At 61.3% G+C, this 54,846-nt stretch carries 60 protein-coding genes and 1 pseudogene; 27 read left to right on the top strand and 34 right to left on the bottom strand.

All coding sequences use genetic code 11. The annotated features are described in order from the left end of the window. Positions 1-205 precede the first annotated feature (205 nt). From ASD54_RS04995 to ASD54_RS04980, 4 genes are all read right to left on the bottom strand, one after another. Positions 206-478 carry a hypothetical protein gene (locus tag ASD54_RS04995; RefSeq protein ID WP_062553526.1) on the bottom strand — a complete coding sequence of 91 codons (273 nt, stop codon included), beginning with the start codon at positions 476-478 and terminating at the stop codon, positions 206-208. 160 nt (positions 479-638) lie between these two features. Then, on the bottom strand, positions 639-2,393 hold the full coding sequence (locus ASD54_RS04990; protein ID WP_062553525.1) for a penicillin-binding protein 2: 1,755 nt from the start codon (positions 2,391-2,393) through the stop codon (positions 639-641). Positions 2,394-2,645: 252 nt separating this feature from the next. Continuing rightward, the gene (locus tag ASD54_RS04985; protein ID WP_062553618.1) at positions 2,646-3,311 is read right to left on the bottom strand and encodes a L,D-transpeptidase; all 666 of its coding nucleotides are present in this window, start codon (positions 3,309-3,311) and stop codon (positions 2,646-2,648) included. A 91-nt stretch (positions 3,312-3,402) separates the two neighbouring features. Continuing rightward, positions 3,403-3,978 (bottom strand): SCO family protein, encoded by a 576-nt coding sequence (locus ASD54_RS04980; protein WP_244484679.1) that lies wholly within the window; start codon positions 3,976-3,978, stop codon positions 3,403-3,405. Between the two features lie 269 nt (positions 3,979-4,247). On the opposite strand from ASD54_RS04980, the gene ASD54_RS04975 reads away from it, so the two are divergent. From ASD54_RS04975 to ASD54_RS04965, 3 genes and pseudogenes are all read left to right on the top strand, one after another. After that, entirely contained in the window at positions 4,248-4,688 is a 441-nt protein-coding gene (locus ASD54_RS04975; protein ID WP_062553523.1) for a disulfide bond formation protein B, read from the top strand. Continuing rightward, entirely contained in the window at positions 4,685-5,353 is a 669-nt protein-coding gene (locus tag ASD54_RS04970; RefSeq protein WP_062553522.1) for a thioredoxin domain-containing protein, read from the top strand. Before ASD54_RS04975 ends, ASD54_RS04970 begins: the two co-directional genes overlap by 4 nt. A 32-nt stretch (positions 5,354-5,385) precedes the next feature. Continuing rightward, positions 5,386-6,308 (top strand): annotated as a pseudogene (locus ASD54_RS04965) (cation diffusion facilitator family transporter). Here the strand turns inward: ASD54_RS04965 and ASD54_RS04960 are convergent. The 4 genes from ASD54_RS04960 to ASD54_RS04950 form a co-directional block, all read right to left on the bottom strand. Beyond that, on the bottom strand, positions 6,280-7,401 hold the full coding sequence (locus ASD54_RS04960) for an NAD(P)-binding domain-containing protein (RefSeq protein WP_082547087.1): 1,122 nt from the start codon (positions 7,399-7,401) through the stop codon (positions 6,280-6,282). The pseudogene ASD54_RS04965 and the gene ASD54_RS04960 sit on opposite strands and share 29 nt — an antisense overlap. 13 nt (positions 7,402-7,414) lie before the next feature. Further along, positions 7,415-7,576, bottom strand: coding sequence for a hypothetical protein (locus tag ASD54_RS26465; protein WP_156379081.1), 162 nt, complete (start codon positions 7,574-7,576; stop codon positions 7,415-7,417). A 3-nt stretch (positions 7,577-7,579) separates the two neighbouring features. Further along, a complete protein-coding gene (locus ASD54_RS04955) occupies positions 7,580-8,668 on the bottom strand; it encodes a murein L,D-transpeptidase family protein (protein ID WP_062553521.1) in 1,089 nt (362 codons plus the stop codon). A 184-nt stretch (positions 8,669-8,852) separates the two neighbouring features. Beyond that, positions 8,853-9,383, bottom strand: coding sequence for a hypothetical protein (locus ASD54_RS04950; RefSeq protein WP_062553520.1), 531 nt, complete (start codon positions 9,381-9,383; stop codon positions 8,853-8,855). Between the two features lie 391 nt (positions 9,384-9,774). Between ASD54_RS04950 and ASD54_RS26460 the strand changes: the two genes are divergently transcribed. From ASD54_RS26460 to ASD54_RS04940, 3 genes are all read left to right on the top strand, one after another. After that, positions 9,775-9,948: a hypothetical protein gene (locus ASD54_RS26460; RefSeq protein ID WP_156379079.1), complete on the top strand. Its 174-nt coding sequence runs from the start codon at positions 9,775-9,777 to the stop codon at positions 9,946-9,948. 71 nt (positions 9,949-10,019) lie between these two features. Continuing rightward, positions 10,020-10,268, top strand: coding sequence for a hypothetical protein (locus ASD54_RS04945; protein ID WP_062553519.1), 249 nt, complete (start codon positions 10,020-10,022; stop codon positions 10,266-10,268). Between the two features lie 74 nt (positions 10,269-10,342). Continuing rightward, entirely contained in the window at positions 10,343-10,948 is a 606-nt protein-coding gene (locus ASD54_RS04940) for a transglutaminase-like cysteine peptidase (RefSeq protein WP_062553518.1), read from the top strand. A 66-nt stretch (positions 10,949-11,014) separates the two neighbouring features. Here ASD54_RS04940 and ASD54_RS04935 read toward each other — a convergent pair whose 3' ends face one another. The 5 genes from ASD54_RS04935 to cyoA all read right to left on the bottom strand — a co-directional run bounded on the left by ASD54_RS04935 (position 11,015) and on the right by cyoA (position 15,788). Then, positions 11,015-11,398, bottom strand: coding sequence for a hypothetical protein (locus tag ASD54_RS04935; RefSeq protein ID WP_062553517.1), 384 nt, complete (start codon positions 11,396-11,398; stop codon positions 11,015-11,017). Between the two features lie 176 nt (positions 11,399-11,574). Continuing rightward, a complete protein-coding gene (gene cyoD, locus ASD54_RS04930; protein ID WP_062553516.1) occupies positions 11,575-11,961 on the bottom strand; it encodes a cytochrome o ubiquinol oxidase subunit IV in 387 nt (128 codons plus the stop codon). After that, positions 11,958-12,578, bottom strand: coding sequence for a cytochrome o ubiquinol oxidase subunit III (cyoC, locus tag ASD54_RS04925; protein WP_062553515.1), 621 nt, complete (start codon positions 12,576-12,578; stop codon positions 11,958-11,960). Before cyoC ends, cyoD begins: the two co-directional genes overlap by 4 nt. A gap of 1 nt (position 12,579) precedes the next feature. Beyond that, positions 12,580-14,580 (bottom strand): cytochrome o ubiquinol oxidase subunit I, encoded by a 2,001-nt coding sequence (gene cyoB, locus ASD54_RS04920; RefSeq protein ID WP_062553617.1) that lies wholly within the window; start codon positions 14,578-14,580, stop codon positions 12,580-12,582. Positions 14,581-14,597: 17 nt separating this feature from the next. Next, positions 14,598-15,788: a ubiquinol oxidase subunit II gene (gene cyoA, locus ASD54_RS04915; RefSeq protein WP_062553514.1), complete on the bottom strand. Its 1,191-nt coding sequence runs from the start codon at positions 15,786-15,788 to the stop codon at positions 14,598-14,600. A gap of 790 nt (positions 15,789-16,578) precedes the next feature. Between cyoA and ASD54_RS04905 the strand changes: the two genes are divergently transcribed. Together ASD54_RS04905 and lspA are read left to right on the top strand one after the other, a co-directional pair. Further along, a complete protein-coding gene (locus ASD54_RS04905) occupies positions 16,579-17,268 on the top strand; it encodes a L,D-transpeptidase (RefSeq protein ID WP_082547086.1) in 690 nt (229 codons plus the stop codon). 8 nt (positions 17,269-17,276) lie between these two features. Next, entirely contained in the window at positions 17,277-17,786 is a 510-nt protein-coding gene (gene lspA, locus ASD54_RS04900; protein WP_062553511.1) for a signal peptidase II, read from the top strand. Here the strand turns inward: lspA and ASD54_RS04895 are convergent, their stop codons facing one another. Then, positions 17,787-18,299, bottom strand: coding sequence for a hypothetical protein (locus ASD54_RS04895; RefSeq protein ID WP_062553510.1), 513 nt, complete (start codon positions 18,297-18,299; stop codon positions 17,787-17,789). Positions 18,300-18,420: 121 nt separating this feature from the next. Between ASD54_RS04895 and ASD54_RS04890 the strand changes: the two genes are divergently transcribed. Next, entirely contained in the window at positions 18,421-18,837 is a 417-nt protein-coding gene (locus ASD54_RS04890; protein WP_062553509.1) for a helix-turn-helix domain-containing protein, read from the top strand. 271 nt (positions 18,838-19,108) lie between these two features. On the opposite strand, the gene ASD54_RS04885 is transcribed toward ASD54_RS04890, so the two are convergent. Beyond that, a complete protein-coding gene (locus tag ASD54_RS04885; RefSeq protein ID WP_062553508.1) occupies positions 19,109-20,437 on the bottom strand; it encodes an Nramp family divalent metal transporter in 1,329 nt (442 codons plus the stop codon). Positions 20,438-20,641: 204 nt separating this feature from the next. On the opposite strand from ASD54_RS04885, the gene ASD54_RS04880 reads away from it, so the two are divergent. After that, a complete protein-coding gene (locus ASD54_RS04880) occupies positions 20,642-21,928 on the top strand; it encodes a DUF882 domain-containing protein (RefSeq protein WP_062553507.1) in 1,287 nt (428 codons plus the stop codon). A 193-nt stretch (positions 21,929-22,121) separates the two neighbouring features. Here ASD54_RS04880 and ASD54_RS27190 read toward each other — a convergent pair whose 3' ends face one another. Continuing rightward, complete coding sequence (locus tag ASD54_RS27190) at positions 22,122-22,331, bottom strand: hypothetical protein (protein ID WP_244484678.1); 210 nt, start codon at positions 22,329-22,331, stop codon at positions 22,122-22,124. Positions 22,332-22,385: 54 nt separating this feature from the next. Here ASD54_RS27190 and ASD54_RS04875 point away from each other — a divergent pair, with 54 nt between their 5' ends. Beyond that, positions 22,386-24,011, top strand: coding sequence for a M23 family metallopeptidase (locus ASD54_RS04875; protein ID WP_244484677.1), 1,626 nt, complete (start codon positions 22,386-22,388; stop codon positions 24,009-24,011). A 19-nt stretch (positions 24,012-24,030) separates the two neighbouring features. Here ASD54_RS04875 and ASD54_RS04870 read toward each other — a convergent pair whose 3' ends face one another. From ASD54_RS04870 to ASD54_RS04850, 6 genes are all read right to left on the bottom strand, one after another. Further along, positions 24,031-24,363, bottom strand: coding sequence for a hypothetical protein (locus ASD54_RS04870; protein WP_156379078.1), 333 nt, complete (start codon positions 24,361-24,363; stop codon positions 24,031-24,033). A gap of 36 nt (positions 24,364-24,399) precedes the next feature. Continuing rightward, positions 24,400-24,606 (bottom strand): hypothetical protein, encoded by a 207-nt coding sequence (locus tag ASD54_RS04865; protein ID WP_062553504.1) that lies wholly within the window; start codon positions 24,604-24,606, stop codon positions 24,400-24,402. A 124-nt stretch (positions 24,607-24,730) separates the two neighbouring features. After that, positions 24,731-25,231, bottom strand: a complete 501-nt coding sequence (locus ASD54_RS04860) for a copper chaperone PCu(A)C (RefSeq protein WP_200958441.1) — start codon at positions 25,229-25,231, stop codon at positions 24,731-24,733. A 26-nt stretch (positions 25,232-25,257) separates the two neighbouring features. Then, a complete protein-coding gene (locus ASD54_RS27415; RefSeq protein ID WP_280139165.1) occupies positions 25,258-25,380 on the bottom strand; it encodes a hypothetical protein in 123 nt (40 codons plus the stop codon). A gap of 7 nt (positions 25,381-25,387) precedes the next feature. Next, positions 25,388-28,015, bottom strand: a complete 2,628-nt coding sequence (locus tag ASD54_RS04855; protein WP_062553502.1) for a heavy metal translocating P-type ATPase — start codon at positions 28,013-28,015, stop codon at positions 25,388-25,390. Positions 28,016-28,270: 255 nt separating this feature from the next. Further along, positions 28,271-28,510, bottom strand: a complete 240-nt coding sequence (locus ASD54_RS04850) for a DUF2171 domain-containing protein (RefSeq protein ID WP_062553501.1) — start codon at positions 28,508-28,510, stop codon at positions 28,271-28,273. Positions 28,511-28,801: 291 nt separating this feature from the next. Here ASD54_RS04850 and ASD54_RS27185 point away from each other — a divergent pair, with 291 nt between their 5' ends. The 5 genes from ASD54_RS27185 (at position 28,802) to ASD54_RS04830 (ending at position 32,345) form a co-directional block, all read left to right on the top strand. Beyond that, positions 28,802-29,314 carry a hypothetical protein gene (locus tag ASD54_RS27185; protein ID WP_244484676.1) on the top strand — a complete coding sequence of 171 codons (513 nt, stop codon included), beginning with the start codon at positions 28,802-28,804 and terminating at the stop codon, positions 29,312-29,314. A gap of 314 nt (positions 29,315-29,628) precedes the next feature. Next, the gene (locus ASD54_RS27180; protein ID WP_244484675.1) at positions 29,629-29,844 is read left to right on the top strand and encodes a hypothetical protein; all 216 of its coding nucleotides are present in this window, start codon (positions 29,629-29,631) and stop codon (positions 29,842-29,844) included. A gap of 23 nt (positions 29,845-29,867) precedes the next feature. Further along, complete coding sequence (locus ASD54_RS04840) at positions 29,868-30,560, top strand: TerD family protein (protein ID WP_062553500.1); 693 nt, start codon at positions 29,868-29,870, stop codon at positions 30,558-30,560. A gap of 67 nt (positions 30,561-30,627) precedes the next feature. Continuing rightward, the gene (locus ASD54_RS04835; RefSeq protein ID WP_156379077.1) at positions 30,628-31,572 is read left to right on the top strand and encodes a hypothetical protein; all 945 of its coding nucleotides are present in this window, start codon (positions 30,628-30,630) and stop codon (positions 31,570-31,572) included. Further along, entirely contained in the window at positions 31,569-32,345 is a 777-nt protein-coding gene (locus ASD54_RS04830; protein ID WP_062553498.1) for a VWA domain-containing protein, read from the top strand. The genes ASD54_RS04835 and ASD54_RS04830 overlap by 4 nt, the downstream gene beginning before the upstream one ends. 90 nt (positions 32,346-32,435) lie before the next feature. Here the strand turns inward: ASD54_RS04830 and ASD54_RS04825 are convergent, their stop codons facing one another. Genes ASD54_RS04825 through ASD54_RS04815 form a run of 3 tightly spaced genes read right to left on the bottom strand, consistent with a single transcriptional unit; the run spans position 32,436 to position 37,449 of the window. Further along, the gene (locus tag ASD54_RS04825; RefSeq protein ID WP_062553497.1) at positions 32,436-35,597 is read right to left on the bottom strand and encodes a CusA/CzcA family heavy metal efflux RND transporter; all 3,162 of its coding nucleotides are present in this window, start codon (positions 35,595-35,597) and stop codon (positions 32,436-32,438) included. After that, the gene (locus ASD54_RS04820) at positions 35,594-37,051 is read right to left on the bottom strand and encodes an efflux RND transporter periplasmic adaptor subunit (protein ID WP_062553496.1); all 1,458 of its coding nucleotides are present in this window, start codon (positions 37,049-37,051) and stop codon (positions 35,594-35,596) included. The genes ASD54_RS04825 and ASD54_RS04820 overlap by 4 nt, the downstream gene beginning before the upstream one ends. Beyond that, a complete protein-coding gene (locus ASD54_RS04815) occupies positions 37,048-37,449 on the bottom strand; it encodes a FixH family protein (RefSeq protein ID WP_062553495.1) in 402 nt (133 codons plus the stop codon). The genes ASD54_RS04820 and ASD54_RS04815 overlap by 4 nt, the downstream gene beginning before the upstream one ends. Here ASD54_RS04815 and ASD54_RS26455 point away from each other — a divergent pair. Next, positions 37,448-38,023 carry a hypothetical protein gene (locus tag ASD54_RS26455; RefSeq protein WP_156379076.1) on the top strand — a complete coding sequence of 192 codons (576 nt, stop codon included), beginning with the start codon at positions 37,448-37,450 and terminating at the stop codon, positions 38,021-38,023. The genes ASD54_RS04815 and ASD54_RS26455 overlap by 2 nt on opposite strands. Positions 38,024-38,108: 85 nt before the next feature. Here ASD54_RS26455 and ASD54_RS04805 read toward each other — a convergent pair whose 3' ends face one another. The 3 genes from ASD54_RS04805 to ASD54_RS04795 are packed head-to-tail and all read right to left on the bottom strand — an operon-like array spanning position 38,109 to position 39,234. Further along, positions 38,109-38,441 carry a four-helix bundle copper-binding protein gene (locus ASD54_RS04805; RefSeq protein WP_062553493.1) on the bottom strand — a complete coding sequence of 111 codons (333 nt, stop codon included), beginning with the start codon at positions 38,439-38,441 and terminating at the stop codon, positions 38,109-38,111. Next, positions 38,441-38,860: a DUF305 domain-containing protein gene (locus ASD54_RS04800; protein ID WP_062553492.1), complete on the bottom strand. Its 420-nt coding sequence runs from the start codon at positions 38,858-38,860 to the stop codon at positions 38,441-38,443. Before ASD54_RS04800 ends, ASD54_RS04805 begins: the two co-directional genes overlap by 1 nt. Positions 38,861-38,898: 38 nt before the next feature. Beyond that, positions 38,899-39,234, bottom strand: a complete 336-nt coding sequence (locus tag ASD54_RS04795) for a hypothetical protein (protein WP_062553491.1) — start codon at positions 39,232-39,234, stop codon at positions 38,899-38,901. A gap of 255 nt (positions 39,235-39,489) precedes the next feature. Here ASD54_RS04795 and ASD54_RS04790 point away from each other — a divergent pair, with 255 nt between their 5' ends. Beyond that, positions 39,490-40,860 carry a DUF882 domain-containing protein gene (locus ASD54_RS04790; RefSeq protein WP_062553490.1) on the top strand — a complete coding sequence of 457 codons (1,371 nt, stop codon included), beginning with the start codon at positions 39,490-39,492 and terminating at the stop codon, positions 40,858-40,860. A 9-nt stretch (positions 40,861-40,869) separates the two neighbouring features. Here ASD54_RS04790 and ASD54_RS04785 read toward each other — a convergent pair whose 3' ends face one another. Both ASD54_RS04785 and ASD54_RS04780 read right to left on the bottom strand, forming a co-directional pair. Further along, a complete protein-coding gene (locus ASD54_RS04785; protein WP_062553489.1) occupies positions 40,870-42,234 on the bottom strand; it encodes an ATP-binding protein in 1,365 nt (454 codons plus the stop codon). After that, entirely contained in the window at positions 42,221-42,898 is a 678-nt protein-coding gene (locus ASD54_RS04780) for a winged helix-turn-helix domain-containing protein (RefSeq protein WP_062553616.1), read from the bottom strand. Before ASD54_RS04780 ends, ASD54_RS04785 begins: the two co-directional genes overlap by 14 nt. Before the next feature lie 256 nt (positions 42,899-43,154). Between ASD54_RS04780 and ASD54_RS04775 the strand changes: the two genes are divergently transcribed. From ASD54_RS04775 to ASD54_RS04735, 9 genes are all read left to right on the top strand, one after another. Then, positions 43,155-43,427 (top strand): hypothetical protein, encoded by a 273-nt coding sequence (locus tag ASD54_RS04775; RefSeq protein WP_062553488.1) that lies wholly within the window; start codon positions 43,155-43,157, stop codon positions 43,425-43,427. Positions 43,428-43,748: 321 nt separating this feature from the next. Further along, positions 43,749-44,135 carry a hypothetical protein gene (locus ASD54_RS04770; protein ID WP_156379075.1) on the top strand — a complete coding sequence of 129 codons (387 nt, stop codon included), beginning with the start codon at positions 43,749-43,751 and terminating at the stop codon, positions 44,133-44,135. An 89-nt stretch (positions 44,136-44,224) separates the two neighbouring features. Further along, on the top strand, positions 44,225-44,443 hold the full coding sequence (locus ASD54_RS04765; RefSeq protein WP_062553486.1) for a hypothetical protein: 219 nt from the start codon (positions 44,225-44,227) through the stop codon (positions 44,441-44,443). Positions 44,444-44,448: 5 nt separating this feature from the next. After that, entirely contained in the window at positions 44,449-45,915 is a 1,467-nt protein-coding gene (locus ASD54_RS04760) for a TolC family protein (RefSeq protein ID WP_062553615.1), read from the top strand. Between the two features lie 13 nt (positions 45,916-45,928). After that, positions 45,929-47,287, top strand: coding sequence for a copper oxidase (locus ASD54_RS04755; RefSeq protein ID WP_062553485.1), 1,359 nt, complete (start codon positions 45,929-45,931; stop codon positions 47,285-47,287). 31 nt (positions 47,288-47,318) lie between these two features. Next, positions 47,319-47,798, top strand: coding sequence for a plastocyanin/azurin family copper-binding protein (locus ASD54_RS04750; RefSeq protein WP_062553484.1), 480 nt, complete (start codon positions 47,319-47,321; stop codon positions 47,796-47,798). Positions 47,799-47,822: 24 nt separating this feature from the next. Next, positions 47,823-48,107, top strand: a complete 285-nt coding sequence (locus tag ASD54_RS04745; protein ID WP_062553483.1) for a copper-binding protein — start codon at positions 47,823-47,825, stop codon at positions 48,105-48,107. A 60-nt stretch (positions 48,108-48,167) separates the two neighbouring features. Beyond that, complete coding sequence (locus ASD54_RS04740; protein ID WP_062553482.1) at positions 48,168-49,469, top strand: adenylate/guanylate cyclase domain-containing protein; 1,302 nt, start codon at positions 48,168-48,170, stop codon at positions 49,467-49,469. Positions 49,470-49,502: 33 nt separating this feature from the next. Continuing rightward, the gene (locus ASD54_RS04735) at positions 49,503-49,952 is read left to right on the top strand and encodes a DUF411 domain-containing protein (protein WP_062553481.1); all 450 of its coding nucleotides are present in this window, start codon (positions 49,503-49,505) and stop codon (positions 49,950-49,952) included. 134 nt (positions 49,953-50,086) lie between these two features. Here ASD54_RS04735 and ASD54_RS04730 read toward each other — a convergent pair whose 3' ends face one another. The 4 genes from ASD54_RS04730 to ASD54_RS26450 form a co-directional block, all read right to left on the bottom strand. Continuing rightward, entirely contained in the window at positions 50,087-50,278 is a 192-nt protein-coding gene (locus ASD54_RS04730; RefSeq protein ID WP_062553480.1) for a DUF2933 domain-containing protein, read from the bottom strand. After that, on the bottom strand, positions 50,275-52,395 hold the full coding sequence (locus tag ASD54_RS04725; protein WP_244484685.1) for a copper-translocating P-type ATPase: 2,121 nt from the start codon (positions 52,393-52,395) through the stop codon (positions 50,275-50,277). The genes ASD54_RS04730 and ASD54_RS04725 overlap by 4 nt, the downstream gene beginning before the upstream one ends. 101 nt (positions 52,396-52,496) lie before the next feature. Further along, positions 52,497-53,945 carry a multicopper oxidase domain-containing protein gene (locus tag ASD54_RS04720; protein WP_062553479.1) on the bottom strand — a complete coding sequence of 483 codons (1,449 nt, stop codon included), beginning with the start codon at positions 53,943-53,945 and terminating at the stop codon, positions 52,497-52,499. A 71-nt stretch (positions 53,946-54,016) separates the two neighbouring features. Beyond that, positions 54,017-54,364 carry a hypothetical protein gene (locus tag ASD54_RS26450; protein ID WP_156379074.1) on the bottom strand — a complete coding sequence of 116 codons (348 nt, stop codon included), beginning with the start codon at positions 54,362-54,364 and terminating at the stop codon, positions 54,017-54,019. Positions 54,365-54,846 lie beyond the last annotated feature (482 nt).

The raw sequence follows: 54,846 nt of genomic DNA, 5'->3' as shown, positions 1-54,846 counted from the left end.
ACCGCGCAGTCGAAGACAAGCGGCGGCAGCTTGCTAGCCGACCCCGATAGCGGGTTGATCGACGGAGATCCGGACATGGTCCAGGACGCCATCAATGAAGAGCGGGATTGGTTTGCTTCGGCGGGAATTGAGGTATCCGGCAGAGATGGTTCACGTAAGCCAGCGCGGCATTTGTTGCCGAGCATCTGTCTGACCAGCCCACCAGTCAGCGACGGCCGGCTTCTTCCTGATCGGACAAGGCTTTGAGAACAGCGAAGTTCATCTCAGCGCGTGACTCTATCCGGGCTATCTCGCTTGCGACTTTCGACCAGTGCCAGAACTCATCGATATCACCACTGGACCGGCTATGGAACGCACGGCGCTGTGCTTCGTAGTAGGACCCGGCTGGATCCGAACTTACGAGAAGCCTGGCGTCAGCCTGCCATCGCCGCCGTATCGCCCGGCGATGTGCGAGCCATCGCGTGAGGAAGAGGATCATCAATCTCTCGAGACCGGTGGCGACAGAGGCAAGTTACCACAAAATCCGAATGATAGAGAGGTGGCATTATATGCACCATTTCAGTTGCTTAGCAAAAATCAGATAAGCATATTTATGGAACTGGCTTCTTAAGTTCGCGCATAGTAAACTCTCGTCAACTTTAATAATCAGCTAGTAGGTAACCCTCGCCGATTCCGAAACGCGGTTTCACTCCGAGCAATGGAGCTGAACGGGAAATTATCTGCTTCACCATCGGCGCGGCAGTCGAGGCTGCCGTCCGACCGCCATGTTCGCCAGTCCTCGGTGCATCGATGATGCTGAGGACGATGTATTTGGGCTTGTCCATCGGAAAGGCCGCGACGAACGCGTTGAAGTTTACATTGCTGGCGTAGCGTCCATTGATGACCTTGTCCGCGGTGCCCGTCTTTCCACCGACATTGAAGCCCTCCACCTGTGCGCCGCGTCCGGATCCTTTCAGACCGTTCCAGGTGAACAGGTAACGCATGTCGGCGCTTGTGGAATCTTTGACCACCACCTTCGCCAGATCGGCAGCGACCGCCCGATCGCGCGGCAGAAATGTTGGAGGCAGAAGCTTGCCGCCATTGATCAGGGAAGCGGCCGCGACGGCCGTCTGCAACGGGGTCGTCGCGACACCGTGCCCGAACGAGATCGTGACAGAATTGATCTTCTTCCACGTACGCGGTTGAGTAGGTGTCGCGACACCAGGCATCTCGGTATCCATCTTCGAGAGAAGACCCAGTCTCGTCAGGAATTCCTGATGACCCTCGATACCGACCCTGTCAGCAACAGCCGCCGTGCCGATGTTGGAAGAGTATTGGAAGACCTCTGGAATGGTGAGCGCCCTGTTCTTGCCTTTGAAGTCCTTGATCGTGAAACCGCCCATCCGGATCGGGCGCGTAGCGTCGACGACGGTGTTCAGGTTGATCTTCCCGGCATCCAGTCCCATTGCGAGCGTGAAGCTCTTGAACGTCGACCCCATCTCGAAGGTCGCATTGCTCATCCTGTTGAACCAGCCCTTCTCGTACTCCTTGTCCACGCTGCCGTCCGGCAGGGTTCGCGAAGGTTCGTTCGGATTGTAATCAGGCACGGATGCCATGGCGACGACTTCGCCCGTGTCGACATCGATGATCGCCGCGCCGGCCGCTTCGGCCTGATAATTTTTCATAGCTGTGGCCGCGACATCGCGGACGATGGTCTGGACGCGGATGTCGATCGACAGCTTGACGGGTTCGAGAGGCGCGCCGCTCGTCATGCCGAGCTGGCGAAGGTCCGCGAGACCCTGCTGATCGAGATAACGCTCCATCCCGGCCAGGCCCTGGTTGTCGATGTTGACGTGGCCGACAATGTGGGACGCGGTTTCGGCACTGGGGTAGAAACGACGCTTCTCGGGCCTGAAGCCGATTCCTGGAATGCCCAAGTTCAGGATATCGGCCTGCTGCCTGGGAGTGAGCTGGCGTTTGAGCCACTGGAAGGCCGTCTTAGAGCGCAGCTTATGGTGCGTCTCCCGCCAGTCGAGGTTGGGGATCACTGCGGAAAGCTTCTCGACGACCTCGTTCGGATCCACGATGCGTCGGGGGTCCGCATAAAGCGATATCATGTTGAGGTCGGTCGCGAGCAGTTCCCCGTTGCGGTCGACGATGTCCGGGCGTGAGGCGACGAGCGTCGGGTTGCCGATCGAGGCGGTCGTGAGCGGCTCGCGAAAGCCGTACCAGACGAGGCGGCCGCCGACGATGGAAAAGACGACTGCGAAACCCGCGATCAGGATACCTAAGCGCTGCTTCGCCTGTTTCCTGCGTTGAGCGCTGGATTCGGCGACCCTCACGGCAGTGCCGCCCATCCGGCTCTTCATGCTGATATGCGATCGGCTCCTGAGCCGCACGACGAATGAAAGCATTGCAATCCGACCTACGAGAACCGTTCGCCGACGCGGGGACCCTGTCGGCTGGATATTCGGGATCTTACACAGCCTCTTTGACAGCCAACGCAGAATTGAAACGTCTGATGGCGTTCATTAAAAACTGCATAAATATACAGTTAAGGTTGAACCTGTTTACGGAACGGGAATTAACGAACCCTGTCCTGTCGATGACGGAACGATAGAGTTTCCGTGAAATGAGGTGTGCATCGGAAATCCGCTCATCTCGCTTCATACAGCCGCGGGACGTGGCAGGCTGGCGACGACGACCACCGTTCTGTCCGGCACCCGGCTGTACAGGTCGACGACATCCTGGTTGATCATGCGGACGCAACCGGAAGACACGGCCTTTCCGATGCTCCACCATTCCGGAGAGCCGTGGATGCGGTAGAGCGTGTCTTCGCCATTCTGAAAGATGTATAGGGCGCGTGCACCCAGCGGATTCTTTAGGCCCGGCTCCATGCCGCCATTCGCGATGCTGTACGGGATCAATTCTGGCTGTCGAGCGACCATCTCGTCGGGCGGGGTCCAGCGCGGCCATTGCCGCTTGTACTGGATGACACCCTTTCCGGCCCACTCAAACCCCTGTCGTCCAAGACCGACCCCGTAGCGCATCGCCTGCCCGCCTTCCTGCGTCAGGTAAAGGAAGAAGTTCGCTGTATCGACGACGAGGGTTCCCGGGCGCTCGCCCGTCGGGTCGCTTACGAGCTGCCGATGATATCGTCTGTCGATCTTCTGGTATGGGATAGCAGGCAGCGGAAACCGTTCATCGGGCATCGGTCCGTAGATCGAGGCGAGCGCCGGATTTTCCAACGGGATAGCCGCTGGCTGAACCGTCTCCCGCGCGGTCGTCGAGCAGCCTGCCAGGGTGGTGACCGCTGTGCCAGCTCCGATCATCACGAATGCGCGCCTGGTGATCCTTGTCTGCTCCAATGTATTCCCTCATCTGTCTGCAATGTCTGAATTAAATGGGTTGCTGGCGACCTGCTCAGGTCATTCCCGCCACAAGATTGCGGATCTTGTGGAGGCGTGTTTCGCGCGGTTCATGCATGTCGAGCGTTCCTTTGAAGCTGCCGTTGGCATCCATGAGATAGACCCCGGCCGTGTGGTCCATCGTGTAGTTGCCGCCTTCTGTCGGAACCCTCTTTGCGTAGGCGGCGAAGGCCTTGACTGCGACCTCGGTCTGGTGCGGGTTGCCCCGCAACGCCATTATCCTTGGGTCGAAGGCCGTCATGTACTCGGCCAACATCTCCTTGCTGTCCCGCTCGGGATCGACGGTGATGAACGCCACGTTGAACTTGTCGGCAACGGGCCCGAGTTCGTTCATCAGGTCAGTGAGCTCGAACAACGTCGTTGGGCAGATGTCCGGGCAGTGGGTGAAGCCGAAGAACGCCAGGTACGGCTTGCCCTTCAGAGCGGCGTTGTCGATCACCTGTCCCCGATGCGAGAGGAGTTCGAAGGGTTTGCCGATGGCCGGGGTCGACATGTCCGTGGCATCGCTGCCGGAGCGAAAAGGAAGCACGTTGCCGAACACAAGTAGTCCCGCACCAACGACTGCGACCATGCACCATACGACAATCCGGAAAATCCGAAGTCCTTTCATCCGAGCTAGCTCCTATTCCGCCGTCATCAGAATCATTCAAGCCAAAGCTCTAATCCCTCTAGTAGCCTGAGGTTCAAGGGCGATTGTGCGGCAACCTTCAGTTCCGCGCCGAAGTGACGCAGCCCGGCAAGTGCAAGCGAACATTGGAAAAGTGGTTCAAGACGTGCAACCAGCCCTTGACCCTCAAGCTACTAGAGGTCTCACAATAATGGGAATCCTAAGGAGAACGAATGGACAGGACTGAACTGGAAACAAGCGACGGGGCATGGCTTCCCGTATTCGGCGCGTGGACCATCGCGCTCGGCTCGAGTCTCAGCGCTCTGTTCATCGGAGAGGTCATGGGGCAGGCACCATGCGATCTCTGCTGGCACCAGAGGGCATTCATGTTTCCGCTTGCAATCCTGCTAGCGGTCGCCGTCTATCGGGGCGACGGACGATGCTGGCTCTATGCCGCGCCGCTCGCCGCCATCGGCTGGCTGATCGCGGCGTTCCACAATCTCCTCTATTTCAAGATCGTCCCGTCAGCGATCAAGCCGTGTGGGCAGGGACCATCCTGCTCTGGCGATGGCATGGTCATATTCGGGATCCTGCCTATTCCCCTCCTCTCGCTTGCGGCCTTCACCGCGATCATCATCCTTCTTCTCATCGTGCGCCGGAGAACCACATCATGAACAGACGCGCCCTTGTCCTCGGAACAGCATCGGTCGCCATCGCCGTCTTCGCAGGAGGGGCAGCTCTCTACGGCAGCAAGTCACCCGCCCCCGCCCCCGTCACGACCCCAGCATCATCGCCCTCGAATGACACGCTTGTGCGAATGTACTCGCCTGTCATGGGTCCTGTTTCGGCCCCTGTCACGATCGTCGAATTCTTCGATCCTTCCTGCGAGGCCTGCCGGGCATTCTATCCGATCGTGAAGCAGATGATGGGTCAGACGGGCACAAGCGTTCGCCTGGTGCTCCGATACACTCCTCTCCACAAGGGGTCGGACGAGGCGGTCCGAATCCTCGAAGCCGCGCGCAAGCAGAACCGCTTCCAGCCAGTACTCGAGGCGTTGCTGGCGCAACAACCTGTATGGGCAGCGCACGGTGCGCCGGATCTGGAGAAGGCCTGGCAGGCTGCTGCGTCGGCAGGACTGAACCTGGACCAGGCCAGAAAGGATGCAGTGTCTCCGTCGGTGGATGCCGTACTTGCTCAGGACATCGCGGACGTGAGAGCGAACAAGGTCGAGCAGACTCCGACTTTCTTCGTCAATGGAAAGCCACTCACCGAGTTCAGTCCGCAAGGACTCTATAACCTGGTCAAAGACGAAATCGACGCGACCAAGCCGAGTTCGTAAGAGCCGTCCAAGCGCGCGCGGAGCACCACCACATGAGCGGACACCATCATGATCATGGAGCCGATGCTGGTGACAAGCGCATATGGTGGGCGATCCTCGTCAACGTGCTTCTTACTTTCGCACAGATCGCCGGGGGCATAGTCTCCGGCAGCCTGTCGCTGATCGCGGACGCGCTTCACAATTTCAGCGATGCCGCGTCGCTGGTGATTGCCTACGGCACGCGAAGGATCTCCCGCCGCCCTGCGGACGACACGATGACCTTCGGATACGTCCGCGCCGAAATCGTCGCCGCGCTCATCAATTACACGACCCTGATCGTGATCGGCCTCTACCTTCTCTATGAAGCAGTGATGCGCTTCATCACGCCGGAGCCGATCGAGGGGTGGATCGTCGTCATCGTGGCGACCATTGCCCTGGTTATCGACGTGGTCACCGCCATGCTGACCTACGCTCTCTCGAAAACAGCATGAACATCCGGGCGGCCTTCCTGCACAACGTGTCCGACGCACTAGGCTCGGTCGGGGTCATCATCGCGGGCACGGTCGTCTTGATCTATGGATGGACTTGGATCGATCCCGCAATCACCCTTCTGATCGCTGGCTACATCCTGTGGCAGGCGTTCACGGAAATCGGCAGTTCGATCCGCTTGCTGATGATGGCGACACCGCAGGATGTCGATATCGTCCAGGTCGTGCGCGATCTGCGTTCCGCAGAAGGGGTGGAAGATGTCCATCACGTCCACGTCTGGGCGCTCGACGAAGCGCACAACGCGCTCGAAGCCCACATCGTCGTGGCAGACCCTTCCAATCGCGAGGTCGCCGGGATGAAGCGCAGGGTGCGAAAGCTCCTGCTTGAAAAGCACGGCATCGGACACTGCACCCTGGAGATCGAGACTGCAGACGACAGAAGCGATCCCGACGCGAAGGTTATCGGCCACGACGCGGACAAGGAGTAGCGCCGGGCGGTGCTACTCCTTGTTCGCCATGTCGCCGGAGATGATCGACGACGAACGACGCATCGTCTCCGACACCCGCTATGAGGCCGGATGCCCGGTTGCGCTGCCAGGGTCTCCCGACGAAGTAGAGACCGTCCACCGGAGAAACGCCTCCGCTATGTATCGCGTCGCCATTGCGTCCCGTCGCTCCCTCGATCTCTATCCAGCGGAAGTCGTCGACATACCCTGTCGCCCACACGATGGTTCGGACCACTTCCCTCGAAGCGTCTTCGAACACGACCATTCCGCCGTCGATCTCCGTCAGCCTCGGCCTGCGGATGACTCCCGTCCTTGCAAGGGACTGGTCATCGTTGCCACGCCGCGGAAACGGGTCGGCCTCGCGGATCCGCCTGCCGATGAAGCTGTTCGCGGAAGCGCGGAGCAGTCCGAATCGGTCCAGCCACCACCAGACGTTTCGGCCGAGTATCCATTCGGGAAGCAGTCGACGCTTCCGGCCTCCGGCAAGCAGGACCCGATGGGTGGCCGAAAGCGAAAGGGCCACATCGCGTCCGCTCGCGCCATCGCCCACGACGAGGACGGCTCCGTCGGCAATGGAATACGCACCCTGGAAGTCCGCGACATGGAGCTGGTCGACGGAAACGGGGACGAAGCGGGAGAGCGCAGGGATCCGAGGCACTGGAAAGGAACCCGTGGCGACGATCACGGCCCGGCTGGTGATCATGAGGCCGTCTGCCGTGAAGGCCTCGAACAGCCTGCCGACCCGGAGCAGCTTAACGATCTTCGTGGCGCTGATGACCCCGTAGCTGTTTTTCGCAGCATAGCGAGCGAGATACTCGGCGAACTCGTCTTTCGTGGCATATCCGTCCGGATCCCCCACGAGCGGCATTCCGGGGAGCGCGCTGATGCTCCTCGGCGTGAAAAGCGTGAGGCCATCGTAGCGATTGCGCCAGCTATCCCCGACCGCAGGCGAGGCATCGACGATCAGGAACGCGATCCCCGCCGCCTCCAGTGCGTGAGCTGCGGCGAGACCCGCCTGTCCGGCGCCGATGACGAGCACGTCGGTTCGCAGGCTCTGCCCGGCATCGATCGACATCGTCGCAGACCGCCTATGGACGCGCGGGCGCGGAGACGGCGGGATCTGGCCTCGCCTCCCGGCCGATATGCACGAAGCTGTAGGAAAACACCGCGACCACGAATGCAGCGAAGATCGCGAACACGATCCAGTTGTTGCGTCGGACCCTGCGCATGCGTTGGTCGGGCTGCGCCATCGCCTAGTCTCCCGCCGGGGCGTCCGCCAGCGAGCCTGTTCCGGAGCGCTTCTTCATCTCCTTAAACGGGTCTGCAAGGGCTGCATCCGGCCTGCTGACAGGATACTTGGTGTTCGAGATGCGGGCGGCCAGCTTGTCCGCGCCGTCTTTCTTGAGAAGCGAGCGGAAGCTCGGGTGCATGCCGCCGTCGACATAGGCAGACATCGCAGAGCTTTCGCCGCCGTCCGCCATCGCGTCATCGACCTTCTTCTTCTCTGCGTCCATCTGTGCCATGAGCTGCGGATCCGGAGGTGCGGAGACGGCGGGGCAGGCAGCGAGAGGGTCGCGAGGCTCGCCACCGGAGAACTCGGTATTGAACATGTAGCGCCGACCGCAGACCGAAACCTTGGGCTGCTGCCGGGTGATCTCGAAAGCGTCGTAGCCCTCCTTCAGGGTCCGCCAGAACGGCATGTTCGGATCGCCCTTGTGAAGCGCCATGTTCTCCGCAGTCATGCGGAAGGGATACGCTTGGACCTGGAACCGGTCCTGTCCGGACGAAAGAGCCTTCGCGACGACGGCGTAGATCTCGCCCACGCCCTGGTCGGTGAGCGCGTAGCAACCCGAGGACGAGCAAGCTCCATGAACCATGAGGGCTTCTCCCGTATACCCGAGGGCCGACTCGAGTCTGTTCGGGTAGCCGAGGTTGAAGGAGACGTAGTACTGCGACTTCGGATTCAGCATGCCTGTCGAGACATGATAGAATCCCTCTGGCGCTTGCCGGTCCCCGTTTTTCATCTTCGGACCAAGCTTTCCGGACCACCTGCACATCGGATAAGTCTTCAGAATCGAATAGCGTCCGGTCCGGTCGATCTTCCAGACCTCGAGCTCGCTCTCCTGCTTGAATATCCTGACCAGCACCGGGCTCTCAGCCTTCATGCCTCTCTTGGACATCTCCGTGAGCATCTTGCTTGAGATCTGAGGTGCTGAACTCGACAGGTCATCCAGCGCCATATCCGAAACGCATCCGGACAACGTGATGCCCACCGCTGCCGCGAGTAGTGCCTTTCGCGTAAACCCGGCCACGCGCTTGCTCGAAATATGGATCCAGTTCATTTCGCCACTCTGCGATTATGCATGTTAGACCTGCTTCGTTCGGTTCATTTCCGATCCGGCGCGGGATGGTGTGAAAACACCGATCTCCTCTAGCTCAGCAAGCGGCCGGATCATAAAACCTCAAGCACCTAGAGGTGCAAGAGGTGCGTTAGAAGGTTTCTCGTCGCGATCCCGATCCCCAACCTCATTTGCCTTTCGCCGGAGCTGGCACGACATCGAGAGCGGCCTGATCCACGATAGGAGTGGACTTCATCTGGTTGCCGCCCGGTTTGCGCATCCTCTCGAGGTCATTGACGGTCAGATAATCAAGTCTCGTCAGGAGAGTGTTGTAGTACGCCTGCATCCCCACGCGAGCGTTCATCCGGTTCACAAGCTCGGAGCGCAGACTGTCCGCGGCGAACATCGGATCGGTCAGCACGGGTGTCGACTGGAGAACCGAGATTAGTTCGTCTGTCAGCTCCGCCGAGGGGCCGACGCTGTTGTGCCACGCCTCGTCGTTCGCCGTGAGACTGACTTCTGCAACCACATAGCCGTCGACCTTTGTCTGTTTTATGATCGGGACGGTCACCATCTCCGACTTCACCACCTCGTGTTCGGTGAGAAGCGGATACTGGGCCTTCGGCTCCTCGGAGGGTGGTGTAAACCGGGAGGCGGCGTAGACGGCTGTCAGGGACACGACCACGCACCACACACCAGTCAGTGCAAGCTTCCACATGCTATGATCTCCACCAGGGATACTAGGGGACCTCTCGATCCGTCCCTGTCGCTGAACCAAGTCCTCCCGCATCATATTGCGGGCGAAAGCCTGGTTACGGATTCAAGAAGGACCGCCCTTGGGCAGACCTGTCGCGATCGTGCGTACAGGCCCGGACACATGCGCGGTCGGATGACCGTGATCGGAGGATCAGGCCCGTGGAGGATGCTCGAGTGGATTTACTGTCGTCTGGTGAAGAAAACGATCCGAATATGCGATGAGGTTCGAATTCGCGCATTTCGGCGTGGTTGCTTCGTCGTGCATAGAAGCGAGGAGATCGTGGGAATGCTCTGCAACATGCAGGCATCGCGGATGAGAACCAGTCACCTCTGCTCCCGATTGAAGCACAGACGTGACTATCGGCGTGGGGTTGCCAGAGCGGTTGGACGGGCCGAGCGAAGCCATCAGCGCCGCTGCCACCAGCAGCGCCAAGCATAGCATCCTGATCGATCTATCCAGCAGCAACATCATCACGCAATATCCTGAACATGGTTTAGATTGCGTGAAGCTGGAGCTCAAGCCCTGACGTGCCCCCGATCTCAAAAAGACAAGAAGACTTGATTTCCAAGTGTCCGGCGACGGAACTAACGTCCCGCCATGCGATACTTCCTCAGACGGGTATTCAAGGCACTGGCCATCATAGCGACCTTCTCGCTGGTTGGATTTGTGGTGGTCAGAGTTATCTTCGAGCTGATTTGCTGGACCGCGGGACACGGCACGCTCGAGAACATGATCGGACTGGTGGCATCCATCGGTTTCGGCGGATGGATTGGCGTTGAAGCTTATCTCTGGTTCCTGGATTGGCGATGGCGGAAGCGCGCGTCGGATTTTGACGCATCTCATTAAAATTGCACCGAAGTTTTTTCCGGGATCTATCCGCTTCGTCGTCATAGATCGTCTCAACAACAGGGACGAAAAGAATGATGTTCAGGCTTCTGATCGCAGTCATTGCCATCACCACGATCTCCATGGGCGCGGCCTGGAAGCCGGAAGCAGCCACTTTCGACACCATGCCCATCTCCGGGCCGACATCCCAGCCTATCGGACATTACGACTTTTGCCAGAGATATCCGCGAGAATGCCGACCGGGTTCCATCGACCGCGGCCCGATGAAGCTGACGCAAGAGACGTGGAGTACCCTTGTCGAGGTGAACAGAAGCGTCAATCTGATCCCAGCCATGACCGACATGGATATCTATGGTGTCGAGGAGTTCTGGACCTACCCCGTCGATGCGGCGGACTGCGAGGATTTCGTGCTGCAGAAGCGCAAGCTGCTCATGGAGCGCGGCTTTTCTGCTTCGAACCTGCTGATCACGGTCGTGTTGCAGCCCGACGGCTCGGGGCACGCCGTCCTGGTGGTTCGTTCAGGATTGGGCGACTTCGTGCTCGACAACCTGCGCGCAGAGATCAGGAACTGGTCGGAAACCGAATACACCTATCTCAAGCGGCAGGATTCGCAGGACCCCGGCAAATGGGTCAAGATCAATGACGGCCGTGACACGGTCGCTGTCAGCGGGATCAAATAGTCATTCAGAGATTTGGCGCTGGGCAACTCGGCCGGGCTGGCGTGTGCAGGATCGGCGTCGCCACGCCTAAAACTTTCCCAGCAGCATCGTCATCACGACAAGGCCACCGAGAAAGAGCGACACAATTGTGGTGGTTCGCCCGTCCGGACGCTTCAATTCCAACTGGGCCGGGCGGTTTTCCACCAGATGCTTTCCAGCAGTCGTCACTGCGCTAGGCAGATCCATCACGGATTGGATATCATCGGAGACCGCTAATCTCTCCTGACTTTCGGGTGACGGCTTCGAGGTTTTTCTTCCTGAAATGACGACATGGGTAATGGTCGCCTCGTCGAACTTCACCTCGAAATCGAGCTTCCCGCCGTCTTCGATCTTTTCGAGGGCTTTGACGACCGCTTCGTGATCGCTGTCGGCTTCCACAAGCGATCTATGGGTAACGAGATAAAAAGGCATGTGCTCGCCAGCATTTTAGGAAGAGGAGAAAACCGGAAACCGTAAGAGCCCAGTCGCGCTGGCCTCTAGCTGACGGTTCCCGGACTGTATATGAGCGACCTCGCATGCGGGATAGACCACGAGGCCTCCCGCAGATAGAGACGAGGACATATCATTTCAAATAGAAGATGAACGCCTCAAGGCATGTTCTTCATCATCTCCGGCGACATCGGCATCATGTTGGTGTTGAGGTGATACATCACCCAGAGCGACCCGACGAGCACGATCAGCAGGATCACGATCGTGAAGATCAGCGCCATCATCGTCCAGCCGCCTTCCGAGCGGCTGTTCATGTGCAGGAAGTATATCATGTGGACGACCATCTGGATGCCGCCGAGGATCATGATCGCCGCGATCGTCACCGTCTTGCTCTCGATGACGTTTCCCATCACCAGCCAGAACGGTATTGCAGTCAGGATGAGCGAGAGGACGAACCCCTTCAGGTAGCTATTGAGGGAGCTTTGACCCGAGCGATGACCGGAATGCTGTCCGTGCGCCCCATTGTGAGAAGAATTCGAGGTCATGCGACAACTCCCATCAGATAGACGACCGAAAAGACACCGATCCAGATGAGATCCAGGAAGTGCCAGAACATCGACAGGCACATCAGCCGTCGGTGGTTTTCCGGAGTGAGGCCGAACTTCGAGACTTGAACCATCAGCACGACAAGCCAGACGATGCCGAATGTGACGTGGAGGCCGTGGGTGCCGACGAGGGCGAAGAACGACGACAGGAAGGCGGACCGCTGTGGGCCAGCCCCCTCGGCGATCAGGTGATAGAATTCATAGGCTTCGAGGCCGAGGAAGGCGAGCCCCAGTAGTCCTGTGACACCAAGCCAGAAGATCGTCCCGCCCTTCTCGTTGCTCTCGGCGCGGATCATCGCAACTCCGTAGGTGATCGAGGAGACGAGCAGGATCGTCGTCGCGACTGCGATGAGTTTGAGGTCGAACAGATCCGCAGGCGCAGGCCCGGCCGCATAGTTGCGGCCGAGCACGGCATAGGTGGCGAAGAGAGCCGCGAAGATAAGGCAGTCACTCATCAGGTAGAGCCAGAACCCGAGGTTCGTGCTCCCTTCGGGATGATGTTCCTCCTCGAAGTGGAATTTCTTGTCGGCCCGGCGGGCTTCAATCGGATTTGCCATGTCAGTTCCCCTGGGCGAGCAGCTTCGAACGCGCACCTTCGACCTCGGCGACTGTCTCTGCCGGGATGTGGAAGTCGCGGTTGTAGTTGAAGGTGTGAGCGATGGAGATCACAAGGATCGCAGCGAAAGACAGGATGGCCAGCCACCAGATGTACCAGATGAGCGCGAAGGCCAGCGCGATGCTGATGCCGGACAGGATGACGCCGGTCCCCGTGTTCTTCGGCATGTGGATCGCCCGGTAACCGCCAAGCGGCCGCTGGTATCCGCATTCCTTCATGTCGTGCCAGCTATCCATCTCGTGCACGACAGGCGTGAACGCGAAGTTGTAGTCCGGAGGAGGCGAGGACGTGGACCATTCGAGCGTCCGCCCGCCCCGAGGATCGCCTGTCGTGCAGCGGAGCTGGTCACGCCTCATGACGCTGACGACCATCTGTATGAGGAATGACAGGATGCCGAGCGCAATGAGGCCCGCGCCGAATGCCGCGATGATGAACCAGATCTGCAGCGACGGGTCATCGAACTGACTCACGCGGCGGGTCACGCCCATCAGACCGAGGACGTAGAGCGGCATGAAGGCGAAGAAGAAGCCGATCTGCCAGAACCAGAAGGTCATCTTGCCCCAGAAAGAATCGAGCTTGAAGCCGAACGCCTTGGGCCACCAGTAGGCCACCCCTGCCATCAGCCCGAACAGCACGCCGCCGATGATGACGTTGTGGAAGTGGGCGATGAGGAAGAGTGAGTTGTGGAGCACGAAGTCAGCAGGCGGGATGGCGAGCATCACGCCTGTCATGCCACCAATGACGAAGGTGACCATGAAGCCGATCAGCCAGTACATCGGCGGCTCGTATCTGATACGCCCCCGGTACATGGTGAACAGCCAGTTGAACATCTTCGCGCCCGTCGGGATCGAGATGATCATCGTGGCGATGCCAAAGAAGGCGTTGACCGAGGCCCCTGCCCCCATCGTGAAGAAATGGTGCAGCCAGACGAGGTAGGAAAGGATCATAATCGCGCAGGTCGCGTAGACCATCGACACGTAGCCGAACAGGCGTTTTCCCGAGAATGTCGATGCGACTTCGGAAAAGATGCCGAAGGCGGGCAGGATCAGGATGTAAACTTCCGGATGGCCCCACATCCAGATCAGGTTCACGTACATCATCGGATTGCCGCCGAGATCGTTCGTGAAGAAGTTCGTGTCCAGATAGCGGTCTGCGGTGAGCAGCGCGAGCGTGGCCGTCAGGATCGAGAAGGTGGCGACGATCAGGATGTTGGTGCAGAGCGAGGTCCACGTAAAGACGGGCATCTTCATCAGCGACATGCCGGGAGCGCGCATCTTGACGATCGTGGCCACGAGGTTGATGCCCGAGAGCGTAGTGCCCACGCCTGCCACCTGCAGGCCCCAAATATAGTAGTCGACCCCTACACCCGGGCTGTAGTCCGCGCCGGAAAGCGGGGGATAGGCGAGCCAGCCCGTGCGCGCGAACTCGCCCACGAAAAGCGATATCATGATGATGATCGCGCCCGCGGTCGTCAGCCAGAAAGAGAAGTTGTTGAGTAACGGAAACGAAACGTCGCGCGCGCCGATCTGCAGCGGCACGATGTAGTTCATGAACCCCGTGATGAAGGGCATTGCCACGAAGAAGATCATGATCACGCCATGCGCGGTGAAGACCTGGTCATAATGGCTGGGCGTAAGGTAGCCTTCAGATCCGTTGAAGGCGATCGCCTGCTGGATGCGCATCATGATCGCGTCGGCGAAACCGCGCAGCAGCATGACGAGCGCCAGGATGATGTACATGATGCCGATCTTCTTGTGATCGACGGACGTGAACCATTCCTTCCAGAGATAGCCCCACAACTTGTACTTCGTTAGCACTCCTATGATCGCGAGGCAGCCGATGACGACAGCCACGAATGTGCTGCGGATGATGGGATCGTATGGAATGGCATTCCAGGTAAGTCGTCCGAAGACGAACTGGGCGAGTGTGAGATTGTCGAACATGGTATCTGCCGAATCCTTCAAGGTTTCACGGACGCATCGAGGTCGGCGGTCGGTGAACCGTCCTCATTGCTTCCAGGCGTCGTGGGGTGCTGCATGCCTTGCATGCCGTGGGTCATCGATTGCGACTGCGTGTTTGCCTTGATCTTGATGACTCCTGTAGGATCTTCACTGCGTGCCGGGCTTCCATTGGATGGGACGGCGACATCCGGCGCGATCTCCCGGTCTCCGGCTGTCCCGTTGGCACGGCGGTTGTCGTATTCGAGGCGCGCGCGGTTCTCGCGGCTGTCCACGCCCGCACCACCCATCTTGTCGATATGCATCATCTCGTCGGCGCACATCTGACCGGGTCGCGTGCACATGTTGAGCACGGCCTTGTAGAGACTGTCTTCAACACTAGAGAAATACCGGACAGGCTCCTTCGCGCTGGGCTTCTCGAGCCTCATGTACGCATTGCGGTTCAATGCAGCGCCCTGGTTTTTCACCCGTGCGACCCATTGGTCGAAACCGCCCTGATCCAGCCCAAGAAACTTGAACCGCATCTGGGAGAATCCGTCTCCGCTGTAGTTGGCGGAAAGGCCGTCGTAGGAGCCGGGCTCGTTGATGACGGCATGCAGTTTGGTCTGCATTCCCGGCATTGCGTAGATCATCCCGGCGAGCGCGGGCACATAGAACGCGTTCATCACCGATGAGGCCGTGAGCTTGAAGTTGATCGGCACATCCACAGGAGCCGCCAGCTCGTTCACTGTGGCGATGCCGTACTCCGGATAGAAGAACAGCCACTTCCAATCGAGTGCGACGACCTCGACCGCAATTGGCTTGGTCTCGGGCGTAACTGGTCGGTTGGCATCGATGCGGTCGAGCGGGCGATATGGATCGAGCTTGTGCGTGCTGATCCAGGTGATCGCGCCGAGTGCGATGATGATCGCCAGCGGTGCCGACCAAATCACGACTTCCAGCCTGGTGGAGTGATGCCACTCCGGATCATACTTCGCCTTCGGGTTGGAGTGGCGATAATGCCAGGCGAAATATAGCGTGAGGAACAGGACCGGCACGATGACGAGCGACATCAGTGCCGTGGCGACGACGATGAGATCCGCCTGCTGCCTCGCAATATCCCCGGACGGGGACATGACGACCATCTTGCATCCGCCAAGCAGGAGCAAGCAGGTATAGGCGGTAAGGCGAACGAGCTTCTTTGACAGAGGCACCTTCGGCTCCCGGAATAGGGATTGTGGTTACAGGATGGAATCCGGCCGCTCTGATGAGATCACCAAAGATCACGCCCACACTCGCCCAGAGATCTGGTCGAAGCGTGGTTTTCAGGCGCAAATCTGCGGTCGCGCAATTTCAGGACGAGATGCCTGGGCGATGCCGGACAGACTGCCTTAGCTCAGGTGTCTTGGAGGGCGCGAGATGAGATAGGACTGGCCCTCAAGTAGCGCGTCTTTGGATATGGCATACCGGAGCACGTCCGAACGTCTCATGTCGTCGGTTTCGGTTTGCGGGCATCTCCGCTCGCATCGAACGTGGTGATCAGCGTCAGACAGGATGAGAGCCCTGTTTTCCGCCGGGGCCGCCCGCTCCTGCATGACCGCGACGATCCCGGATGCAACAACGGTGCGATCCGCCAGCGGAGTCGAGCAAAGGCTTCCCGAAATGATCTGAAACAAGATCATCGTCAGGACCGCTATGGTCTTCAAACTGGTTGAAACGTTGCGGGTCATTCGTGCCTATAAGCAGGACGGCATCCCTATAGGCAGGACGGCATCGATCGAACGACGACTAGCAAAGCTCGACTTCAAAAAAAACCCGCTACTTCGACACTGCGCCAATTTGTCGTCAAGGCGAGAAGACAGTTCATCACGAGCTCTACACAATTCGTTGTATCCACACCTTAGCTCTGCCCTGACGCTTGAACCTCAAGCTACTAGAGATCGTAAACCCACAGGAAATCAGCAGTGCGGATGACGCGGACGCGCCAACCGAATGAGGACATGCATGCCCAAACCGGGTCTTTTCAAACGTCGGTCACTCGTCGTTCTATCTGGGGGTGCTCTGGCATCAGCCGTCCTTGGAAGTCCCGTAGCGACGGCTGCGGCGGCCAAAAGCACCCCTGGCCAACTGGAACCGAGCGAACGCGAGCTTGCCGCTCGCTACGCTGCAAGGACCGACGGTGGTCACCTCATCCCCGGCGTTCCCTTTCGAAAGATCGACCCGAAATACTATCGGCAGCGGGTTGAAAATCTCACTGGCGAGCCTGCGGGCGTTGTCGTCGTTGATGTCGCCAACAGGTTTCTCTATCTCACTGAAGATGCAGGCACCGCCGTGAGATACGGAATCGGCATCGGTCGCGCTGGCTTCACCTGGTCGGGCGAAGGCGTAATTCAGTGGCGGCGGAAATGGCCGCGATGGACACCGCCGGCGGAGATGATTGCCAGGCAGCCAGAACTCCGGAAGTACTCGTACGCGAATGGCGGGCAAGCACCAGGGCCCAACAATCCGCTCGGAGCACGAGCGCTCTATATCTTCCAGGATGGGCAGGACACGCTCTATCGCCTTCACGGAACGAAGGACTGGCGCTCGATCGGGAATGCGGTGTCGTCCGGGTGCTTTCGGCTCCTGAATCAGGACGTGATCGATCTCTTTGACCGGGTTCCGTCGAAGGCCCGCATAGTCGTCCAGCAGTAGGAGATCGAATGACTAACTTATCGACCGGGGTCCTGAAGAAGCCCGTATTTATCTTCCTCTGGGTCGCGGCGCTCTGCCTGCTAGATCTCGCCGTAAAGTATCTCGTCGTTAATCATCTCATGGATCCCCCGAGGGTCATTCCGATCACGGGCTTCTTCAACCTTACTCTGGCGTTCAATCCCGGAGTGAGTTTCAGCCTGTTCTCCGATGCCATGGCCTCCGCTCCCAGGCTGTTTGCGCTGCTGCAGGGCGGCCTGGTTCTAGGCCTTGTTGTCTGGGCGTGGAGGGCGAAGGATGCGATGGAATCACTGGCGATCACTACGATCGCGGGAGGAGCCAGCGGGAACGTGGTTGACCGATTCCTCAATCTGAGCGTAACGGACTATCTGGACTTTCATCTCTACGGATGGTCGTGGCCGACATTCAATCTAGCGGATGTCATGATCGTATGCGGTGCACTGTTCATGATCGCAGTTTCATTCCGTCAAACCGGAAGCAAACAATCGACGGCCGTCTGATCACTCCAGTTCACTCGCCCCATGATGATGACTTGTCCTTGCTCTACCTGTTTCAACAATTCTCGCCGGGACGGACCGGAGGCTGCCATCGTCGAACCCGACAGTGATCGTCACGCTCCCCAGCAGTTCCCGATCCCGTTGCATGGTGACGAATACCGCATCCTGGCTCATATCGAGCTCCGCCATTGCGGGGATGGCGAGGTCGGCATCGTTGACCGCAATTTCCTCGTAGCCAAACAGGTGTTGGCTCCGTTTCACAAACGCCGCACTGTTGTAGCCGCTGGCAGTCACCTGTGTGACAGAAACGGGGCTGCCGGTTCCGTTGTAGATGGTCAGGTACGCTGTGTCGGGGATTCCCTCGGGACTCAGCACGAGCTCTGCATGTTCGACAACCACGTTCGGATAGTCTGGGAGATGCGAAGGATTGAAGCCCGACGCAGAGCAGGGAGTCGCGATCAGGGCGAGCAAGCCAGTCTGGATCGCAGGAAGCCATAGGATCACTTGATTTGCCATACGGAATCCTCACATTGGGCCTATCCTGAATACCTCGGTTGCGGTTTCAATGGATTCAGTTTTTCGTGAAGTTCGAATTTGCCGCGGCTTGTGAGGCTGCTTTTTTGACTGGAGGATTCGCATGCTGACGATCGGTGACTTGTCCAAGACGACAGGCGTGAAGGTCCCGACCATTCGGTACTATGAGCAGATGGGCCTTCTTTCTCATCCGGAACGATCGGAAGGCAATCAGCGCAGGTATTCCAGGTCCGAACGCGAGCGTCTGTCGTTCATCAAGCACGCGCGCGAACTCGGGCTGACGATCGAGGCTATCCGCGAACTTATCGATCTCAGCCAGCATCCGGAGAAGCCATGCGAGGAGGCCGATCGGATCGCTGCCGAGCAGCTCGTCACCGTTCGGGAGAAGATCATGCGTCTCAAAAAGCTGGAGGCCGAGCTTGAGCGCATTTCGACACACTGCCATACGAACCAGGTTCGTGACTGCTACGTCATCCGAGCGCTCGCCAACCATGATCTGTGCTCGACCGATCACGACTAGCTTGAGCGTCAGCCAGAACGTAGAGAGCCATCCGACCTCCCTAGCGTTGCGGCATCCTATCCGAAGCTCAAGCCTCCTGAGATTACGCCCGCGAGCAAGATTACTAGGATCAACAGTCGGGAAAGAAGTCGGATCAGCGCAACGCTCAAAAGCTAAGGGCGAACCGCCGTGGGATTCAAGCTTTCGATAACAGCCACTTCCCGTCCGACACTGTGATTTCCTTTCACATCCAGCATTCGCGGTTCCGTTTTTAGCGCGAGAAATGACTGCGTCAGACGGATATGAAATCCGTCAGTAGCTTCACATTGAGTACCGCGATGACGATGGCGATCAGCCAGGCGAAAGACGTGAGCCAGAGCGGGGCCTTGAGTTCGCCCATCTTTCGGCGATCCGAGGTGAACATCACCAGCGGAAACACCGCGAAGGATAATTGAAGGCTCAGGACGACTTGGGTCAGGATAAGTAGCTGAGCTGTCCCGCTGTCTCCGAACGCGATGGTGACCCCTGCCGCCGGAACGATCGCTATGGCGCGCGTGATGAGACGGCGTAGCCAAGGGGCGAGCCGTATGTTCAAGAACCCTTCCATCACGATCTGCCCGGCAAGGGTTGCGGTGACCGTCGAATTGATTCCACAGCACAGCAGGGCGATACCGAACAATGTCGGGGCGATCGCGAGCCCGAGCAGAGGGGCAAGCAGATTGTGCGCCTCGCCCAGTTCGGCCACCTCCGTGCGTCCGGTCGTGTGGAAGGTCGCCGCCGCAAGTATCAGGATCGAAGAGTTCACGAGGAGTGCGAACATCAGAGCGACCGTCGAGTCGATCGTCGCAAATTTCAGCGCCTCGCGCTTTTCAGGAAGCGTATGTCCGTAGGCTCTCGTCTGTACGATCCCTGAGTGGAGATACAGGTTGTGGGGCATGACCGTCGCTCCGAGGATCCCCAGCGCAAGGTAGAGCATCTCAGGATTTGTGACGATTTCTGTCGTCGGCGCGAATCCCAGGATCACCTGTCCCCAGTCAGGATCGGCAAGTGCGATCTGAATCGTAAAGCATACGGCGATCACGCCGAGCAGCGTGATGACGAGGGCTTCGACCCAGCGAAAACCAAGCTTCTGAAGGTATAGGATGAGGAACACGTCGAGCGCGGTGATGATAACGCCAAGTTCGAGGGGTATCCCGAAGATGAGGTTCAGGCCGATCGCTGTTCCGATCACTTCCGCGATGTCGGTCGCAATGATTGCGATTTCAGCAAGAAGCCACAGAACAATCCCGACGGGTTTCGGGAACGCGTCGCGGCAGGCCTGGGCGAGGTCCCTTCCGGAGGCGATGGCGAGACGCGCGCAGAGCGACTGCAGGACGATCGCCATGATGTTCGAAAGCAGCGCTACGGTCAGGAGCGCATAGCCGAACTTGGAGCCGCCAGCGAGCGAAGTCGCCCAGTTGCCAGGATCCATGTATCCGACCGCGACAAGATAGCCGGGGCCGAAGAATGCCATGGCACGCCGCATCGATCCCGGTGCGCTCGATACTTTTATCGTGCGGTGAACATCCGAAAGCGATGGGTCCCCGGCGGTCTTCCGCCATCCCGAAACGTTCTGATCCATCAGCCTTCTCATCCCTCATCGGCGACCATGTTGCAATTGCAAATCATTCGCATGAAGGATTGGATCTTACAAGAGGGTCTGCACCGAGATCCGCGCTGCTACACGTCAACGGCTTATTAGCGAATTGTTGACCATAATCACTGACAAGCGAGCCGCTTCGTTTGCGTGCGTTGAATCCTTCTGAGGGATGTTGTGCCTGTGTTCATGAAAGTGCCCGAGTTCTCGTATCCTTCGACGCCCGTCCTGCTCTCCAAGGCATGCCGCTGGGCAATCCGAGCTGCAGCCACCGCGATCCTCGCGCTTCCCGCCTACGTCGGATCTGCGTGTGCCGCAGTCGCGGAGGAGCGGTCTCTCAAGCTGTTTTTCACGCATACCGGGGAGCGCGCGACGATCACCTTCAAGCGCGACGGGAAATATGATTCCAGAGGTTTGGCGCAGATCAATCAGTTCCTGCGCGACTGGCGGCGTAACGAACCTGCCCGAATGGATCCTCGCCTGCTCGATCTGGTCTGGGAGGTGTATGACCGCAGTGGCGCGAAGGATTATATCCATATCGTTTCGGCATATCGCTCACCCACCACGAACAACATGCTCAGGAACCGCTCGCGAGTTACGGGGGTCGCCAAGAACAGCCAGCACATGCTCGGAAAGGCGATGGACTTCTACCTTCCCGGCGTTAAGCTCGCCACGCTCCGGGCACTCGCAATGCAGATGCAGATCGGCGGCGTGGGTTTCTACCCGACTTCCGGCTCGCCTTTCGTCCATCTCGATGTCGGCAACGTCAGGGCTTGGCCGCGCATGTCCCGACAGGAGCTTGCCAGGATCTTTCCCAACGGCAACACCATGCATCTTCCAGCAGACGGTCGGCCCCTGCCCGGCTATGAGCAAGCCGTGGCGGATTACCGAAGACGGGTCGGCCCCGACTCGATCCAGATCGCCAGCACCGCTGGTGATGACGACGATGTCAGCTCGTCTCGCAGCAGCCTTCTGACGGCAATGCTTCCGACTTCGAAGACCAGGGCAGAGCGCGCGCTGGAGCTCCAGACGAGGCCGCAAGCAGAGGCCGCGCCTCCAACGCCATCCTTCGCCGATCTCGCATCGATTACCGTGCCGGTCCCCTCACTACGACCGTCGCAGATCGTTATCGAGCAGAGGATAGAGACCGCATCGATAGACCCGGCTTCATTGGCCATGGAGGTGCGCGACGCGCTCCAGCTCGCTCCGCGCATCGCTTTGAAGGAGCCTGCCGTATCGATCGCAAGCCTCCCCATCGATGCGTTTGAAATCGATCCCGATGAAGAGGTCGACGGTGACGATGCCCTCGTCGCGTGGGCCTTGTCGCAGCCGGGCAGTTCGACCGGAATGTCAGCGCCGGTCCTCGTTCGCCGCGCTCTGGTGGTTGCTTCAAGCGATCAAAGCATTGTTGATGTCCAAGTCGCGACCGAGCCCGCAGAAGCGTTTGACAACGGCCGCTTCTCGTCGGGTGGGTAGTATATCGACCATCCAATCGCGAGAACGTGAACCACCTTCTTTTCGCCAGCACACCAAACCGCCTCAGTCTTTATTGACCCTCATGCCGCTAGAGGTTCTATGAGGGCGCTTCCCGCTGCTGTCTCCGTCAGGAAGCCTGCAGCTTTTCGAAGAAGCGGAAGACGGGTTGCAGGCCAAGAATTCGATAACACGCTCAATAGGAAACGATCGGCCGATCCTGGCTGACGGTAGACGCACGCTCGACCGGAGGGAGATCTCGGTCAGGTGGCTTGCCGGAACCTTCCTGGTCGGCGTCACATCTTGCACCATGATGGGTTACGCCCTGTTTGCCGCCGTCGAAGGCCGCCAGCAGCTTGCCATCCCAGCCGAAGCTCTGGTCGCGTCCGGCGAAGAGCCTCCGCATGAAACCTCTACAAGAGGGGATCGCGTCGTCGAAGCACGGATCACTGCGAGGCCCGTGGACAATGCAATCCTGAAGGTGCCCGTCGTCATGCGAGAGGCGGGTGTCGATGTCGTCCGGCCAGAATCCTTTTCCCTGGTCCGGATGTCCCTCGCCTCCAACTACAAGGTTCAGGAGGACTATCCCCGCTTCGACCCTCTATCCATTTTCGCCGACGGGACATCGGCAGAGCCGTCCGAAGTGCGCGTCAGTGCCATCTACTCTTCTGACATAGCCTCCGAGATCAGCTTGAAGATAACTCCATTCCCAGGCAGCGGAGGTGGCCTCTCGAAGTCAGACGAGATGAGCGCGGACGAAGTGGAGCAGGACATCCGCTTCAACGGAGCGCTTCTGGCCTCGGTAACCTTATCGGACAGCACATACCGAGTTGACCCGCAGCGTTTCGCGGCTCTCCCCGAAATCAGTCCGGATATCACCGGGAGCCTGTCCGCCCGGGTGATCGAGGAAAACGTCAGCACTTCGTTTCCCGAGGAATACGATCCTGCTGTCCCGGAGTTCGCCGACGACGTGATCCCGTCACGCCGCAGACAGACCATTTCCGAACTTCTTTCGGCCAACGGATATGAGGCGGCTGGTGTGGCAGGCCTTGTGGACGCGATCCAAAGTCGCCTCGGCACAAGCGAACTGGGTGAAGAAGACGCATTGCGCGTGGGCATTTTCCAGTTTGGCGAGATGGCGCGCATAGTGCGCATAAGCGTCTACCGAAACGGCGAACATCGTCTGACGCTGGCCATGAACGACCTGAACCGCCTCGTGACGGGCACCGAGCCCGAGATGAATGATGAGGTTTTCGCCGCCATGAACCAGCAGCCCGCTATCGTGTCCGGAACGAGAGATAAGCAGACGATTTACGATGGAATCTTCCGCGCGGCCCTTTCCTACGGGATGACCAGGGAGATGGTCACGCAGGTCCTGCGCCTGGTAGCCGCAAAGGTCGACCTGCAGGCGGCGACGAAGCCGACGGACAAGCTTGAAGCGTTTTTCTCTGTCGTCGACGAGCAGGGAAAGGCCACCGCACAATCCGAGTTGCTTTACATCAGGGCACGATTCGGCGACACGGTCACAGCGTACTACCGTTTCCAGGATCCGAAGACGAAGGCCGTCGACTATTACGACAGCGAGGGAAGAGGACTGCGGCCGCTGCTTCTGCGCACCCCCGTTCCAAACGCACGCCTGACTTCCAACTTCGGCGGAAGGATGCACCCGATACTGGGCTATGCGCAGGCCCATACCGGAACCGATCTCGCCGCTCCACAGGGGTCTCCCATCATGGCCGCCGGCGACGGCATCGTGGAGAAAGCCGGATGGGCGGCATCCTATGGAAATCAGACAATCATCCGGCACGCCAACGGCTACAGCAGCTCCTATTCCCATCAGAGCGGGATCGCCAAGGGCATCAAGGAAGGGGTTCGGGTCGCACAAGGTCAGATCATCGGCTTCGTCGGATCGACCGGGCGATCGACCGGATCGCATCTCCACTACGAGCTGACGGTCAACGGCACGCGGGTGGACGCGATGAAAACCAGATTGCCGCAGGTCAAGGATCTGGTCGGCGAGGTCTACGAGCAGTTCAACAGCGACAGGCAGCGCATAGACGGGTTGCTCAACAGATCTGAGAGCTGATGCCCCTTTGAAGCGCCTCTCAGGCTCCGTCGCCAGATGGTGCTGCGCAGCCCTTCAGCTCCTCGAATTTGGAGGCCATAGCCTCCAGATCCTCACGCATCGCTTCGAAACGGATGCCGTGGAACTCGCCGTCCGTGCTTGCCGATCCCTGGATCGAAAATCCGGAGTAAGGACCGAAACTGCTTTCAGCCTCCGTCACGGGTTTGGGAATGATCGTAACCTGAGCGCCGATGGCACGTCCGCGCATGCTGGCGACGGTTCCAGGATTGCCAGCGTCTACGACCGATACCTGAACAAGATGTGGCGACTGTTCCTTGAGGATCGCCTCGGCGACCCGCAACGCAGTCCTCATCCGAGTGAGGTCATCCTGTGCATCGGCGACAATGTATTACCTGATCCAGATGCCGTCGGAATCCTTGGTCTTCGTCGCCGCCACGGTGCGGCATTCGGTTCCGTGAACCTCCTCGTACGAGGGGCCGAGGATCTTTCTGGGGCCTATGTAGACAGCCGCCGCACCACTCGCCCCACAAAGCACGAGTGACCCGAGGACTATCCCCAAGCCGATCCTGTAGATCCGCTTCCTGCGTACCTGCATGCGCCTACTCCAAACTGACGGCCGTATGCTTGACTTCAGAATGTTGAAACCTGGTGAAACATCACGGTTAACTCACGGAACCGGGGCAAAACTTATTGAGAGCAAATTCACCAGACAGTTACAGTCAAGGGGGTCGATGTCCCGAATGTTCATTGGAGGAGCCCGGCTTCGGTTTCTGAACGACGAACTCCACCTCCACAGGTCCCGCCTTCTCGAACTGAAGCGTTGCCTTGAACTTCTCGCCCTCGGCAGGCCTCTCTTTGGGGTTCACAAGCATGATGTGTGCTCCACCGGGCTGAAGGCTCAGCGTTGAGCCTGCGGGGATCTCGATCCCCTGCTTCGCGAGCCGCATGCGCGCGACACCATCGACTATGGATGACTCGTGGACCTCGAGGCGCTCAGCCACGGACGTTGTGCCTCCGACGAGGCGATCAGGTTGCGTCCCGGTGTTCACGATCGTTACGTACCCACCGAGCACGGGCGCGACCGGAGGTGCCTTCGCTGACCAAGGATGTTTCAATTCCAGGCTACCAGCTTTGAAGTCATGAGCGGAAACGGGGCCTGCCAGGATAGCCGAGAGGATGATCGCGGCCGTCACGGCGGCGGTATTCGTGCGAGTTTTCAATGTTTTCTCCATCGATCCAGTACGAGCTAGTCACGCCCGTACTGGAAAAGCTCCATCGGATTCCAGACCGCCAGTACGCCGACAATGCTGAACACGATCGACATGGCGACGATGACCAGTATCCCTCCGAAGACGATTTTCCGCAGCATTGCATCGTCACCGTATCGGGCGCAGCAGGCGTAGCGCGTTCATGGTGACGAGCACTGTTGCACCCGTATCCGCGAGGATTGCGGGCCATAGTCCGGTGATACCGATGATGGTGGTCACCAGGAACACAGCCTTGAGGCCGAGCGCGATGGTTATGTTCTGGAAGATGTTGCTCATCGTTCTCTTCGAGAGATCGACCATGAGCGCAACATCTCCGACCCGGCCATGAAGGACCGCGGCGTCCGCTGTCTCAAGCGCGACATCGGTTCCGCCACCCATTGCGATACCTACATCGGCGGCGGCAAGAGCTGGAGCATCGTTGATGCCGTCGCCGATCTTGCCGACCGTGAAGCCCTCCTTCTTGAGTTCGCCGACAATGCGCTGCTTGTCTTCCGGCATCAGCTCGGCACGTACTTCGATCCCAAGTTTTGCACCGATGGCAGTTGCTGTGTGCTTGTTATCGCCCGTGAGCATGACGGTCTTGATCCCGGCATCCGTGAGGGCCTTCAGACCCTCTATTGCATCGGCGCGGGGCTCGTCCCGCATCGCGATCGCGCCCGCCAGCACGTCTCCGACGATAAGGACCGATACAGTCTTGCCTTCGTCATTAAGCGCCGTGATCTTCTTGGAATGTGCCATCGGGAGCGCTACCCGGTCGGCCGCTGCCTTCGGCGATCCGAGAAAGACCTCCACGCCATCGACAATTGCGGTCACGCCCTTGCCGCCGAGGGCCTTGGCGGCTGTCGCCACCGGAGCCTCGATCCCGTCCTCACTAGCCTTGTCCAGGATCGCGACCGCAAGCGGATGGCTTGAGCCAGCCTCCAACGCCGCCGCGAGCCTCAACACCTCTTCGCCGCCACGACCGAAGGGAATGATGTCAGTGACCTTGGGCTTTCCTTCCGTCAGCGTTCCAGTCTTGTCGAAGGCGATGGCGGTCAGTTTGCCGAGGCCTTCGAGAACCGCGCCGCCCTTCATAAGAAGACCACGGCGCGCGCCAGCGGAAAGCGACGCGGCAATCGCAGCCGGTGTCGAGATGACCAGGGCGCAAGGGCAACCGATCAGGAGGATTGCCAACCCCTTGTAGACCCACTCGCCCCAGGAGCCACCTGCCACCAGTGGCGGAATGATCGCGACCAGTGCCGCCACCAGCACGACACCCGGCGTATAGTATCGTGAGAAACGGTCAATGAACCTTTCGGTCGGCGCTTTCGATTCCTGCGCTTCTTCGACAAGGCGCACGACGCGCGCGATGGTGTTGTCCGCAGCAGCAGCGGTCACACGTACACGAAGGGCTGCGTCGCCATTCACGGTGCCCGCGAAGACATTGTCCTCGACGACTTTGCGGACAGGCACGCTTTCGCCTGTGACCGGAGCTTCGTCGACGGAGCTTTCCCCAGCCACGATCACACCGTCCGCCGAAATCCGGTCGCCCGGACGAACAAGGATCACGGATCCGACCGCCAGGGTCTCGGCCGGAACCTCCCTTGTTTTTCCGCCCTCTTCCAGCAACGCTGTCTTGGGAACGAGAGCAGTCAGTGACCTGATGCTGTCGCGCGCCTTTCCGGCGGCGACACCTTCAAGCAGTTCGCCGACAAGGAAGAGGAAGACGACCGCGGCCGCTTCTTCGGTCGCATTGATTATCAGCGCACCGACGGCGGCGATCGTCATCAGCATTTCGATAGAGAACGGCGTACCAGCGCGGGCTGCCATCATGGCTCGCCGGGCAATCGGAACAAGCCCGACCAGCATGGCGACGATGAACGCATAGTTTTCGATGGCTGGGAACAGGGTACCGATTCCGTAAGCGACAACCAGCGAGGCTCCGGCGAGGATGGTCAGCCTCCCCTTCTTGCTGCGCCACCACGGCCCCTCTGTCGGCCCGTGGTCGTGTCCGTGGAGGCCCTCGACCTCGACTTCGGACGAGCCAGATCCATGACTGTGACCAGCGTGGTCGTGCGCGCCGGAGTGCGTGGCGGCGGCAGCCTTCGCTGTCGGTATGATCGGCGCGATCGTGTAGCCGAGGCCGGATACCTGCTTCTCGATCGCCTTGAGGTCGGCCGTAGCCGCATGCTTCACGGTCATCGTGCCGGAGGTGACGGACACGCACACATCCTCGATGCCCGGCAGTCGGCGGACTGCGATGTCGATCTTGCTTGCGCAGGATGCGCAGTCCATCCCGCCGACGCGGAAGCGCGCCTGCCCGGCTGACTGGCGAGGCACAGCCGGAGATGCGACATGACCATTGCCTCCATGCGCCTCGTGATCGTGATCATGACCTTCGTGATCATGGGAATGAGGCTCGCTGCCGTGTTGATGGTCGTGGTGATGGTTTTGACCCGAGTGGTCATGGTGGTCATGTGAGCAGTTGGGCCCGTGTTCGTGTGCCGCTGGTACTTCCGGCGCCTTCGCCGTCTTCGCCGGGATCGCACTCGCCGCGTAGCCGAGACCGGACACCTTCTGGCCGATCGCGCCGATGTCGGCATCAGCGCCGTGGGTGACCGTCATGGTGCCTGCAGTCACGGAAACGGAAACATCCGCGACGCCGGGCATGCGCCTGACCGCCGTGTCGATCTTGCTTGCACACGACGCGCAATCCAAGCCGTCGACTCTGAACCTGGTCTTCACCGCTTCATTCATGAGTAGATTCCTCGTTGTTGAAGCGACCTTACGACCTCTAGCTGCTAGAGGTGCAAGAGAAAAATCAAGAGCCTTCCAATTGCCTGACAGTTAGCGGCCGAGAAGCCGTAGCAGGCCAGCTTGAGGTCACGGGAGCGTTCGAGTGGCTAGCCCTGTTCCAAAACAGAAGCGGCGGCCTGTTCATGGGCGACCGCTTGAGTTTTCTCGACGCGCGGATCTGGTAACGAAGCCCGCAAGTCTTTTTATTACCCGTTCTCAGTTCGCCACGTGCGTCCACTGCGCGCGGACATCCGAGGCATTCTTTGAGAGATGGACGTGGGCATCGACGTGGTCGACCCAGTCGAGCGGAATGAGATGATGGTGCTCGCCGTCCGGAGAGTCGTTCTTCGTCAGCTTGATGCGGTCGCTCCCCTCGAGATGATCGACTGTCCCGACGTGCTCGCCATCCAGCGACCTGACTTCCATGTGTTCTTGAATTTCGCTTGCAGAAACCATCATCTTTCTCCTTCATGCGGTTCGCACAGGGAACGTCATGGCACGGCAATCGTTCCGAAGGTCCCGTCGGGATGCGGCTGAAATCACTGCCGGAGCATCGACGTTCCCTGCCATTGCCTCACCGGATCGGCAACACTACATTCGGCCCCGCAGCCAGGAGGAGGTACGGACATTTCCAACGAACTTGCGACGACGACAGCAACTCCGAACCAGCTTGCAATTCCGCAAGGCGGCCCTCTTTCCACGGTCAAGGTCGCGCTTCCGCCCGAAAGGGTCTTGGAGGCGCAGGCTGTGGCGGACCGCACATCGCTAGCCGCCATGGAGGCGAGCACGCTGGTGACATTCGGGCAGGAGGCCGTCTCGGGCTTCGGTGCGAAGCTCGATGCGATCCTCTCCCAGATCACCAACGCCCAGTCTCCCATCCTCTTCGAACTTTTCCGGACGATCCGGGACGGCGTGCAGGCAGCCGATCTGCAGGCGTTCGAGGTGGACATCCGCGAGAAGTTGAAAGGTGGCTTCATCGAACGGCTGCTGATGTCGATCGGTCTGAAGGACCCTGCAGAGCGGCTGAAGCGGGTGTCGGACGAGATCCGGGGCATGCCTCAAAGCAAGGCGAAAACGCTTTCGGATCTCGTAAAACCCATGGAGGCGAAGGTCGACGAGGAGAGCGCCAAGCTCGTCGGCGAGATCTCCCGGATGAGCCAGCTCGCCGACGCGTACCGGGAGCCCATCGTCTCACTCGGGGTGTTCGTGACGGCAGGGCGGAAGATGTCGAAACGGCCGAACGGGATCTCGATCGCCTGACGGAGGAGGCCGCTGGCGGGGATCCACTCCGGGTCCAGACGGCGCGCGATCATGCACAGAAGCTCGACATCTTCCGCAATCGGCTGCTCGTCCTCGAGAACGCCTACGCGAAGGCTCCTTCCGACCTCGACTCGATCGGCATCGCCCGTGGCGCGGCGCTTGCGACGCTCGCCGAGACGGTTTCGTCGGCGAACGCGGAATTCAACGACATCAAGTCGGTCCTGATCAGGCTGCACGTCCTCTTCCAGATGCAGTCCATCCAGCAGATGAACGAGATGCGGCGCGAGCTGAGGGCTTCGCTCCAGCAGTACGGGATGGACGTTCTCGAGGACGTTTCGGTGAGCGCCACCAAGGCCTCCGGCGACAACCGTCTCGCGGACGCCGAACTCGTGCTGGGCACTGCAAAGCGCCTTCGTTCGATCGCCGACAAGGTTGTGGCCGAGGGAGAGAAGAACAAACAGCGATACGCCGCGGCTCGTGCGAAGCTGGAAGAGGCGCGCGCGATCGTCACCGACAGACCAATCCGATAGAGAGAAAACGGAGCAGGCAGGGCATGGCCACTTTCAACCTCGCAAAGGGGCAGTCGTTTCAGATTCAGAAGGAGATGGAGCTGGTGCATTCCGGCCTCGTCTGGGATCCGCCGGAAGGTTCGGGGCCTGCGTTCGATCTCGATGTCCACTGCTTCGCACTCGTGCACCCCGGTGGAGACCCCGCCCGGGCACGCCTCTACAACGACGGCTCCCACGCCCTCTGCTACGCCTTCGTGCGCGGCCCGTCCAACGCGGAAGGCTCCCTGAGGAAGAACCCGGACGGCTCTTTCGAGACCGAGGACGGCTCCATGTGGCACGAGCGCGATGACCGGACGGGCCGCGGCGGCAGTGCGGCGCACGAGGAGGACGACGGCGCCGGGGATGAAGGGCATCACGGCGAAGCTTTCCGTGAGGAGTTCAAGATCGTCCTGGCGAGGCTCCCGGCGGATGTGTCGGAGCTCGCAGTCTGGGCGACGATCCACGACGCGGAGCGCAAGCGCCAGGACTTCGGCAAGGTGAAGAACGCCTATATCGAAGTCTGCGATGCCATGGACGACGAGCTCTGCCGCTATCGGCTCCCGTCGGAATTCGCGGGCCTGACGACCATCCAGGTTGCTTCGTTCCTCAAGCAGGCCGACGGCTCATGGAAGTTCCACGCCGTCGGCGCGGGATCGACGGCAGGGCTCGGCGAAGTCATCAACGCCTATCTCAACTAGGGGAAGATGCGTGTCGGCAGCGGACGAAGATCGGCGACCGGGTCCGAAGATGCCGTTCGGCAAGGAGGTGTCCGAACCCTCCCCATCGACCGGGCAGCCGAGGGTTCTGTTCGGAACTGCGCGACGTCCGGAGGCTCTCGCCGACAAGCCTCGCATCATCGGCGGAGGTATCGTCAGGCAACGCATCCCATGCACGGCTGCCGACCTGCGAACCATCGAGCCCGATGCACCCGAAGCGGTGATTGCGCAGGCGCTGCGGGCCGTGAACTCCATCAACTTCGACGACCATGAATTCGATGACGTCGTCCGTTTCGGGTCGGCGCTGCAGGAGCTTCATGGCAGGCTCGCCGAACAGCAGCTTGCGCTTGCCGGGGACGAGCGGTTGATCGAGGCGAAGCGCCTGTCTGCGGAGCTGCTCCGCCAGCTCGAAGAGCTGGACCCCGAGCGTCTCTTCTCTTCGGATCGCGGCCTGATCAGCGGAATCAGGGCTGCACTGTCGCGGTCTGCGTCACCGTCAGGTTTCAGCGAGGGGGCCGCCTCCGTCGTCAGAAATGCGGCGGCCCTCAAGAAGCGAGCCTCCGGGTACCGGGGTCTGGGTCGCGATGCGGAGGCGCTGAAGAGGAGGCTAACGACGCAGACTACCGCGCTCCGCGCCCATCTCCTTGCAGGCCGCTTCCTCATCAGGCATCTGGACGCCGCCGCGTCATCGCCCGCGCCCGCCAACCCGCATCTGACATCCCAGAAGGATGCTCTCGAGATCAGAGTGACGGCTCTCGCGAGCACCCTTTCGTCGGTGGCCGTCGGCGCGCAGATCCTGGAAGCGCTGATTTCCACCATCGGCGCGGCGTGCGCGTTCGCGGAGGAGATCGTCGAATCCGAGCTCCCCGCCTGGCAGACGGCGTGCGCGGCAGCCCTTGCCGCCCGGCTCGACGGGCGCAGCTACGAGCTCTCGGGCGTTCGCCGCCACTACGAGAAGATTGTGAACATTCTCAAACAGAGGAACACGACATGACCACGTTCAGACTGGAGAAGCCGGAGGAGGAGGTTCGCCGGGTTGTGTTCGTTCTTGAAAAGCAGGGCATACACGAGCGGATCCCGGCGCAGGTGGGCCTGAACATCGACGTGTCCGGGTCCATGAAGCCCCTCTATGAGAGCGGGATCGTTCAGTCGGCTCTCGAGCGTGTGCTGCCGGTGGCTCTCTATTTCGACGAGGACGGGCGCATCGACACATGGGTCTTCTCCAGCGATGACCGGATGGCCTCGCTGAAGCCCGTGACCTCCTCGACATACGAGGGCTATGTGCGCCGGGAGATCACCGAAAACCCGTCACTGCAGCGGATCCTCTGGGGCGGGACGGACTACGAGCCCGTTATCCGGTCCAATCTGATGGCCTACGGACTGCTCGAGGCGCGGAACGCTGGCGGCCTTCTCGGCATGATCTTCGGCCAGACCCGAGACACGTTCGGCGAGGAGACGCGGTCGGGTGTTCCGGCGATCAACTACTTCCTGACCGACGGAATGAACTCAGACCATGATGCAGCATGGCGGCTCCTGACGGAGGCCGAGCATGCCGAATCCCAGATCTACTATGTCATGGTCGGGATAGGCGACGACGAGTTCGAGTTCCTGCGCGGAGCCGCCAGGGAGTTCCCCAACGTCGGCTTCGTGAGCGCGAGGGATCTGGGGCAGTTCGTCGGTGCGGACGACGCGTACGAGAAGCTGCTGCCAGTCGAGCTGTGCTCCTGGCTCAAGCACGAGCACGAAGGTGAGGACGATCATCATTGAGGTCCTTGTACTTCCCCTCGACGTGTCGCCTCCCACCCGGACCGGTGGGAGGCGACCGTCCCCGCATCGTCAAGAAAGGCGGCGTTGACATCAAGTCGATCTCTTCGACTTGAAGGTCATCGTGCCCCCGCCATCCGGCGCTTCGCGAAGCCGCCATCCCTTGACCAGACCATACACCGCCGGAATGACGACGAGCGTCAGGACCGTCGACGAGATCATCCCGCCGATCATGGGGACGGCGATGCGCTGCATGATCTCCGATCCCGTCCCCGTGCTCCAGAGGATGGGAACGAGACCGGCCATGATCGCCACGACCGTCATCATCTTCGGCCGCACCCTCTCCACCGCGCCGACGACGATCGCCCTGTGGAGGTCGCTACGGGTAAGCGTCCTATTCTCCTCGGCGCATCTTGCCTTCGCCTCGTCGAGCGCGTGGTCGAGGTAGATGAGCATGATGACCCCCGTCTCCGCGGCGACGCCCGCGAGCGCGATGAAGCCGACCGCGACCGCGACGGAGAGGTTGAAGCCCAGCCACCACATCAGCCAGATGCCGCCGACCAGCGCGAAGGGCAGCGACAGCATGACGATCAGGGTCTCGGTCAGCCGTCTGAAGTTGACGTAGAGAAGCAGGAAGATCAGCGCCAGAGTGAGCGGGACGACGAGCGTCAGCCGCTCCTTCGCGCGCTCCAGATACTCGAACTGGCCGCTCCACCCGAGCGAATAGCCGGGCGGCATCCTGACCGAACGCTCGACGGCGTCCTTCGCCTCCGCCACGTAGCCGCCGAGATCGCGTCCTGCGATGTCGACGAAGACATAGACCGCGAGTTGCCCGTTCTCGGTGCGGATCGACGTCGCTCCCCGCGCGAGCTCGATCTTCGCGACGTCGCCGAGCGGTACCGATCCACCGCCCGGAAGGGCGACGAGCACGTCCCGGCCGATCGACTGCGGGTCGCTCCGGTAGTCGCGCGGATAGCGGACGGCGACGGAATAACGCTCGCGTCCCTCGACCGTCGTGGTCAGGGTCTGCGAGCCGAGCGCCATTGAGACCACGTCTTGGACGGCGCCGACCGTCAGCCCGTATCGCCCGAGCGCGGCCCGGTCGGGGACGACGTCGAGGTAGTAGCCACCGATGACGCGCTCCGCATAGGCGGAGGACGTGCCGGGAACCGTCTTGAGGACGGCTTCGACCTGCTTGGCCAGCGCCTCCATCTCCTTCAGGTCCGTGCCGAAGACCTTCACGCCGACCGGCGTGCGGATGCCCGTCGAGAGCATGTCGATGCGCGCCCGGATAGGCATGGTCCAGGCGTTCGACACGCCGGGGAACTGGAGGGCCGCGTCCATCTCCTGCTTGAGCGAGTCGATCGTAACGCCCGCCCGCCACTGTTCCTTCGGCTTGAGGGTGATGATGGTCTCGAACATCTCGGTCGGCGCGGGGTCCGTCGCCGTCAGCGCCCTGCCCGCCTTGCCGAACACGGTCTCGACCTCGGGGAAGGTCTTGATGATCCTGTCCTGCGTCTGCATCAGTTCCGCGGCCTTGGTGACCGACAGTCCCGGCAGAGTCGTCGGCATGTACATCAGCGTCCCCTCGTCGAGCGACGGCATGAACTCGCTGCCGAGCTGGCGGGCCGGCCAGACGGTGACGGCGAGCGCGGCGACGGCGACCAGGATGGTGAGCGTCTTCGCCTTGAGGACGCCGCCGATGATCGGCCTGTAGAACCAGATCAGCACCCTGTTCACGGGGTTGCGGTGCTCGGGGACGATCCTGCCCCGGACGAAGACGACCATGAGGGCGGGCACAAGAGTGACGGAGAGGATCGCAGCCGCCGCCATCGCGAAGGTCTTGGTGAAGGCGAGCGGCCCGAACAGCCGGCCTTCCTGCGATTCCAGAGTGAAGATCGGCAGGAATGACACGGTGATGATCAGCAGGCTGAAGAAGAGCGCAGGCCCGACCTCGGCTGCCGCCTCGATGAGGACTTCGACCCTGGGCTTGTCGGGCGGCGCACGTTCCAGGTGCTTGTGGGCGTTCTCGATCATGACGATCGCGGCGTCGATCATCGCGCCGATGGCGATGGCGATGCCGCCCAGGCTCATGATGTTCGCGCCGATGCCGAGCAGCCGCATCGCCGTGAAGGCCATGAGGATGCCGACCGGAAGCATGATGATCGCGACCAGCGCGCTGCGCACGTGCAGGAGGAAGACGACGGTCACGAGCGCGACGACGATCGACTCCTCGACCAGCGTGCTCTTGAGCGTCTCGATCGCCGCCTCGATGAGCCGGGAGCGGTCGTAGACGGGCACGATCTCCGCCCCCGCCGGCAGGCTCGGCTTGACGGCCTCGATGCTCTTCCTGGCGTTCTCGATGACGGTAAGCGCGTTCGAGCCGTAGCGCTGGAGCACGATGCCGCCCGCGACCTCTCCGTCGCCGTTCATCTCGGTGATGCCGCGGCGTTCGTCGGGCACGGTCTCGACGCGGGCCACGTCCGACAGCCGGAGGGGAACGCCGCTTTCGGACTTGAGCACGATGTCGCCGATGTCGGACACGCCCTTCAGATATCCCCGGCCCCGCACCATGTACTCGAACTCCGACAGCTCGACGGTGCGGCCTCCGACGTCCCGGTTGCTCGACCTGATGGCGTCCGCGACCGCGTCGAGACCGACGCTCTGGGCCTTGAGCCGGGCGGGATCGACGACCACGGAGTACTGCTTGACGAAACCGCCGACGCTCGCGACCTCCGCGACGCCCTCCGAGCGGGACAGCGCGAACTTGACGACCCAGTCCTGAAGCGAGCGCAGTTCGGCCAGCGACATCTCCTTGGCGACGACGGCGTACTGGTAGACCCAGCCGACTCCCGTCGCGTCCGGCCCGAGCGTCGGCGACACGTCCGACGGCAGGCGGCTGGCGGCTGCGTTGAGGAACTCGAGGACGCGGCTTCGCGCCCAGTAGGGATCGGCGCCGTCCTCGAAGATGACGTAGACGAAGGACACTCCGAAGAAGGAGAATCCTCTGACGACCTTCGATTTCGGGACGGTCAGCATCGAGCTCGTCAGGGGATACGTGACCTGGTCCTCGACCACCTGCGGCGCCTGGCCGGGGTACTCCGTGTAGACGATGACCTGCACGTCCGAGAGGTCGGGGATCGCGTCGAGCGGCAGCGTCCGCAGGGCATGGACGCCCGCGGCCGAGACGAGCGCCGCGAACACGAAGACCAGAAGGAGGTTGCGGGCGGACCACGAGATGAGCTTCGAGATCATGGCTGGGCGTCCCCCGCCGTCAGTGCGTTCAGGGCCGAGTTGAGGTTGCTCTCGGCGTCGAGCAGGAAGTTGGCGGAAACGACGACGCGCTCCCCCTGCGAGAGTCCGGTCCGGATCTGGCTGCGCGACGTTCCTCGGGATCCGAGCGTCACGTCGCGAGGCTCGAACCTGCCCTCGCCCTTGTCGACAAAGACCATCTGTCGGCGGCCGGTGTCGATGATCGCATCGTTCGGAACGGTCACGACCGGATCCGGTACCCCGGTCGATATCTCGACCTCGCCGAACATGTTGGCGAGCAGCCTGTCGTCCGGGTTCGGCAGGCGCACTCTGACTTTGGCAGTCCTCGTCTGCTCTCGGATCTCGGGATCGACGAGCTCCACCCTGCCCGCGACGGGCATGCCGGGAAGCGCGGCGATTGTGACCGAGGCGGCCGCTCCCGGTGACACCAGCCGGAGCTGGCTTTCCGGCACGTCGGCGACCACCCATACGTCCCTGGTGTCGGCGATCCTGAACAGCACGTCGCCCGGTTCGGCCATGGAGCCCGGAATCGCAGTCCGTTCGATGACGATGCCGTCGGACGGCGCGTCGAACGTCATCTTCGCGGGCACCTTCCGGTCCTTCCTGATCTCGTCGATCATGCGGTCGGACACGCCGAGGTTCCTGAGCCGGAGAGCGCTTCCGGACGTATCGCCTCCGCCTGCCACGACGTTGGTGAATTCAGCGGCGGCGGTCGCAATGTCCTTCGAGTAGAAGCGGAAGAGATGGTCTCCCGCCTTGACCCTGCTGCCGGACGTGATGTCGGCGACGTCCTCGATGAAGGAGTCCGATCGCAGGCTGACCGCATGGATGCGGCGGTCGTCGAACATCACTACGCCCGGCACCCGCACCGCCTGCGGAAGCCTCTCGACCGTTGCCTCGGCTGTCTTCACGCCTGTTCGCTGCAGCTTTCCGAGCGACACCTTCACGGTCGATCCGCCGTCGGCCTCGCCCTCGTAGACGGGGATGTAGTCCATCCCCATCGAATCCTTCTTCGGCGTCTTCGAGGTGTCCGGAAGGCCCATCGGGTTGCGGTAGTAGAGGACCTTTCGCTCAGCGGACGGCTTCGCTTCCTCCCCGGCCTGCGACGCCTTGGCCTGAGGCGTCGCGTCCAGCGGTGCGGCGGCGTGCGCGAAGCTGACGTCTTCGCTCGCGCGGACGGGCAGGAAGTCCCGGCCGTCGGAGGTCTTCGACGGCGAGAGCGACCAGACGGGATCCCCTTCCGGATGGCGGTAGTAGATGACTGGGCCGGTTCCCACCGGACGCACGGGTGCGGAAGTACGCGCCACCCCGTCCGACAGGCTCGCCGCGAGGGATCGGACGTCCCGCACGTCGAGCAGGCCCGAGCCGATCAGGTAGCCTCCCCCGCCGGCAACGGCGAGGGAGGACGCGGCGAGCAGTACTGCGGCGGCCTTCACGGCAGGGCTTTCAGCACGACTTCGCCCTGGACGGTCTCGGGCTCGCCCTGGACCTTCGCGGCGACCTTGAAGCGCCAGCCTCCCGCCATGGAGAGGTTGCTCCTGAAGCGGTAGACGCCCGGCTCCTGCGCCGGAAGGTTCTCGACCGAAGTGGTCATCATCTCCATGCCGTCGGGGGCCATGTCCATCCGGGTGGTGAAGACGACGGCGTCCGGAACGGGAGTGCCGGTCCGCTTGTCGACCAGCCTGACGGCCACTTCGGCCTGCGGGCCGTGCTTCACCTCGGAGGAGACGAGCTGGAATTCGTAGTCCTTGGCTCCGGCGAACGCGCCCGATGCGGATGCGACGAGGAGTGCGAGCGTGGCTGCCGCCGCGGTGGGGTAGTTTCTCTTGTTCATGATTCAGATCTCTATGCGTGCCTGGCACGCGAAACTGCACGCGCCGACGCTCGCCCGCGAAGGCGGGAGGGACGGCGTTCGAAACGAAATTGAATCAGGCGCTAGGGGGTCTCGGGACCGGTTCGACCACGGCCGACGCGAGGTCCGTCTCCTGACGCACGAGGAAGGACGTCGGGACGGAGTAGACGACAGGCGCGTCGTGGACGCCCGACAGGGCGCCGACGATCACCGAGGTGCAGACGAGGGCCAGCGGGCAGGACTTCATGCAGTCCGGGATGGCGGGCTTCCAGGTCTGCGGGCAGCAGTCCATGTCGCCCATGGCCTGCTCGTCCATTCGAGCCTCGTCCATGCCCGTGCTCATGCCCGGCATGGAGCCGGACGAAGCCATGGCAGCGGCAGCCGTCGCCACCGCCGCGGGTCCGAGGAGGACCGCGAGCAACGCGAACGTGCAGAGGATGCGATGGAACAGCGGGACGGGCTTCATTCCCTGATCTTGCACGATGCCGGCGGCGTTGTGAAGTGGGCGTCCGTGGTGCGCCGTCGCGCCGCGACCTCCGATAGCACCGAACAGTAATAACTTCCGCCGATCCGGAGGGTTATCACCGTCCGGTTATGACCGAGAGGTGCCCGCGCTCGTAAGGCTCGCGGGCGCGAGGCTGTCAGGCCGCCATCTTCTCGCAGCTATCGGCGCACTTCCTGCAGGCGTCGACGCAGCTCTGCATGTCTCCGACGCGCTCGCAGTCGTCCGCGCACTGCCGGCAGATCTCGGCGCACTCCCGGCAGGTATGCCTGTGGTGCTCGGTGCCGATCAGCATGAAGTGGGCGGAGGTCCGGCACATTTCGGCGCAGGCCATCATCAGCTTGAAGTGGGCGGGTTCCGTATGCTGGCCGCCCGCCTCCAGGCAGTGGCCCATCGCCATCGACAGGCATTCGCTGTAGCAGGCGAGGCAGTTTTCGATGCACTGCTTCATCTCGGTGGACATGTGGTGCATCACTTGACCTCCTTCTCGACCCAGGCGGTGAGTTCCTTGATCTCCTTGGTCTGGTCGTCGATGATCTTCCGCGCCTTGGCCCTGAGGTCCGGGTTGTCGCCGTGCTTCAGCTCGACCTCGGCCATGCTGATCGCTCCCATGTGGTGTGCAATCATTCCGCAGGCGAAGGAGACGTCGGCGTCCTTCTTCATCATGCCCTGCATCATGTTCATGTTCATGGCCTTCATGCCGTCCATCGACTCCTGCTGATGGTTCGTCATCCCGGACATCTGGTGGCCCTGCATGGCCATGTCGCCACCCGACGCCATGTCGGACTTGCACTTGTCGGGATATGCCATCTGGGCCGATGCGATCGTTGATACCGCGACGGCGGCGGCGAGGACGGAGGATGCGATTAGGGTCTTCTTGAAGATGTTCATGTCGAACTCCTGTGGGTTCACTGGTGGTTTGATACGGTTCAGGAGTCCGCGGATCGTGGAGGCGGGTCGATGGAGGTGACGAGCAGCAGGGGCTCTTCCACCTCGATGTGGGCGAGCGGCTGGTATCGCAAGGCGATGGGCTCTGTGGGCGACGGGAGGCGGGAAGGGACTGGACAGCAGTGCATGCTGTCGCAGCATCCCGCCTGCGCCTTGGAGCTCTCGTGGTGATGCCCTTCTCCCGCCCTTTCCGCCGTGGAGACGATGCAATGCTGCCGCGACGTAGCCGCCGCGGGCGTCATCGCGAACAAATTGAAGATCGTCATGGCGGCTGCGAACAACCCGAGGATGGTCCGCAGGCGAAGGTCGAGGATCATAGGGGCTCCGGCGTTGTTGCGTCAACAGCGGAGCGAGGGAAAAAGTTCCAACATCGGGGGAATAATAGAACGCTATCGCAGCAGCGGCGGCGATTGGAGAATGGGCCGCGTTCGCGAAAGTCCTGCTTGACCCGCTAAGTTAACCAAATCTTGAATATGATAAATAATAATCGACAACTGTGACATTTATGACATCCTCCCGCCGCATTGGAATCACATGAAGCCGTAGCGGCGGCGGAGACAGGACTCACCTTGATGAAATTCTTGACACAGGGTTCGGGGCGTAGTTCCGCCTCGCAGGATTCGCGCATCCGTTCGTCCGCGTCTGCTGCCGGGCTGGCTTTCGGCTCCTTCCTCGCCCTCTTCGCGACGGCCACGCATGCTTCCGCGGAAGACCGAACGCTGAAGCTCTATTTCGGCCACACCGGCGAGCGGGCCGTCATCACCTTCAAGCGCAACGGCGTCTTCGACCAGGCGGGGCTGAACCAGCTCAACCATTTCCTGCGTGACTGGCGCAAGGACGAGACCATCAAGATGGATCCCCGCCTGTTCGACATCGTCTGGGAGGTCTACAGGCGCAGCGGCGCGAGCGACTACATCAACGTCGTGTCCGGCTACCGCTCGCCCAATACGAACGCCATGCTCCGGTCGCGCTCGTCCGGCGTGGCGAAGGAAAGCCAGCATACGCGCGGCAAGGCGATGGACTTCTTCATTCCCGGCGTGAACCTCGCGTTGCTCCGCGCGCTGGCGATGCAGGCCCAGCGCGGCGGCGTGGGCTACTACCCGACCTCCGGATCCCCGTTCGTGCATGTCGACGTCGGCGGCGTGCGGGCGTGGCCGCGCATGAGCCGCCAGGAGCTCGTCCAGCTCTTCCCGAACGGAAAGACCCTGCACATCCCGAGCGACGGCAAGCCCCTGCCCGGCTACGAGACGGCGGTCGCCGAGTACAAGCGCGGCGGCGCGGGCCAGGCGGTCGAGATCGCGAGCTTCGGAGGCGCCAAGCGCAAGGGCGGCTTCCTCGCGGCCCTGTTCGGCGGCGGCGAGGTCGAAGAAGAGGATGACGGAGCCGAAACCACGGTGGCCGCTTCCGCAAAGCCTTCCTCGCAGCCGAAGAAGGCCGAGGAGCCCGTCGCCGTCGCCTCGGCGGAGCCCGCGGCCAAGTTCGACGCGCCGATCCCAGCGACCCGTCCGGACAGCACCCTCCTGACGGCGCTGCGTCCGACGACGTCCGGAAGCGCGCACGAGGCCTTCGCGGCCGTGACGGCAGCCTCTTCAGGCAAGGTAGAGGAGGCCGGTCCGTTCGAGGACCTGTCGGGCTACGCGATCCCGGTTCCAGTGTTCGCCTCCCGCGTCGCGCCCTCCGACAAGGTGATCACCGCGTCGACCGCGCGGGATTCGAAGACAAAGGACGCCGCACGCGCTTCTGTCGCGGCAGACATGGCGACGTCGGGCAAGGACGAGCTCGCGACCGCTCTCGTCGCGCCCGTGCAGTCCGATCGCGTAGTGAAGAGCTCGTTCAGTGCGGACTACACGACGGGCTATGCGGTGCAGAGCGGCTTCAAGCCCGTCGCCACGACGGCGACATTCGACTTCGGCCGCTTCGGCGACGCTCCGGTCGGAAGGTGAAGCCACCCCTCAAGCGCTGGCCGCGCCGGTGGATTTGAAGACGATCCGGACCATCAGGCCCGGCGCGTTGTCGGCAAGCTCGATGCGGGCGTCGTGCAGGTCACAGATCGCCTTCACCATGCTCAGCCCGAGGCCTGAGCCTACCGTCGTCCGGCTCTTCTCCAGGCGGTAGAAGCGCTCCAGGACACGCGCGCGTTCCGCCTGCGGTATTCCGGGCCCGTCGTCTGTCACCTCGAGCGCCACGCCTTCCGGACGACGCGACAGGCGGATGCAGGCCCGGCTCCCCGCGGGGGTGTGGCGCACGGCGTTCGCAAGCAGGTTCGCCAGCATCTGCCGGACGAGGTCCGGGTCTCCGCGAATTTCGAGCTTCTCCTCCGGAAGATCCAAGTCCAGCGCGTGGCCCTCCTCGGATGCGATCACCTCGTAGGTCTCGTACATGTCGCGCACGAGGTCTGCGAGGTCCACCTGGGCAAAGCGGGCCGTCCTGCTTCCGGATTCGATCTGGGCGATGCGCAGCAGCGCGTCGAAGGTGGCGGCGAGCGCCGACAGTTCCTGAAGCGCCCCGCCGACCGCTTCCTTCACGTCGTCCAGGCTCTCGAGCTGGAGGGCGTCGTCAAGGGCCAGGAAGGCCCTGCCGACCGGGGTCTTCAAGTCGTGCGCGATGTCCGTCGTCACCTGCTTCAGCGAAGCGACGCTCGCCTCCAGCCTGGCGAGCGCGACGTTGACCTCGCTCGACAGGACGTCGATCTCGTCCATGCGCGGAGACACCGGAAGGCGCCTGGAGAGTTCGCCGTGGCCGATGGCGTGAGCGGTCTGCGAAAGCTCGAAGATCCGGGAGCGGGCGCGGTATCGAAGGACCGCAGCGCCTGCGAGCGCTAGGGCGAACACGATGGCCGTCGTCCAGCCGAAACTGACGAGGACAATACTCGCCAGTTGTTCGGTGTCCCCCTCGCTGATCCCGACGGCCAGCTCGTTGCCGCCCAGCCGTCCGCGGAAGATCTTGTACCCGGCGGTGCCGTCCTCGCGCGCTCCCGTGGGAAGATCGAAGAAGCCGTCCGGACCCCGCGGTAGGTCGGCGTTTCCGGCGACGACGCCGCCCGCGGCGTCGCGCAGAGTATAGATCGTCTCCTGGCCCGAGATCGCCGGACCGTGGCTTTCGATCATGCCGACGGCTCCGGGAAGACCGCGTGCGCGGAAGGCGCTCTCGATCTCCCGGTAGCGCTCCATTACGGCCGCATCCAGACGTTCGTCGAGGTAGGCGAGCACCATCTGGTAGGCGATCACGTTCGCCCCGAGATAGGAGACGACGAAGAGGGAGCTGTAGATGATCGCGAGGCGGACCGCAGTGCTCTTGAAAAAGCTACCGCCGGGCATGGAGCGTGTATCCGGTGTTGCGGACGGTGTGGAGGAGCGGGAATTCGAACGGCTTGTCGATCTTGGTCCTGAGCCTGCTGATATGGGTCTCGACCACGGAGCTCTGGGGATCGAAATTGAAGTTCCAGATCCGTTCGAGAAGCATCGTCTTGGTGAGCACCCTGCCCTCGTTGCGCATGAACAGCTCGAGCAGCAGGAACTCTCGTGGGAGCAGTTCGATCGGAGTGCCGCCACGTTCCGCCGTTCGCCGCACCAGGTCGATCTCGAGGTCGCCGACGCGCAGCCGGGTCTTCTCGGCGGCGATCGGCGGCCGCCGCACGAGCGCGTTGATCCGCGCCGTCAGCTCCGAGAACGCGAACGGCTTCACTAGATAGTCGTCGCCCCCCGCCTCCAGGCCTTCGACCCGATCGTCAACGCCGCTCATCGCGGTCAGGAACAGGACAGGAGTCCGCACCGAGGCCGACCGCAGCGTCCTCACGACCGTCAGGCCGTCCAGCCCGGGCACCATGCGGTCTACGATCATCACGTCGTAGACTCCGTCGAGAGCGGCGGCAAGCCCGTCCCTCCCGTCCTGCAGCCAGTCGACGACGTGGCCGGCGGAAGCCAGGCCCTTGACGATGTAGTCGCCGGTTTTCCGATCGTCTTCGAGGAGAAGGATTTTCATCTGTGCCCACCACTGAAATTCGGCTTGCGTGCTCGCGTGCTCTTCGCGAGAAACCCAACATTCCGACATTGTTGCGGCGAAAGGTGAAACCATGCTTGCGCTTGAGCGGCAGGATACGGCGGATCCTTGCATCACGGATTCTCCAGCAGCGGACTTCAAGCTTACAAATTTGTAAACTGCGGGAAAAGCCCCTGTCAGATGACCTCCATAACATCCTCCTGCTGCAATTCGCAGCGTTCTTGTGAGGAAGCAACCAATGAAGGCAATAATCGCCATTGCATTCGTCGTCGCATCGGGCGCGACGTCCGCCGCCTATGCCACAGGGCCACTGGCCGACAGTGCCGGCAAGGTTGGTCGTATCGTCCAGGGTCACGGCAAGGCCGGAGAGACCGCTCTCGCATCTTCCGACCCGTCCGTGACGTTCGAGACCCTAGCGAATGGCCTCGTCCGACGCACGAATACGAAGTACGGCACGGTCACCTACTTGGATCCGGCTGCGGAAGCGGCTCGTCTGCGAAATCAGCGATAACGCAGTAGTCAAAGCGACGCATGAAGAAAATCGAGCTTGCCGCCCTCGTCTACCAATTCACCAACCTCCTTCTCCAGACGGCGTGGGCTGAGCATGAGCGGGTTGTGCGGACGACGGAGGAAAGGTTCTCCCGTTCGCGGTCGTCACGACGGGTGCCGGGCTAAAAACATGAAGATGCCGCCCGATGTTCTTGGATGCAAAGTGCGGACCTCCGTGTCGTACCGTGGCGGCGACGCCACACAAATAACGCGAATTGATGATCAAAGCTTGCTTCAATTGACAAGTTTGAAGGCAGTGGTGATCTTCGAGGACATGAGTGGGATGTATCGAATCACATCTATGGCGACGGCTGTCTTGTTGAGACTGGTGATGGTTCTGTCACTGGCCGGCTACAGCTTTTCCGCCGTGAATGCCGCGATGCATCCGGCTGAGCCGCCCTCCGTCTCGCAAGTGGAAGAAGACCACTCCTCGCACCACGGCGGCGATCACGTCGCCGAGGCGAAGGTGGATCATCACGGCGACCAGCATGACCATGCAGGTACGGAGAAGTCCAAGAACTCCTGCTGCAAGGACTACTGCGGGGTCGCCGCCCTCACGTGCTCCGGCTCCCTCTTGAACCATCCGCGCGTGGTGTCCCCCACCGAGCTTGCTGATGACAAGGACACGGTCGGCGAAGCACCGAGCCCTCATCGGCCGCCTAACATCTGAGAATCGACACCCGCCAGAGCGGGTCTTGCTGTGCTTCTGCGCCGTGACGCGCGTGGGCGCAAACGCGATCATATTTTCGGATTCTCACCATGAAACGTCTGTTCCTGGTGGTTGCCCTGCCGCTCCTTGCGAGCGGATGCGCATCCACGCTGCCTGAAGTCGTCGCCTCGAACGACAACCCCGACGCCGTGTCCAGCGTCTCGCCGGTCCGCTACCGGAGCCCCATAGGCGGCTACACGCACCGCATGCCCGTCGACCCCAAGCCCTGGCGCAGTCTGAACGACGCCCAGGCGCCGAAGAAGGGGTGAACTCGATGACGCTACGCAACATCAAGCTCGTCTCGGCACTCGCGCTCCCCCTGGTCGCCGCCGGCTGCGTGACGACCGACTATTCCGCCGTCGACTCCGGCTTTGCGAACGCTTCCCTGAAGAGCGGAGAGGCCACGGGCAAGCAGACGGTCTGGATCCAGAACCAGAAGCAGGCTCAGGCGGTCCGCGACAGGGTGAAGGCGCTGATGGCGAAGAAGACCATCGACGTCGAGACGGCGGTCCAGGTCGCCCTCCTCAACAACAGGAGCCTGCAGGCCTCCTACGCCGACCTGGGCGACAGCGCCGCCGACGCGTGGCAGACGCAGCTCTCGGTGTTTCCGAGGTTCTCGGTCGGCCTCTCCGGCATCGCCACGCCGGGCCTCGAGGCCTACCGGGTGCTGGAGGGCGCGATCGCCACGAACATCCTGGCCCTCGCCACCTACGACAAGAACATCAGGATCGCCGACAACCGCTTCCGCCAGGCGCAGCTCAAGGCCGCGATCGCGACAGTGTCGCTTGCGGCGGAGACGCGCCGCGCATGGATCAACGCCGTGGCGGCCTGGGAGAACGTAGCCTACCTGAACCAGGCGAAGAACGCGGCCGACGCCGCCTCGGAGCTCGCCAAGAAGATCGGCGAGGCGGGATCGCTACCGAAGATCGGGCAGGCCCGCGAGCACGTCTTCTATGCCGAGCTCACCGGAGAGACCGCCAAGGCCCGTCTTGAAGCCAAGCTCGCCAAGGAGGAGCTGATCCGGCTGATGGGACTTGCGGGGTCGGACGTCGACTTCCAGATCCCGAACCGCCTGCCGAACCTGCCGAAGACGCTGATCCGGCGGGACGACATCGAGGCCGAGGCGATCCACAAGCGGATGGACCTTCAGGTGGCCCGTCTCGAGCTCCAGGCGGCGGCGAAAGCCTATGACTTGACGAACGCGACGCGCATCGTCACGGACATCGAGCTCGTCGGCACCTGGGAGAAGGAACGCGAGCGGGAGGACGGCAGGATCGTTTCCGACATCTCGAGGACCGGCGCACTCGAGTTCACAATCCCGATATTCGACTCTGGCCAGGCGCGTCTGCGCAAGGGCGAACTGGCATACATGAGGTCGGCGAACCAGTTAGCGGCCCTCGCCGTCAACGTCAGGTCCGAGGCCCGGTCGGCCTATGTCTCGTACAAGTCGAACTATGATATCGCGCGGCACTACCGGAACAACGTGCTTCCGCTGCGCAGCGCGATCGAACAGCAGTCAATGCTCAACTACAATGGCATGATCACCAGCACCTTCGAACTTATCGCGGACAGCCGCGAGAAAATCGATTCCACCATTCTCGCCGTCAACGCCAAGCGCGACTTCTGGCTTGCCGAGGCGAACCTCGCTCCCGTCGTCTACGGCGGTAGCGTGGGTTCGGGCTCAGCTGCGGCCGAAACGGAAGTCGCGTCGGCCGAAGCAGCCCCGGCCGGCGGCCACTAAGGAGAAGCAGACAATGTTCAGCAGAAGACAGTTGCTCGGAGCCGGTGCGGCGGGCGCCGCCCTCGTCTCCTCCCAGTCTTGGAGCCAGACCTCGAACATCGGACTGCCGGAAGCGGCGGTCATGGATACAGCGGCCACGCAGAAGCCCGTCAGGCCGTCGGTCGGACCCGACTACAACCCTGTTGTCACCCTCAACGGCTGGACGCTGCCGTTCCGGATGAACAACGGTGTGAAGGAGTTTCACCTGGTGGCCGAACCCGTTGAGCGGGAGATGGCGGAAGGAATGACGGCCTATCTGTGGGGCTATAACGGTCAGTCGCCGGGGCCGACGATCGAAGCGGTAGAAGGCGACCGAGTGCGAATCTTCGTCACCAACAAGCTTCCGGAACACACGACCGTCCACTGGCACGGCATGATCCTGCCGTCTGGCATGGATGGCGTTGGCGGCCTCTCACAGCCGCACATCCCGGTCGGCAAGACCTTCGTCTACGAGTTCGATCTCGTGAAGTCCGGCACCTTCATGTATCACCCGCACTCCGACGAGATGGTGCAGATGGCGATGGGCATGATGGGCTTCTTCGTAGTCCACCCCAAGGACCCGACCTTCATGCCGGTCGACCGCGACTTCGTCTTCCTCCTTAGCGCCTACGACATCGATCCGGGCTCCTACGTCCCGCGGGTCATGGAGATGACCGACTTCAACTTGTGGACCTGGAACAGCCGCGTCTTCCCCGGCATCGATCCGCTGGTGGTGTCGAAGAACGACAGGGTCCGGGTGCGCGTCGGCAACCTGACGATGACCAACCATCCGATCCACATGCACGGCTACGACTTCGAAGTGACCTGCACGGACGGCGGGTGGGTCCGGCCGGAGGCGCGCTGGCCCGAGGTGTCGATCGACATCCCGGTCGGCGCGATGCGGGCATACGAGTTCGACGCGAAGTACGTCGGCGACTGGGCCATCCACTGCCACAAGTCACACCACACGATGAACGCGATGGGCCACGAGATCCCGACGTTCATCGGTGTCGACAAGAAGGAAGTCGCGAAAAAGATCCGACAGTTCCGCCCAGAATACATGCCGATGGGAACCGCAGGCATGGCCGATATGGGCGAGATGTCGATGGAGATCCCGGAGAACACCGTTCCCATGATGACCGGCTGGGGCCCTCACGGCCCCATCGAGATGGGCGGCATGTTCTCCGTGGTGAAGGTCCGCGAGGGCATCTCGGCGGGCGACTACACCGATCCGGGTTGGTATGAGAATCCCCCCGGCACGCAGGCCTGGGAGTGGACAGGATCCTTGCCTGACACTCCCAAGGCAAAGGATGCAAAAACCCAGATTGTCCCAAAGCATCCGAATCACGGCTGACAATTTCTCTAATGAAGACGAAGGAAACCACATGAAGAAAACAATGATCGGCCTGCTGCTGGCAAGCGCACTCGCGACTCCCGCCCTCGCTTCTGGCAACCACGCCGGCGGCCACGGCGAGGCCATGGCAGTCGGCGAACCAGGTGACAAGGCCAAGGTGACGCAGACCATCCGAGTCTCCATGAAGGAGACCCCGGACGGGAAGATGGTCTTCACGCCGAACAACTTCAAAGTCCGCAAGGGCCAGACCGTCCGCTTCACGATCAAGAATGAAGGCGAGCTCGACCACGAATTCGTCCTCGACCAGGAAGACAAGGTCATGGAGCACAAGGCCGTGATGGAGAAGTTCCCGGACATGGAGCACGACGACCCGAACGCGATCCGGCTGAAGCCCGGCAAGTCCGGCGAGATCGTCTGGAAGTTCACTAACGACGGCGTCTTCAAGATCGCCTGCCTCGTGCCCGGTCATTACGACGCCGGAATGCATGGCGACGTCGCAGTCGCCAAGTAACATGAACGCAGAAGGAGTTTAACGATGACCACATTCGCAAAAATCGCGCTTGCAGCGGCGCTCTCGCTCGTATCCGCAGCGGGAGCCTTCGCCCAGGAGTTCACCAACGGAACCGTCAAGAAGGTTGACCCGAAGACCAAGAAGGTGACGCTGATCCACGAAGAGCTGAAGGGTCTCGAAATGCCGGCCATGACCATGGTGTTCGAGGTCAAGGACGACGCGGTGCTGGCCAAGCTCAAGGAAGGCGCGAAGGTGCAATTCGTCGCCGAGCGCGTGAACGGCAAGCTGACCGTCACCCAGGTGAAGTGATCCAGGCGGCCGCTGGAAGGACCTCCTTCCAGCGGCGACAAACAGGGATGCACAGGTTCGATGAGCGAAGTGCTTAGGGTCGCGAATTCAACGATCGGACGTCTGGTCTCACTTCGGTTGGTGGTGTTCACCATCCTGCTGGGCGACCTCGTCTTCCAGGAGCCCGCAGAAGTGCAGCTCTCGAGCGTCCTGGCCGCTTTGGGATACGTCTTGACCGGCATCGCATTCCTGTTGCTCGGCGACATGCGAAGCGGAAGCCGACAGCCTGCCATTCATCTCACCGTGGTCGACGCGGCCGTCACGCTGCTCGTTCTCTACTCGCACCTATTGAGCGGCCCGATCGCAGAGAGCCACGGGATGACGACAACGAGCCTCGTCGTGGCGTTTATCCTACTCAACAACGTCGGCTTGGCGAACGACAGCCGACTTGTGGTCGTCTTCTCCTCGATCGTCTTTATCGGCTGGATCTCGATGCTGGTCGCCATGGCGCTACGCCACCAGATCTCCGGCGCCGATTCCTTCGTTTCCTCGTTTTTCAACCGAGATCTCGGCCTGGCGCTATGCTTCGTCCTAGCCTCCGCGGTGCTGTTCGCCATCGCGAGAAACCGCGACGCCGCCGTCCTGAAGGCAATTCGTTCCGACGCGCGCAGAAAAAACCTTTCGCGTTTCTTCTCTCCTACGATTCTCGACGATCTACAGGAAGCCGGTCCGGGACAGGTTCTTCAGAGACGTAAGGCTGCGGTCATGTTCGTGGACCTCAGAAATTTTACGACCTTCGCCGAAGACGCCGACGTCGAAGAGCTGACATGCGTGCTCTCGAACTACCGAAGTCTCGTCTCGGAAGTCGTCTTGCGTCACGGAGGCACCGTGGACAAGTATATCGGCGACGGCGTGATGGCCCTCTTCGGCCACCCGGCCTGTCACCACGACGACGCGGATCGTGCGTTGGAATGTGCGCTTGACCTGGTGGATGCGTTGGCGGACTGGACGGGACACTGCCTCTCGCAGGGCGGCAGCTCGTTGAGAGCAGGCATCGGACTGCATTATGGCGTCGTGGCGGCGGGCGTGTTGGAAGGTGGATGCCACAGCGAGTACACCGCCATCGGGGACACCGTGAATGTCGCGCAGCGGCTCGAAGCCTACACCAAGTCCGTGGGAAGCCCGCTCGCCATTTCCAGAGACCTCGCCGCCAACCTCACCCGAACGTCATCTCCGGCTTCGTGGATCGACAACCCGTCTGTACGTCTGCCCGGTCGCCGCATGCCGCTCGACGTGTTGGTTCTTCGGACCGGCGAGGACGATTTCGAAGGAGGTCGGCCGACGGCGGGCGACGACATGGTCTCGAGATCGCATAGTGTCTAGAGAAGTCCGAGCGCGCCACCAAAGGAGCAGCCGATGAAACGCAGAGAATTCATGCTGATCGCGGCAACCGCGATTTTGTCCTCACGGTCGGCTTCGGCCAGTCAGGCGAAATTGACCGTGCACAAGGATCCATACTGCGGGTGCTGCGCGGCTTGGGCGTCCGCATTCGAGGATGCTGGCTTTCTCGTCGAACTGCGCGACGAGAACGACATGGCCGCCCTAAAGGCGAAGCTGAAAGTGCCTTCCGAGCTACTTGGATGCCACACCGCGACGGTGGGGGGCTACTATCTCGAGGGTCACGTGCCGCTTGGGGCGGCACTACGGCTTCTTAGGGAGAGACCCCCGATCGCCGGGCTCGCGGTGGCCGGAATGCCGAAGGGATCTCTCGGAATGGGGACGGACCCCGCCGCTTCCTACGACGTCATGGCAGTACCCAGGACCCAAGCTGCACCCTCCCTTTACGAGGCGGTACGTCCCAGGTGACGGTAGCGGTCAGATCCCAAACGACGACAGGATCGGACACGGTCCGGTCCTGTCGGTGGCGCATTCCCGGACCAGCCTCTCGAGAAAGGTTCGGGAGGAGAGGCAACTCTGTGCTTCTCGTCCCCTGCCAACGGTTATAGGTCAGCCCGGTGATCCTTGTGGCCGTGATCGCCATGTCGATGAAACAGGTGCATCAGTGGGCAGGCCAGCAGGATCAGGTAGGGGGCGTAGCCCAGAACGTGCCCCCAGTGCTCACGAAGGATATAGAAGACCAGGATGAGGGCCAGGGATGCGCCCATCAGCAGGAGCGTGCGGTTGACTGTCATATCTTCATGCTCCTCAACCTGAGAGAATTCGCTATAACACTAACCGAGGACAGTGCCATCGCCGCCGCCGCGATGATCGGTGAGAGCAACAGACCGAAGACGGGATAGAGGACGCCCGCCGCAACCGGCACGCCTGCAGCATTGTAGATGAAGGCGAAGAAGAGGTTCTGCCGGATGTTGCTCATCGTTGCGCGGCTCATCTGCCGTGCCCGGACAATACCCTGCAGGTCCCCCTTCAGGAGGGTCACGCCCGCGCTTTCGATGGCTACGTCGGTTCCCGTTCCCATAGCCACGCCGACATCGGCTGCCGCAAGCGCGGGAGCATCATTCACACCGTCGCCCGCCATGGCGACGATCCGGCCCTCGCTGCGTAGGCGAGAGACGATCTTGCTTTTGTCCTCGGGGAGGACTTCCGCCTCCACCTCAGTAATCCCGAGGCGGCGCGCGACGGCATACGCGGTCGTCTTGTTGTCGCCCGTTAGCATCACGACCCGGATACCGTCTTCTACGAGCGTCTTCACCGCATCCGGTGTCGTCGCCTTGATGGGATCGGCGATAGCAAATAGACCTGCCAGCGTGCCATCCATGGCCGTGAATATGACGGTAGCGCCTTCGTTGCGCAGCTCTTCCGCCTTCGCGGTCATGACGCTGACGTCGACACCCTTCTCCTCCATGATGCGGTGGCTGCCGAGGATCAGTCGCTTCCCTTCGACCATGCCCGTCACGCCCTTGCCCACAGGACTATCAAAGTCGGTAGGATCTCCCAAAGCGATGCCACGGTTGTTGGCGGCATTGACGATTGCCAGTGCCAGCGGATGTTCGCTTGAACGCTCGACTGTGGCCGCGAGCCGCAGCAATTCGGATTCTGATAGCCGTGCGACCGCGGCGATCGCTGTCACCTCGGGTCGCCCCTCCGTCAAAGTGCCTGTCTTGTCGACGACAAGCGTATCGACCTTCTCAAAGCGCTCCAGGGCCTCGGCGTTCTTGATCAACACGCCAAGACTTGCTCCGCGACCGACGCCGACCATGATCGACATTGGTGTTGCCAGTCCCAGGGCACATGGGCAGGCAATGATAAGAACGGCAACGGCCGCCACTAGAGCGTGTGCGAAGCGAGGCTCCGGCCCATAGATCATCCAGACAGCGAACGCGACGAGTGCCACTCCGATGACGACCGGAACGAACCAGCCCGAGACTTCATCGGCGAGGCGCTGGATGGGGGCGCGCGAGCGTTGGGCCTCTGCGACCATGTGGACGATCCGCGAGAGCATGGTGTCGCTCCCAACCTTGCCAGCCTCCATGACGAAACTACCGGTCTGGTTCATGGTCCCGCCGATAAGCTTCGACCCGACATCCTTGGTGACGGGCATCGATTCCCCCGTAATCATGGATTCGTCGACGGAGCTTCGGCCCTCGAGTAGCAAGCCGTCAACCGGCACCTTCTCTCCCGGCCGAACGCGCAGGCGGTCGCCAACAGCCACGGCTTCGAGACCGACATCTTCATCTATACCATCGGCGCGCACGCGCCGTGCGGTCTTCGGTGCAAGGTCGAGAAGTGCACGGATGGCACCGCCCGTCTGTTCGCGCGCCCTTAGCTCCAGAACCTGACCAAGCAGGACCAGGACCGTGATGACGGCAGCAGCCTCGAAATAGACGGCGACCGAACCGCCCTCTGCGCGGAACGTTCCCGGAAATAGTCCCGGCGCAACGGTCGCGACAACGCTGTAAATCCAGGCGGCACCTGTTCCCATCGCAATCAGCGTGAACATGTTCAGATGACGCGTCACCAAGGATTTCCAGCCGCGTTCGAAGAAGGGCCAGCCCGACCAAAGGACAACAGGTGTCGCCAGCACCAACTGCAGCCAGTTCGAAGTCTGTGGACCCAATAGCATGTGCAGGTTTGTCAGATGGCCGCCCATCTCCAGCGCGAGCACCGGGATGCTGAGAACCAAGCCAATCCAGAACCGTCTGGTCATGTCCGCCAGTTCTGGACTTGGACCCGTTTCCAGCGTCGCCACTTCCGGTTCCAGCGCCATTCCGCAGATGGGGCAATTGCCGGGCTCCGTTTGGCGGATTTGGGGATGCATGGGGCAGGTGTAGACCTGGGCGTTGACCATGCCCGGACCGCTAGGCTTAGACGAAGCTGCTACTGGACTAGTCGAATGCTCGTGATTGTGGTGGTGATGCGGATGATTTGCGTTGTTCATCTCGCCCTCCCTCAGCCCTGCTGGCCATAGTCGACGAATGTCATCATGCCCGTCGCCATATGATAGAGGTGATGGCAATGTAACGGCCAACGGCCCGGATTATCTGCGTCGAAGTCGATCGATACCCGCGCCATGGGCGGCAGCATCACAGTGTCCCGCATAGCGCCGGAAATGATCTTGCCGTTAATTTCCGTGACCTGGAAATGATGACCATGCAGATGCATGGGATGGGCCATCATCGACATGTTGTGCATGGAAATCCGAATCCGCTGTCCGCTGCTGACTTCGATCGGGCCGTCGGTATCGATGGACCACCGATAGGTAGCCATGTCGCCGCCCAGCATCAGAGCAAACTGACGATCGACAGGGCGGCGTGCCAGAGGTGTGATACCTTGAAGGCTTTGCTCCAGCGAAAGGTCGAGAACCGGGCCCTTGGCTGCCGCAGTGGCCCCAAGCTTTTGCACCCTTGCAGAGGACGTAGCAAGGATAACCCCAGTGCGCTCAAGGGCCCCTTCCCGCAGAGCCAGTATAGGAAATGCCCCTTCGGCAGGCGGCAAGGCGAGACGGATATCGGCTCGCTGACCCATCGACAAAGGAAACTGTCGGCCACGGACCGGGACGACGTCAATCCCATCGACAGCGATCAGCTCACCCTCGAGTTTGCCCGTATCGATCGTGAAGGCGGTTGCCGTGGCGCCATTGATGATGCGAAGCCTGATGCGGCCGCCCCGTTCTGCCTTGACTATCTCGGGGTCATCGAGCGTCCGGTCATTGGCGAGGTAGGCGTCATATTCGATGTCGTTCAGGTCCATGCCCATCATCATATGAGGCGCGGTTGAAGTTTCCGCCGAGCCCATCTGATGGCCACCATGCATGTTCATCATGGAGGACATGTCTCCTTGTCCGGAGGGCATGGTATGACCGCCACCGCTCTGAAGGTCGGAAAGTAGCTCCTCGGGAGACTTGAAGGAGAAATCATGCAGGAGCACGATGACCTCTTGCTCGTCGCGGGCGAGGTCCGCAGCCGTTCGTACTATCAGCGGTGCCGCGAGCAGGCTCTGCTCCTGCAGAGTGTGGGCATGCATCCAATGGGTGCCCCCTCTCGGCAAAGAGAACTTGTAGGCCCGGCTCCCCTTCGACGGAAGCAGCGCAGCCGGATTACCTGGCACCCCGTCCATATCCCAGGGTGGTGTGAGCCCGTGCCAGTGGATGAGCGTCTCCTCGTCGCTCTCGTTGCGAAGAAGAAAGTCGAAGTCCGAGGGCGCGTTGAGGACCAGCCCGGCGTTTCCTGCCTTGTCGGTCAGGCCGAAGACTGAGGCAGCCTTGCCGTTGACGTCCAGTATTCGTTTACCGATCACAAGCTCGTTCGTGTGTGTTCCAGCGGCTGCCCAAGCCTGGCCGAATGGGGACAGGGCCACGGAACCCAAGGCGAGCGTTTTCAGAAAGTCTCTGCGATACATGATGTTTCTCTCGATCCGGTCGTTATGACGACCATGCTGTTGACTGAAAAAATGCGGATTAGGCGCGTTTGTCAGGCAGCAGATCGAGGGGGATGACGTCCGGGGGCCGGAATCTGCCCGTGTAGGGGTGAGGATGGGGGGATATAGACCGGCGCACGCTCGACTATTTCAAGTGTTTGCAGCATCGTCGACAACGACGGGACACACAAGGTGCAGGCGCGCTGACAGCAGGTGTCGACCAAGGGATTGTCACCAGTCGAACCGACTGTCTGGACGTGATTTTCGCGGTCGGAATGGACGACTTGAGTCTGGCAGTGCTGTCGACCGGCATGCGACTGGGTAAGCGCGAACAGGAACACCATCGCCAAGGCGGCAACGGTGAGCATGACCCATTTCAATAGCCTGACAGTACCGCTCATCATCCTCTCTCCGTCGCCTACTCCACAATAGGAGCTTCAGGCGCCTTGCGGATTGATTTCCATCAACCGCAAGTCAACGTGCACCTTCCTATTGTGCCAAGGTCAAGTGCTCACGCTGCCTACAAGGCCAAGCTGTTCGCTAGTCACGACCTCTCCCACGTCACGGGCGAAGTACAGGCGGCTTAGACAAAGGGAAGCGGTCGATCATCCGTATGGCGAAAGCTTTTGTGCCTAGAGAAGAAGCGAATGTCCGCACTAGAGGCGTAAGGCGTCGTTACGCCTGAACCGAAATACGCTCGAGCAGCATACTTAGCCAGCGTCTTCGCCTTGAAGGGTATCGAACCTACGGCGCGTCCATAAGACATAGCTTAGTCAATTACTTAGCTGCTCTGAGCGGCTTACGCATAACTATGGAACTTAACTTAAGGTTAATTCGCTGTTGATCGCGAACGGACTCTAATGTACCCGAAGGTAAACGCGCA

This window comes from Rhizobium sp. Root149 (assembly GCF_001427345.1).
Taxonomy (GTDB): Bacteria; Pseudomonadota; Alphaproteobacteria; order Rhizobiales; family Rhizobiaceae; genus Neorhizobium; species Neorhizobium rhizoryzae.
Note: the sequence above shows the minus strand (reverse complement) of the source record. Positions and strands in the feature narration are given on the sequence as shown.

Bases quoted from the DNA above. Each gene is read 5' to 3' on its own strand.
- ASD54_RS04905 (WP_082547086.1), top strand. From the start codon at position 16,579: ATGCCCAAACCGGGTCTTTTCAAACGTCGGTCACTCGTCGTTCTATCT.
- ASD54_RS26465 (WP_156379081.1), bottom strand. From the start codon at position 7,576: ATGGCGCAGCCCGACCAACGCATGCGCAGGGTCCGACGCAACAACTGG.
- cyoB (WP_062553617.1), bottom strand. From the start codon at position 14,580: ATGTTCGACAATCTCACACTCGCCCAGTTCGTCTTCGGACGACTTACC.
- ASD54_RS04960 (WP_082547087.1), bottom strand. From the start codon at position 7,401: ATGTCGATCGATGCCGGGCAGAGCCTGCGAACCGACGTGCTCGTCATC.
- ASD54_RS04735 (WP_062553481.1), top strand. From the start codon at position 49,503: ATGAAACGCAGAGAATTCATGCTGATCGCGGCAACCGCGATTTTGTCC.
- ASD54_RS04790 (WP_062553490.1), top strand. From the start codon at position 39,490: ATGAAATTCTTGACACAGGGTTCGGGGCGTAGTTCCGCCTCGCAGGAT.
- ASD54_RS04795 (WP_062553491.1), bottom strand. From the start codon at position 39,234: ATGATCCTCGACCTTCGCCTGCGGACCATCCTCGGGTTGTTCGCAGCC.
- ASD54_RS04995 (WP_062553526.1), bottom strand. From the start codon at position 478: ATGATCCTCTTCCTCACGCGATGGCTCGCACATCGCCGGGCGATACGG.
- ASD54_RS04745 (WP_062553483.1), top strand. From the start codon at position 47,823: ATGACCACATTCGCAAAAATCGCGCTTGCAGCGGCGCTCTCGCTCGTA.
- ASD54_RS27415 (WP_280139165.1), bottom strand. From the start codon at position 25,380: ATGCTGCGGAAAATCGTCTTCGGAGGGATACTGGTCATCGTCGCCATG.
- ASD54_RS04815 (WP_062553495.1), bottom strand. From the start codon at position 37,449: ATGAACAAGAGAAACTACCCCACCGCGGCGGCAGCCACGCTCGCACTC.
- ASD54_RS27190 (WP_244484678.1), bottom strand. From the start codon at position 22,331: ATGCGGAGGCTCTTCGCCGGACGCGACCAGAGCTTCGGCTGGGATGGC.
- ASD54_RS04970 (WP_062553522.1), top strand. From the start codon at position 4,685: ATGAACAGACGCGCCCTTGTCCTCGGAACAGCATCGGTCGCCATCGCC.
- ASD54_RS04730 (WP_062553480.1), bottom strand. From the start codon at position 50,278: ATGACAGTCAACCGCACGCTCCTGCTGATGGGCGCATCCCTGGCCCTC.
- ASD54_RS04880 (WP_062553507.1), top strand. From the start codon at position 20,642: ATGAAAGTGCCCGAGTTCTCGTATCCTTCGACGCCCGTCCTGCTCTCC.
- ASD54_RS04895 (WP_062553510.1), bottom strand. From the start codon at position 18,299: ATGGCAAATCAAGTGATCCTATGGCTTCCTGCGATCCAGACTGGCTTG.
- ASD54_RS04865 (WP_062553504.1), bottom strand. From the start codon at position 24,606: ATGCAGGTACGCAGGAAGCGGATCTACAGGATCGGCTTGGGGATAGTC.
- ASD54_RS04940 (WP_062553518.1), top strand. From the start codon at position 10,343: ATGATGTTCAGGCTTCTGATCGCAGTCATTGCCATCACCACGATCTCC.
- ASD54_RS04985 (WP_062553618.1), bottom strand. From the start codon at position 3,311: ATGATCGGAGCTGGCACAGCGGTCACCACCCTGGCAGGCTGCTCGACG.
- ASD54_RS27180 (WP_244484675.1), top strand. From the start codon at position 29,629: ATGGACGTTCTCGAGGACGTTTCGGTGAGCGCCACCAAGGCCTCCGGC.
- ASD54_RS04955 (WP_062553521.1), bottom strand. From the start codon at position 8,668: ATGAACTGGATCCATATTTCGAGCAAGCGCGTGGCCGGGTTTACGCGA.
- ASD54_RS04890 (WP_062553509.1), top strand. From the start codon at position 18,421: ATGCTGACGATCGGTGACTTGTCCAAGACGACAGGCGTGAAGGTCCCG.
- ASD54_RS26455 (WP_156379076.1), top strand. From the start codon at position 37,448: ATGATTCAGATCTCTATGCGTGCCTGGCACGCGAAACTGCACGCGCCG.
- ASD54_RS04945 (WP_062553519.1), top strand. From the start codon at position 10,020: ATGCGATACTTCCTCAGACGGGTATTCAAGGCACTGGCCATCATAGCG.
- lspA (WP_062553511.1), top strand. From the start codon at position 17,277: ATGACTAACTTATCGACCGGGGTCCTGAAGAAGCCCGTATTTATCTTC.
- ASD54_RS04725 (WP_244484685.1), bottom strand. From the start codon at position 52,395: ATGGTCAACGCCCAGGTCTACACCTGCCCCATGCATCCCCAAATCCGC.
- ASD54_RS04805 (WP_062553493.1), bottom strand. From the start codon at position 38,441: ATGCACCACATGTCCACCGAGATGAAGCAGTGCATCGAAAACTGCCTC.
- ASD54_RS04935 (WP_062553517.1), bottom strand. From the start codon at position 11,398: ATGCCTTTTTATCTCGTTACCCATAGATCGCTTGTGGAAGCCGACAGC.
- ASD54_RS04720 (WP_062553479.1), bottom strand. From the start codon at position 53,945: ATGTATCGCAGAGACTTTCTGAAAACGCTCGCCTTGGGTTCCGTGGCC.
- ASD54_RS04980 (WP_244484679.1), bottom strand. From the start codon at position 3,978: ATGGTCGCAGTCGTTGGTGCGGGACTACTTGTGTTCGGCAACGTGCTT.
- ASD54_RS04825 (WP_062553497.1), bottom strand. From the start codon at position 35,597: ATGATCTCGAAGCTCATCTCGTGGTCCGCCCGCAACCTCCTTCTGGTC.
- ASD54_RS04785 (WP_062553489.1), bottom strand. From the start codon at position 42,234: ATGCCCGGCGGTAGCTTTTTCAAGAGCACTGCGGTCCGCCTCGCGATC.
- ASD54_RS04885 (WP_062553508.1), bottom strand. From the start codon at position 20,437: ATGGATCAGAACGTTTCGGGATGGCGGAAGACCGCCGGGGACCCATCG.
- ASD54_RS26450 (WP_156379074.1), bottom strand. From the start codon at position 54,364: ATGAGCGGTACTGTCAGGCTATTGAAATGGGTCATGCTCACCGTTGCC.
- ASD54_RS04800 (WP_062553492.1), bottom strand. From the start codon at position 38,860: ATGAACATCTTCAAGAAGACCCTAATCGCATCCTCCGTCCTCGCCGCC.
- ASD54_RS04760 (WP_062553615.1), top strand. From the start codon at position 44,449: ATGACGCTACGCAACATCAAGCTCGTCTCGGCACTCGCGCTCCCCCTG.
- cyoD (WP_062553516.1), bottom strand. From the start codon at position 11,961: ATGACCTCGAATTCTTCTCACAATGGGGCGCACGGACAGCATTCCGGT.
- ASD54_RS04870 (WP_156379078.1), bottom strand. From the start codon at position 24,363: ATGAGGACTGCGTTGCGGGTCGCCGAGGCGATCCTCAAGGAACAGTCG.
- ASD54_RS04975 (WP_062553523.1), top strand. From the start codon at position 4,248: ATGGACAGGACTGAACTGGAAACAAGCGACGGGGCATGGCTTCCCGTA.
- ASD54_RS04840 (WP_062553500.1), top strand. From the start codon at position 29,868: ATGGCCACTTTCAACCTCGCAAAGGGGCAGTCGTTTCAGATTCAGAAG.
- ASD54_RS04855 (WP_062553502.1), bottom strand. From the start codon at position 28,015: ATGAATGAAGCGGTGAAGACCAGGTTCAGAGTCGACGGCTTGGATTGC.
- ASD54_RS04755 (WP_062553485.1), top strand. From the start codon at position 45,929: ATGTTCAGCAGAAGACAGTTGCTCGGAGCCGGTGCGGCGGGCGCCGCC.
- ASD54_RS04740 (WP_062553482.1), top strand. From the start codon at position 48,168: ATGAGCGAAGTGCTTAGGGTCGCGAATTCAACGATCGGACGTCTGGTC.
- ASD54_RS04950 (WP_062553520.1), bottom strand. From the start codon at position 9,383: ATGTGGAAGCTTGCACTGACTGGTGTGTGGTGCGTGGTCGTGTCCCTG.
- ASD54_RS04850 (WP_062553501.1), bottom strand. From the start codon at position 28,510: ATGGTTTCTGCAAGCGAAATTCAAGAACACATGGAAGTCAGGTCGCTG.
- ASD54_RS04765 (WP_062553486.1), top strand. From the start codon at position 44,225: ATGAAACGTCTGTTCCTGGTGGTTGCCCTGCCGCTCCTTGCGAGCGGA.
- ASD54_RS04775 (WP_062553488.1), top strand. From the start codon at position 43,155: ATGAAGGCAATAATCGCCATTGCATTCGTCGTCGCATCGGGCGCGACG.
- ASD54_RS04990 (WP_062553525.1), bottom strand. From the start codon at position 2,393: ATGCTTTCATTCGTCGTGCGGCTCAGGAGCCGATCGCATATCAGCATG.
- ASD54_RS04750 (WP_062553484.1), top strand. From the start codon at position 47,319: ATGAAGAAAACAATGATCGGCCTGCTGCTGGCAAGCGCACTCGCGACT.
- cyoC (WP_062553515.1), bottom strand. From the start codon at position 12,578: ATGGCAAATCCGATTGAAGCCCGCCGGGCCGACAAGAAATTCCACTTC.
- ASD54_RS04830 (WP_062553498.1), top strand. From the start codon at position 31,569: ATGACCACGTTCAGACTGGAGAAGCCGGAGGAGGAGGTTCGCCGGGTT.
- ASD54_RS04770 (WP_156379075.1), top strand. From the start codon at position 43,749: ATGTATCGAATCACATCTATGGCGACGGCTGTCTTGTTGAGACTGGTG.
- ASD54_RS04780 (WP_062553616.1), bottom strand. From the start codon at position 42,898: ATGAAAATCCTTCTCCTCGAAGACGATCGGAAAACCGGCGACTACATC.